At 64.2% G+C, this 56,561-nt stretch carries 54 protein-coding genes and 1 pseudogene (2 of these 55 only partly in view); 18 read left to right on the forward strand and 37 right to left on the reverse strand.

Translation table 11 applies throughout. The annotated features are described in order from the left end of the window. The 3 genes from sdhA to FMA36_RS04865 form a co-directional block, all read left to right on the forward strand. Positions 1-23, forward strand: partial view of a succinate dehydrogenase flavoprotein subunit gene (sdhA, locus tag FMA36_RS04855; protein WP_159261249.1) — the final stretch only. The gene continues 1,789 nt to the left of window position 1, outside the view; 23 of the gene's 1,812 nt are visible here — the last part of the coding sequence; the start codon falls outside the window, past its left edge; its stop codon occupies positions 21-23. A 26-nt stretch (positions 24-49) separates the two neighbouring features. Next, positions 50-832, forward strand: a complete 783-nt coding sequence (locus FMA36_RS04860; RefSeq protein ID WP_159261252.1) for a succinate dehydrogenase iron-sulfur subunit — start codon at positions 50-52, stop codon at positions 830-832. A gap of 95 nt (positions 833-927) precedes the next feature. Beyond that, positions 928-1,590 (forward strand): tyrosine-protein phosphatase, encoded by a 663-nt coding sequence (locus FMA36_RS04865; protein WP_159261254.1) that lies wholly within the window; start codon positions 928-930, stop codon positions 1,588-1,590. 8 nt (positions 1,591-1,598) lie between these two features. Here the strand turns inward: FMA36_RS04865 and FMA36_RS04870 are convergent, their stop codons facing one another. The 5 genes from FMA36_RS04870 to FMA36_RS04890 form a co-directional block, all read right to left on the reverse strand. Beyond that, positions 1,599-2,063: a helix-turn-helix domain-containing protein gene (locus FMA36_RS04870; protein WP_159261256.1), complete on the reverse strand. Its 465-nt coding sequence runs from the start codon at positions 2,061-2,063 to the stop codon at positions 1,599-1,601. Between the two features lie 268 nt (positions 2,064-2,331). Continuing rightward, complete coding sequence (gene lnt, locus FMA36_RS04875) at positions 2,332-3,870, reverse strand: apolipoprotein N-acyltransferase (RefSeq protein ID WP_159261258.1); 1,539 nt, start codon at positions 3,868-3,870, stop codon at positions 2,332-2,334. Between the two features lie 36 nt (positions 3,871-3,906). Next, on the reverse strand, positions 3,907-4,752 hold the full coding sequence (locus tag FMA36_RS04880) for a GNAT family N-acetyltransferase (protein ID WP_078525741.1): 846 nt from the start codon (positions 4,750-4,752) through the stop codon (positions 3,907-3,909). After that, entirely contained in the window at positions 4,749-5,240 is a 492-nt protein-coding gene (locus FMA36_RS04885; RefSeq protein ID WP_110569614.1) for a Fur family transcriptional regulator, read from the reverse strand. The genes FMA36_RS04880 and FMA36_RS04885 overlap by 4 nt, the downstream gene beginning before the upstream one ends. Before the next feature lie 58 nt (positions 5,241-5,298). Next, positions 5,299-5,706, reverse strand: coding sequence for a Ros/MucR family transcriptional regulator (locus tag FMA36_RS04890; RefSeq protein ID WP_159261260.1), 408 nt, complete (start codon positions 5,704-5,706; stop codon positions 5,299-5,301). Positions 5,707-5,799: 93 nt separating this feature from the next. Here FMA36_RS04890 and FMA36_RS04895 point away from each other — a divergent pair, with 93 nt between their 5' ends. Then, complete coding sequence (locus FMA36_RS04895; protein WP_159261262.1) at positions 5,800-6,048, forward strand: sulfurtransferase TusA family protein; 249 nt, start codon at positions 5,800-5,802, stop codon at positions 6,046-6,048. Here the strand turns inward: FMA36_RS04895 and rimI are convergent. The 13 genes and pseudogenes from rimI to hrcA form a co-directional block, all read right to left on the reverse strand. Then, positions 6,029-6,472 (reverse strand): ribosomal protein S18-alanine N-acetyltransferase, encoded by a 444-nt coding sequence (gene rimI / locus FMA36_RS04900; RefSeq protein ID WP_159261264.1) that lies wholly within the window; start codon positions 6,470-6,472, stop codon positions 6,029-6,031. The two genes, FMA36_RS04895 and rimI, sit on opposite strands and share 20 nt — an antisense overlap. Next, positions 6,469-7,179 (reverse strand): tRNA (adenosine(37)-N6)-threonylcarbamoyltransferase complex dimerization subunit type 1 TsaB, encoded by a 711-nt coding sequence (gene tsaB / locus FMA36_RS04905; protein WP_159261266.1) that lies wholly within the window; start codon positions 7,177-7,179, stop codon positions 6,469-6,471. Before tsaB ends, rimI begins: the two co-directional genes overlap by 4 nt. 3 nt (positions 7,180-7,182) lie before the next feature. Then, a complete protein-coding gene (locus FMA36_RS04910; protein ID WP_159261268.1) occupies positions 7,183-7,767 on the reverse strand; it encodes a malonic semialdehyde reductase in 585 nt (194 codons plus the stop codon). Between the two features lie 35 nt (positions 7,768-7,802). Next, positions 7,803-8,366 carry a NifU family protein gene (locus FMA36_RS04915; protein ID WP_159261270.1) on the reverse strand — a complete coding sequence of 188 codons (564 nt, stop codon included), beginning with the start codon at positions 8,364-8,366 and terminating at the stop codon, positions 7,803-7,805. 132 nt (positions 8,367-8,498) lie between these two features. Beyond that, on the reverse strand, positions 8,499-9,770 hold the full coding sequence (locus FMA36_RS04920; RefSeq protein WP_240906549.1) for an ATP-binding protein: 1,272 nt from the start codon (positions 9,768-9,770) through the stop codon (positions 8,499-8,501). A gap of 101 nt (positions 9,771-9,871) precedes the next feature. Continuing rightward, positions 9,872-10,645, reverse strand: a complete 774-nt coding sequence (locus tag FMA36_RS04925; protein ID WP_159261274.1) for a response regulator — start codon at positions 10,643-10,645, stop codon at positions 9,872-9,874. A 239-nt stretch (positions 10,646-10,884) separates the two neighbouring features. Then, positions 10,885-12,193 (reverse strand): annotated as a pseudogene (locus tag FMA36_RS04930) (tetratricopeptide repeat protein). 112 nt (positions 12,194-12,305) lie between these two features. Beyond that, positions 12,306-13,073: a MotA/TolQ/ExbB proton channel family protein gene (locus tag FMA36_RS04935; RefSeq protein WP_159261275.1), complete on the reverse strand. Its 768-nt coding sequence runs from the start codon at positions 13,071-13,073 to the stop codon at positions 12,306-12,308. Between the two features lie 108 nt (positions 13,074-13,181). Then, positions 13,182-13,511 (reverse strand): hypothetical protein, encoded by a 330-nt coding sequence (locus FMA36_RS04940; RefSeq protein WP_240906481.1) that lies wholly within the window; start codon positions 13,509-13,511, stop codon positions 13,182-13,184. A gap of 222 nt (positions 13,512-13,733) precedes the next feature. Then, a protein-coding gene (gene prfB, locus FMA36_RS04945; protein WP_159261277.1) for a peptide chain release factor 2 occupies positions 13,734-14,865 on the reverse strand; the annotation gives its coding sequence in 2 pieces (ribosomal slippage) (positions 13,734-14,795 and positions 14,797-14,865; 1,131 coding nt in all). Positions 14,866-14,933: 68 nt separating this feature from the next. After that, a complete protein-coding gene (locus FMA36_RS04950; protein WP_159261279.1) occupies positions 14,934-17,498 on the reverse strand; it encodes a penicillin-binding protein 1A in 2,565 nt (854 codons plus the stop codon). A 99-nt stretch (positions 17,499-17,597) separates the two neighbouring features. Continuing rightward, positions 17,598-18,485 (reverse strand): aldo/keto reductase, encoded by an 888-nt coding sequence (locus FMA36_RS04955; protein ID WP_159261281.1) that lies wholly within the window; start codon positions 18,483-18,485, stop codon positions 17,598-17,600. 111 nt (positions 18,486-18,596) lie between these two features. After that, a complete protein-coding gene (gene hrcA, locus FMA36_RS04960) occupies positions 18,597-19,676 on the reverse strand; it encodes a heat-inducible transcriptional repressor HrcA (RefSeq protein ID WP_159261283.1) in 1,080 nt (359 codons plus the stop codon). Positions 19,677-19,803: 127 nt separating this feature from the next. On the opposite strand from hrcA, the gene rph reads away from it, so the two are divergent. Beyond that, positions 19,804-20,532 (forward strand): ribonuclease PH, encoded by a 729-nt coding sequence (gene rph, locus FMA36_RS04965; protein ID WP_159261286.1) that lies wholly within the window; start codon positions 19,804-19,806, stop codon positions 20,530-20,532. Then, positions 20,529-21,143 carry an RdgB/HAM1 family non-canonical purine NTP pyrophosphatase gene (gene rdgB, locus FMA36_RS04970; RefSeq protein WP_167518009.1) on the forward strand — a complete coding sequence of 205 codons (615 nt, stop codon included), beginning with the start codon at positions 20,529-20,531 and terminating at the stop codon, positions 21,141-21,143. The genes rph and rdgB overlap by 4 nt, the downstream gene beginning before the upstream one ends. Positions 21,144-21,252: 109 nt before the next feature. Here rdgB and FMA36_RS04975 read toward each other — a convergent pair whose 3' ends face one another. The 4 genes from FMA36_RS04975 to truB all read right to left on the reverse strand — a co-directional run bounded on the left by FMA36_RS04975 (position 21,253) and on the right by truB (position 26,421). Beyond that, on the reverse strand, positions 21,253-22,671 hold the full coding sequence (locus FMA36_RS04975) for an NAD(P)H-dependent flavin oxidoreductase (RefSeq protein WP_159261288.1): 1,419 nt from the start codon (positions 22,669-22,671) through the stop codon (positions 21,253-21,255). A gap of 92 nt (positions 22,672-22,763) precedes the next feature. Next, positions 22,764-24,902, reverse strand: coding sequence for a polyribonucleotide nucleotidyltransferase (gene pnp / locus FMA36_RS04980; protein WP_159261290.1), 2,139 nt, complete (start codon positions 24,900-24,902; stop codon positions 22,764-22,766). A 304-nt stretch (positions 24,903-25,206) separates the two neighbouring features. Beyond that, positions 25,207-25,476, reverse strand: a complete 270-nt coding sequence (gene rpsO, locus FMA36_RS04985; RefSeq protein ID WP_159263630.1) for a 30S ribosomal protein S15 — start codon at positions 25,474-25,476, stop codon at positions 25,207-25,209. A gap of 24 nt (positions 25,477-25,500) precedes the next feature. Further along, a complete protein-coding gene (gene truB / locus FMA36_RS04990; RefSeq protein ID WP_159261292.1) occupies positions 25,501-26,421 on the reverse strand; it encodes a tRNA pseudouridine(55) synthase TruB in 921 nt (306 codons plus the stop codon). A 253-nt stretch (positions 26,422-26,674) separates the two neighbouring features. On the opposite strand from truB, the gene FMA36_RS04995 reads away from it, so the two are divergent. Beyond that, a complete protein-coding gene (locus FMA36_RS04995; RefSeq protein ID WP_159261294.1) occupies positions 26,675-27,646 on the forward strand; it encodes an MlaD family protein in 972 nt (323 codons plus the stop codon). 161 nt (positions 27,647-27,807) lie between these two features. Here the strand turns inward: FMA36_RS04995 and rbfA are convergent, their stop codons facing one another. From rbfA to rimP, 5 genes are read right to left on the reverse strand one after another with little or no spacing between them, the layout of a single operon-like run. Beyond that, a complete protein-coding gene (gene rbfA, locus FMA36_RS05000) occupies positions 27,808-28,227 on the reverse strand; it encodes a 30S ribosome-binding factor RbfA (protein ID WP_082770804.1) in 420 nt (139 codons plus the stop codon). A 23-nt stretch (positions 28,228-28,250) separates the two neighbouring features. Next, positions 28,251-30,941: a translation initiation factor IF-2 gene (infB, locus tag FMA36_RS05005; protein WP_159261296.1), complete on the reverse strand. Its 2,691-nt coding sequence runs from the start codon at positions 30,939-30,941 to the stop codon at positions 28,251-28,253. Then, complete coding sequence (locus tag FMA36_RS05010; RefSeq protein WP_061274423.1) at positions 30,938-31,570, reverse strand: RNA-binding protein; 633 nt, start codon at positions 31,568-31,570, stop codon at positions 30,938-30,940. Before FMA36_RS05010 ends, infB begins: the two co-directional genes overlap by 4 nt. Positions 31,571-31,604: 34 nt before the next feature. Then, entirely contained in the window at positions 31,605-33,143 is a 1,539-nt protein-coding gene (gene nusA / locus FMA36_RS05015; protein WP_061274464.1) for a transcription termination factor NusA, read from the reverse strand. Between the two features lie 20 nt (positions 33,144-33,163). Next, on the reverse strand, positions 33,164-33,784 hold the full coding sequence (rimP, locus tag FMA36_RS05020; protein ID WP_159261298.1) for a ribosome maturation factor RimP: 621 nt from the start codon (positions 33,782-33,784) through the stop codon (positions 33,164-33,166). A gap of 176 nt (positions 33,785-33,960) precedes the next feature. Between rimP and FMA36_RS05025 the strand changes: the two genes are divergently transcribed. From FMA36_RS05025 to FMA36_RS05035, 3 genes are all read left to right on the forward strand, one after another. Then, positions 33,961-34,599 carry a hypothetical protein gene (locus FMA36_RS05025; protein WP_159261300.1) on the forward strand — a complete coding sequence of 213 codons (639 nt, stop codon included), beginning with the start codon at positions 33,961-33,963 and terminating at the stop codon, positions 34,597-34,599. Further along, positions 34,596-35,867: an AAA family ATPase gene (locus tag FMA36_RS05030; RefSeq protein ID WP_159261302.1), complete on the forward strand. Its 1,272-nt coding sequence runs from the start codon at positions 34,596-34,598 to the stop codon at positions 35,865-35,867. The genes FMA36_RS05025 and FMA36_RS05030 overlap by 4 nt, the downstream gene beginning before the upstream one ends. Positions 35,868-35,933: 66 nt before the next feature. Continuing rightward, on the forward strand, positions 35,934-36,872 hold the full coding sequence (locus FMA36_RS05035; protein WP_159261303.1) for a hypothetical protein: 939 nt from the start codon (positions 35,934-35,936) through the stop codon (positions 36,870-36,872). A 124-nt stretch (positions 36,873-36,996) separates the two neighbouring features. Here FMA36_RS05035 and FMA36_RS05040 read toward each other — a convergent pair whose 3' ends face one another. Together FMA36_RS05040 and acnA are read right to left on the reverse strand one after the other, a co-directional pair. After that, positions 36,997-37,893, reverse strand: coding sequence for a LysR family transcriptional regulator (locus FMA36_RS05040; RefSeq protein WP_159261305.1), 897 nt, complete (start codon positions 37,891-37,893; stop codon positions 36,997-36,999). Between the two features lie 225 nt (positions 37,894-38,118). After that, the gene (acnA, locus tag FMA36_RS05045) at positions 38,119-40,812 is read right to left on the reverse strand and encodes an aconitate hydratase AcnA (RefSeq protein ID WP_159261307.1); all 2,694 of its coding nucleotides are present in this window, start codon (positions 40,810-40,812) and stop codon (positions 38,119-38,121) included. 282 nt (positions 40,813-41,094) lie between these two features. On the opposite strand from acnA, the gene ccmA reads away from it, so the two are divergent. Together ccmA and ccmB are read left to right on the forward strand one after the other, a co-directional pair. Further along, a complete protein-coding gene (gene ccmA, locus FMA36_RS05050; RefSeq protein ID WP_206065270.1) occupies positions 41,095-41,739 on the forward strand; it encodes a heme ABC exporter ATP-binding protein CcmA in 645 nt (214 codons plus the stop codon). Next, positions 41,736-42,416, forward strand: a complete 681-nt coding sequence (gene ccmB / locus FMA36_RS05055; protein ID WP_159261309.1) for a heme exporter protein CcmB — start codon at positions 41,736-41,738, stop codon at positions 42,414-42,416. Before ccmA ends, ccmB begins: the two co-directional genes overlap by 4 nt. 5 nt (positions 42,417-42,421) lie before the next feature. On the opposite strand, the gene FMA36_RS05060 is transcribed toward ccmB, so the two are convergent. Further along, a complete protein-coding gene (locus FMA36_RS05060) occupies positions 42,422-42,817 on the reverse strand; it encodes a copper resistance CopC family protein (protein ID WP_240906550.1) in 396 nt (131 codons plus the stop codon). Between the two features lie 125 nt (positions 42,818-42,942). Further along, positions 42,943-44,073: a type III PLP-dependent enzyme gene (locus FMA36_RS05065; protein WP_159261310.1), complete on the reverse strand. Its 1,131-nt coding sequence runs from the start codon at positions 44,071-44,073 to the stop codon at positions 42,943-42,945. Positions 44,074-44,452: 379 nt separating this feature from the next. Here FMA36_RS05065 and FMA36_RS05070 point away from each other — a divergent pair, with 379 nt between their 5' ends. Beyond that, positions 44,453-45,394 carry a YihY/virulence factor BrkB family protein gene (locus tag FMA36_RS05070; protein WP_159261311.1) on the forward strand — a complete coding sequence of 314 codons (942 nt, stop codon included), beginning with the start codon at positions 44,453-44,455 and terminating at the stop codon, positions 45,392-45,394. A gap of 51 nt (positions 45,395-45,445) precedes the next feature. Here FMA36_RS05070 and FMA36_RS05075 read toward each other — a convergent pair whose 3' ends face one another. Then, positions 45,446-45,988 carry a septal ring lytic transglycosylase RlpA family protein gene (locus tag FMA36_RS05075; RefSeq protein ID WP_159261312.1) on the reverse strand — a complete coding sequence of 181 codons (543 nt, stop codon included), beginning with the start codon at positions 45,986-45,988 and terminating at the stop codon, positions 45,446-45,448. A gap of 133 nt (positions 45,989-46,121) precedes the next feature. On the opposite strand from FMA36_RS05075, the gene aroQ reads away from it, so the two are divergent. From aroQ to accC, 3 genes are read left to right on the forward strand one after another with little or no spacing between them, the layout of a single operon-like run. Beyond that, entirely contained in the window at positions 46,122-46,577 is a 456-nt protein-coding gene (aroQ, locus tag FMA36_RS05080) for a type II 3-dehydroquinate dehydratase (protein WP_061274471.1), read from the forward strand. Then, a complete protein-coding gene (locus FMA36_RS05085) occupies positions 46,574-47,038 on the forward strand; it encodes an acetyl-CoA carboxylase biotin carboxyl carrier protein (RefSeq protein WP_159261313.1) in 465 nt (154 codons plus the stop codon). The genes aroQ and FMA36_RS05085 overlap by 4 nt, the downstream gene beginning before the upstream one ends. Next, entirely contained in the window at positions 47,038-48,387 is a 1,350-nt protein-coding gene (accC, locus tag FMA36_RS05090) for an acetyl-CoA carboxylase biotin carboxylase subunit (protein ID WP_061274442.1), read from the forward strand. The genes FMA36_RS05085 and accC overlap by 1 nt, the downstream gene beginning before the upstream one ends. Before the next feature lie 194 nt (positions 48,388-48,581). Here the strand turns inward: accC and FMA36_RS05095 are convergent, their stop codons facing one another. The 4 genes from FMA36_RS05095 to FMA36_RS05110 form a co-directional block, all read right to left on the reverse strand. After that, positions 48,582-50,816 (reverse strand): FUSC family protein, encoded by a 2,235-nt coding sequence (locus FMA36_RS05095; RefSeq protein WP_159261314.1) that lies wholly within the window; start codon positions 50,814-50,816, stop codon positions 48,582-48,584. A 136-nt stretch (positions 50,817-50,952) separates the two neighbouring features. Then, entirely contained in the window at positions 50,953-51,483 is a 531-nt protein-coding gene (locus FMA36_RS05100; protein WP_078525690.1) for an adenine phosphoribosyltransferase, read from the reverse strand. A gap of 184 nt (positions 51,484-51,667) precedes the next feature. Further along, complete coding sequence (locus FMA36_RS05105) at positions 51,668-52,966, reverse strand: multidrug effflux MFS transporter (protein WP_159261315.1); 1,299 nt, start codon at positions 52,964-52,966, stop codon at positions 51,668-51,670. An 86-nt stretch (positions 52,967-53,052) separates the two neighbouring features. Then, positions 53,053-53,745 carry a TVP38/TMEM64 family protein gene (locus FMA36_RS05110; protein WP_159261316.1) on the reverse strand — a complete coding sequence of 231 codons (693 nt, stop codon included), beginning with the start codon at positions 53,743-53,745 and terminating at the stop codon, positions 53,053-53,055. Positions 53,746-53,862: 117 nt separating this feature from the next. On the opposite strand from FMA36_RS05110, the gene FMA36_RS05115 reads away from it, so the two are divergent. Both FMA36_RS05115 and FMA36_RS05120 read left to right on the forward strand, forming a co-directional pair. Continuing rightward, a complete protein-coding gene (locus FMA36_RS05115) occupies positions 53,863-54,933 on the forward strand; it encodes a COX15/CtaA family protein (RefSeq protein WP_159261317.1) in 1,071 nt (356 codons plus the stop codon). A gap of 455 nt (positions 54,934-55,388) precedes the next feature. Continuing rightward, on the forward strand, positions 55,389-56,006 hold the full coding sequence (locus FMA36_RS05120) for a hypothetical protein (RefSeq protein WP_159261318.1): 618 nt from the start codon (positions 55,389-55,391) through the stop codon (positions 56,004-56,006). Between the two features lie 119 nt (positions 56,007-56,125). Here the strand turns inward: FMA36_RS05120 and hemH are convergent, their stop codons facing one another. Beyond that, positions 56,126-56,561, reverse strand: the end of a protein-coding gene (gene hemH / locus FMA36_RS05125) for a ferrochelatase (RefSeq protein ID WP_159261319.1). It continues 620 nt past the right edge of the window; the window shows 436 of its 1,056 coding nt (coding positions 621-1,056); its start codon lies beyond the right edge, outside the window — the gene reads right to left on this strand; the stop codon is at positions 56,126-56,128.

Below are 56,561 nucleotides of genomic sequence, written 5' to 3' on the forward strand. Positions count from 1 at the left end.
CCCCCAAGAAGCGCGTCTACTGACGTAACGGCGGAAAAGGAACGAGACGATGGTCGAATTCAGACTGCCAAAGAACAGCACGGTGGGCAAAGGCCGCATTTTCACGGCCGCTCCCGGTGCCTCCAATGTCAAGAACTTCCGGATCTATCGCTGGAGCCCGGATAATGACAGCAACCCCGTGGTCGATACCTACGAGATCGACCTCGACAAGATCGGCCCGATGGTGCTCGATGCGCTGATCCACATCAAGAACGATGTGGACTCCACGCTCACCTTCCGCCGCTCATGCCGCGAGGGCATCTGCGGGTCGTGCGCGATGAACATCGCGGGCGAGAACACGCTGGCCTGCCTCAAGCCCATCCGCGACATCGAGGGCGATATCGCCATCTATCCGCTGCCGCACATGCCGGTCATCAAGGATCTGGTGCCCGACCTTGATGGCGCGTATGCCCAGCTGCGCTCGATTGACCCGTGGCTGAAATCCGACACCGCGCCACCGCCGGATTCCGAGCGCCGCCAGAGCATTGAGGAACGCGCCGAGCTTGATGGCATGTGGGAGTGCATCCTGTGCTTCTGCTGCTCCACCTCGTGCCCGTCCTACTGGTGGAATGGCGATCGCTACCTCGGCCCGGCAACGCTGCTGGCAGCTTACCGCTGGATTGCCGACAGCCGCGACGAGCATGCTGGCGACCGGCTTGATGCGCTGGAAGATCCGCTCAAGCTCTATGCCTGCCGCACGATCATGAACTGCACCCAGACCTGCCCCAAGGGCCTGAACCCCGCCAAGGCGATTGGCCGGATCAAGGAACTGCAGCTTGAACGCAAGGCATAAGCGTTCTTTCTTTCATTCCTGATTGACGCGGAAAGCGCTGGATGTGAAAAATCCAGCGCTTTTTTCGTCTCCGCCCGTTTGAAAGGACAAGGCCGGTGTTTGAGGGAAACCTGTCCACCCCTGCTGGCCGAAGCCGTGCGTGGATCGACAGCCTGTTTGCTGACCACGCAATCCTGCGCCAGACCTGGACCAACTTCCGCACGGTCATTCCCGGCCGGGTCTATCGCTGCAACCACCCTACCCCGTGGCGCCTGCGGCTGGCCACGCGCCGACTGGGCCTGAAAACGCTGGTCAACCTGCGCGGGCACCGCAAATGCGGCTCCGATGCGCTCTCACGCGAGGCAGCGCACGCCCTTGGCCTGCGTCATATCGACATGGCGTTTGAAAGCCGCAACGCACCGCACCGCGACCGCATCGAACGCTTTGAACGGATTTACCACGATATCCGCTTTCCCATGCTCATGCACTGCAAGTCGGGTGCTGACCGCACGGGGCTGGCAGCAGGGCTGATCATCCTGTTCGAGGGCGGCACGGCGCAGCAGGCGCTGCGTCAGCTTTCATGGAAAAACTGGCATTTCAATTCATCACGCACCGGCGTGCTCGATGCCTTCTTCCTGCGCTATCAGACAGAAGCGGAAGGGCGCATTCCCTTCATGGACTGGGTGCGCACGGAATATGATGAAGACCGCCTGCGCCATGATTTCCGCGCGGGCAAGATCGCGTCCTTCATGACCGATCAGGTGCTGCGGCGGGAATAAAGTAGCCCTCAGGCCCCCATGGAGCGCACGAGGTCGAGCACGCGTCGGCGCGTGCCGCTATCCTCGATTCCGTAATAGGCGCGCACGAGGTCGATCGTCTCGCGGCGCGACAGCAGGGCGAGATCATCGGCCGGTATCGTTGCCCTGCCCACTTCCTTCATGCCAGCAATCGGGGCCACGCTGGCCGCAGGTTCAGCCATGCCTGCCGTTTCATCTATCATGCCATAACCCTGCCCCATGCCACGATCGGGCAGGCCATCAAAAAAGAAGGCCACCGGCACATCGAGCACGCAGGCAAGGTCATACAGCCGCGACGCGCCAACACGGTTGCGGCCGCGCTCGTATTTCTGCACCTGCTGGAATGTAAGGCCAAGGGCATTGCCCAACCGCTCCTGTGACATGCCAAGCAAGGTACGGCGCAGGCGGATACGGTTGCCAACATGCACATCCACCGGATTGGACGCAGCAGACATTTTCCCGATCACAGTAATAGCCTTACCTTTCCTGTCTCACACGGCGTAAACCGCTGGAACGTGCAGATACCCGTCAGATGACGGCCGGGCATTAATCTTTTTTAAAGCAAGCCCGACTACAATACATACGCTATTTTCTGCACTGTCTGCGTCCAAATAAGGCAGACGTGCATAAAACTTCCCCACTGCGAAAGGTAGGGAGAAATTAGGAAAATATTCATGCATTTTGAATGCATAAATAAAAAATGGGCTTATCCTAAAGAGGTATTCAAGAACCTTCTTTAAAACATAACCGCCGCCAGAACAAACCCGCAAGCCCCATTACCCCGGCCAGCAGAAGGGGCACCAGACGGCCATAATGTCCAAAAAACGTGCAGGGCAGCGCATCGGGCAGCGCATGGACCAGAACACCCTGCCGGTCCCATCCCAGCCGGGCCAGTTCGTGGCCGCGCCCGTCAAAAATGGCTGAAATGCCGGTATTGGCGGCACGCGCCACCGGCAGGCCTTCCTCCACCGCGCGGAGGCGCACGGCGGCAAGATGCTGGCGGGGACCTGCGCTGTTGCCATACCAGGCGTCATTCGTGCTGTTGAGCAACCAGGTGGGGCGGTCACGCGGGTCGACCACCTGACCGGAGAAAATCACCTCGTAGCAGATCAGCGGCCCCACCGGGGCAACACCCGGCAGGTGCCAGGTCTGCACGCCGGGGCCGGGGGTCATCCCTTCCCCCGGTACGACATGAAAGGGCAGAAACGCGGGCTGGTATTCGCCAAACGGCACCAGATGCGCCTTGTCATAGGGGGTGGCAGGCTGACCATCAGGCAGCAGGGCCACCATGCTGTTGCGCCAGTGCCTGTCCTCCAGCCAGCGCAGCGTGCCGATCACGCCCGCAGCCGCCCCCTGCCCTGCCTTCATGATCATGGGGCGCGCGATGTCATCTTCCAGCAGCAGGCCGGGAAAGGCCGATTCCGGCCATGCAAACACAACCGGCCTGCCATCCGCCTCGCGCAGGCCCGCCTGCACGCCCGCATGCGTCAGCTCCAGATAACGGCGGAACACTGCCACATCGGAGTCGCGTGATATTTTCTCGGTCTCGGGCACATTGCCCTGCACCAGCACCACCTCGGGGTTATGACCATAGGTGTCATGAATGCTGGCAACCCGCAGCGCACCACAGGCCACCCATGCCGCCAGCACGCCGGCGCAGGCCAGGCGCCCCGCACGGCCATAAAGTGGGGCAAGCGAGAGCAGGCAGGTCAGCAGCGTCAGCCCATCCACCCCGATCCATGCGGCGGGCTGAAGCATGATATCCCCCGCAAGCCCCGGAAACGCCCATACGCTGCCAGGCGGATTCCACGGAAAACCGCTGAACACGTAAACCCGCGCCATGTCCGTCAGCGTCCACAACGCTGCCAGCACCACCAGCCGCCCGGTGCCGCGCGGCACGAGGCGGCTCAGCCCGGCCGAGAGCGCGCTAAGTGGCGCAAGGATCACCGCGCAGCCCGGCGAGGCCAGTGGCACCAGCCACCAGAAATCATCCGCACGGAGCAGGATGGCGTACATGAGCCAGTACAGGCCTACGGTGTACAGCCCCATGGCGAACATGAAGCCCCGCCGCGCGGCCTCTTTCCAGCCGGCCGCATGATCAATGGCCAGCGCCAGCAGGCAGAAGGCCACTGGCAGCACCACGACCGCATGCACGGGCGGAAAGCCGAGCGCGTACAGCCCGCCTGCCAGCACCATGACAAGGTCCGCACGCCAGCCATGCTGGCGCGACAGCCTCATATACAGATCACGGAGAAACCTCATGCAGCGCCACAATCCACGCCGTAGGGGCAGGCGCGCCTAGTCCAGCGCGTCACGCAGGCGGCGCTCGTAATGGCGGTAATATTTGTCAGCCAGAAGCTCACTCTTGACGAGCACGGCCACATCAATGGTGTTGAACTGCTCATCAATCACCGCGCCATCACCTACATAACCCCCAAGCCGCAGATAACCCTTGATCAGGGGCGGCAGGCGCGCAAGCGAGCGGCGATGGTCGAGGGTCTGCGGGTCGGTACGCAGCATTTCCACCCGGCGCTCCGGCACGGCGCTGATCCGCAGCGCAGGCGGGGCAAGATGGTTGTGGTACAGATAGGTCAGTTCATCAGACAACGCATCGGGATTGGTGCCGGGCAGGCTTGCGCAGCCGAACAGCACGTCAATGCGGTGCAGGAAGATGTAGGAGGCAATGCCACGCCACAGCAGCTGCATGGCCGCGCGACCGCGATAGTTCTGGTCCACGCATGACCGGCCCACCTCAAGCAGCCGACCGGGAAACTCGGTCAGGCGCGAGATGTCGTATTCGCCCGAGGTATAGAATTTGCCCAGCTTCTTTGCAGCATCCCCCTGCATGAGCCGGTAGGTGCCCACAACGCCCTTGGCACCCGATGAGATGGCATGATCAATCACCAGAAGGTGATCGGCATATTCATCGAATTCGTCCACGTCGCGCTTGAGACGTGCCGTACGGGAATCGGGGCGAGCCCCCATTTCCTCATAGAACACACGGTAACGCAGCGCCTGGGCGGCATCGCGCTCTTCATCCGTCGCGGCGATCCTGACGCCAAGATTGCCCCCCCGCAGCTCGGGAAAACCGTTGCGTTCAAGGTCCAGAGTGGAAAGGGACTGTATGGTTTTCTCGATACTCAAGGCCGTGACCCGCCCTTCTGCTCCGTTTGCACCGTATGGTCCGTCTGTTCTTGTGCCACGTCGGGCAGCCTGCGCGCAAACAGTTCCAGCCGATGGGACACCAGCTCGAACCCCAGGGAAGCCGTGATCTGGCGCAGCAGTTCGGCATGGGCGGCATGGGTGAACTCAACGACCTGCCCGCTTTCCACGTCGATCAGGTGGTAGTGGTCGCCTTCCTCCGTGGCCTCGTAGCGCGCGCGGCCGCCGCCAAAGTCACGGCGTTCGAGAATGCCGTTTTCTTCCAGCAGGCGAACGGTGCGGTACACCGTGGCAACCGATATGCGCCCATCCAGCGCCGAGGCACGGCGGTAGAGTTCCTCCACATCCGGGTGGTCATGGGCCTCGGACAGCACGCGCGCAATGACACGGCGCTGGCCTGTCATTTTCAGGCCGCGCTCCATGCACATGCGCTCGATGCGCGTCTGTAGTCCGTTACGATCTGTTGCCATGCCTATGGACGTAGCCGATCGTGCCGATACCTGTCCATATGACCACCCGGCATGGGGATCAGTCCTCGCGTTGTTTCGTGCCAAGCCCGATCTTGCGGGCCAGGGTGGAGCGGTGGCTGGCGTAGCTCGGCGCCACCATGGGGTAGTCATGCGGCAGGCCCCAGCGCTCGCGGTATTCATCGGGCGTCATGTTATAGGCGGTCTTGAGATGACGCTTGAGCATCTTGAGCTTCTTCCCGTCCTCAAGGCAGACGATGTAGTCAGGGAAGACGGATTTCTTGAGCGGCACCGCGGGCACCGGCTTCTCGGGCACGGGCTCGGCGCGCCCGAGGGAGGCAACAGCCTCATAGACCTGGTGAATCAGATCGGGGAGGGCCTCCGCGTCGATTTCATTCCGCGAGACATATGCCGAAACGATTTCGGCAGCGAGTTCGCGCACTTCAACTTCTGCCGCTGCATCAGCCATTAATCTGATCCTGTCACTCTGGAATAATGATGCATCCTATATAAATAATTCCAGAAGGATCGCAACCGGTCACAACAGAGGTCTCATGGTAATATGTCTGATATAGAGATGGCGAAACTGGATATCACCCATGAAGTGTGCCCCATGACTTTCGTACACACGCGCCTGGCACTTGACAGACTTCCGGGCGGGGAAAGACTGCTTGTCCGCCTGCGCGGCGCAGGCCCGCTGGACAATGTTTCGCGCAGTCTGAAGCTGCTTGGTCATGTCGTGGAAGAAATACAGACAGAAACAGATGGCATAACCCACCAGCTGACCGTGCTCAAATCTCCCGCTTCATGACACAGGCATCCGTGCCATCGGGGTAGTATTTCCGCCGCCCCCCCACCACCGCGAATCCTGCCGCGTGGTAAAGCCCCAGCGCGGCCACGTTATCGTCCGCCACCTCCAGGAACATATCCGCCGCCCCGGCCCGCGCGGCCTCATTCAGGCAGCGTGCCAGCAGGTCGCGCCCGATGCCCTGCCCCTGCCAGGCGGGGTCCACGGCAAAGGTCAGGATCTCGGCTTCATCGAGCAGGGCGCGGGCCATGATGAAGCCCGCTACGGGAGGAATACCCTCACCCTGCGCAAACAGCACGAACACGCCTGGCATGGCGAGCAGGGCCGCCATGGCCTGCGCATCCCACCGGTGCACGGGGGTGAAGGCCGTCGCGTGGATGCGGGCCAGCAGGGCGGCCTGTTCTGCGGGCACGGTATTATCCGTCATGGTGTAACGGGGGCTGGCCTCAGGCCTGCGGCGGGCAGCTTGGCTTCCGGCGCGTCGACATAAAGCGGCTGGGACGCGCGGGGCGGGAGATCGCCCCGCAGGCGCAGCAGGGCGGCGGCGGCAATGGCCTGGGGGTCGGGTGGCGCATCAGGCAGCAGGTGCATGCCGCCGCGCCCGCCAGCGGCCTCCGCTACCGCCTGCGCACCGTTGCCTGCCAGCAGCAGGGGGCCCTGCGGCAGGTCAAGCGCATCAAGCATGCAGGCACGAACCTGCCCCAGTGCTGACTGCGTGCCCAGTGTTTCAATAAATACGCGGCCCCGGCGGGCCATGGTGCAATGCAGGGCCGTGGCGCCTGATGGTGCCGCTGCCGCGCGCAGGGTCGGGGCCATGACCTCGCCCCCGGTCACACCCACAACCGTGCAGCCCGCACCCGCCGCCAGCCCGTGCGCAAAGGCCAGCGAGGCCCGCAACCCCGTAAACGATCCCGGTCCCACCACCACGCCCACCAGTTCAGGCATGGCATGGCCCCAGCCACAATGTGCAAACAGTTCGGTCGCCAGCAGCGGGAACTGCTCGGCAGCGCCGCGCCCGGTGGCGATACGGGTGGCGAGCACAGCAGGCACGCCCGCCGCATCAGCCGCCAGGCAGGCAATCAGGGCCTGTGCCTGCGCCCCGGTCGCAGCCCCATCCATGACCAGAATGCGCATGGGTCAGACAATCACGCAGGCATCATCAAAACTCAGGCGCGGCGCGCGCGGCGTGGGCGGCGGTCCGTCGCTGTAGCCAAGGCAGAGCAGGAAATTGGCCTGCCAGCCCTGATCGGCCAGAAAGGCGTCTTCCACCATAGCGGCATCGAAGCCCGAAAGCGGCAGCGCCGACAGGCCGAGCGCGCGGGCGGCCATGATCATGTAGCCGCCTTGCAGCGTGCCGTTGCGCTGGGCGGTTTCCTCGGCCAGGCCCACATCGGCGGCGAACCACTGGCGCACATGGGCCTGCGGGTTCAGCGTGTCCATGCGATCAAAGAACAGCGGGTCATGCGCCACGATGACCGTGACCGGGGCGGTCATCATGCGCTGCACGTTCCCTGCCGAGAGGGCCGGGCGCAGGCGCTCGCGCGCACCCTCCGTGGTCAGGAACACGAAACGGGCAGGGCAGCAGTTGCCCGATGTCGGCCCGAGGCGCACCAGATCATGGAGCTGGCGCAGCGTATCGGTGCCGACGGGGCGGTCATTCCACGCCACCGGCGTGCGTGCGTTACGGAACAGAAGATCAAGCCCAGCGTCATCAAGCGCCATGAAACATTCCCAAGCTTACGCGCAAGACCTGCCGATCAGGCCTCTACCTGCTCCACCGATACCACTTCCGGCACATAATGGCGCAGCATGTTCTCGACCCCGTGCTTGAGGGTGGCGCGTGAGGACGGGCAGCCCGAGCATGCGCCCTGCATGGTCAGGCGCACCACGCCATCACGGTAGCCACGGAACACGATGTCACCACCATCGCCTGCCACGGCGGGGCGCACGCGGGTATCGAGCAGTTCCTTGATCTGCTGCACGATTTCCTCATCCCCCGGTGCGATCAGGTCTTCGATCACCTGGGCATCACTTTCCACCACGGGCTGTTCGGTGGCGAGGTAGTCGGCCAGCACCGCGAGTACCTGCGGGCGCAGGGCTTCCCACTCGGTGGCATCGGCACGGGTAACGGCCACGAAATCATTGCCGAAGAAGACGCGGGCCACGCCATCAAGGTCGAACAGCAGTTCGGCCAGACGCGAGCGGCCCGCCACGGAATCCGGGCTGATGAAGTCAGCCGTCGCCCCGCTGGCCATGATCTCGCGCCCCGGCAGGAACTTCAGGGTGGCGGGATTGGGTGTGTCTTCCGTTTCGATGAACATTGCTCGGTCTTCCAGACATGACGGGAAAGGGGGGACAGGCAAAAGTACTTCCCGGGTCCTGTTATATGATCGACCCGACCGCAAATCCAACCCCACGCACACGCACGGCGTGCATTTATGCCCTGTGGCCTATCACGGCATGCGCGGCAGGACAATTTCCGCACATAATCCGCCCTCCAGCCGGTTGAACAGCCTGAACCGCCCGCCGCCACGCGCCACCTCGCGGCTGACAATGGCCAGCCCCAGCCCCAGCCCGCCCGTGCTGCGCGAGCGCGAGCCCTCCACGCGGTAGAACGGTGTGGTAACCCGGTCGAGCTCGGCCTCGGGCAGGCCGGGACCATTATCCTCCACGCGAATGCACAGCGCATCTTCCATCAGCGTCAGGCTGACATGGGCGTTGCCGCCATAGTTCACGGCATTGTCAATCAGGTTGCCCACCACGCGCTTCAGCGCCAGCGGCCGCACCATGGCCTGTGCCTGGTCGGGGCCATCATAGGTCACGTCGCGGCCCTGATCGGCCTCGTCATCCACGCGCGTGGCCAGAATGGAAGCTACATTGACCGACCGCGCGGGCTCGGGGTCCTTCTCGCCCGAAAGGTAGGCCAGCACACCGGTGATCATGGCCTCCATCTCGGTCACGTCGGCCTCGATCTCCTTCTGCGCATTCGTATCCTCCAGAAAACCCGCGCGCAGGCGCAGGCGGGCAAGGGGGGTGCGCAGGTCGTGCGATACGGCAGCCAGCGCCTCGGTGCGGTCGGCGATCAGGCGGTTGATGCGCTCCTGCATGGCGTTGATGGCGCGGGCAAGGTAGCGCACCTCACGCGGGCCCTTGTCGGCCAGTGGCACCCACTGGCCTGAACCTACCGTATCAGCCACATCGGCCAGCGCGCGCAGCGGCATGCTGAGCGCGCGCACCAGCATGCCGGTCGCCCCGATGACCGCCCCTGCAAGGATGGCCGCCGAGACGAGGCCCCGGCGCATATGGTGCGGCTCAAGAATATCAGGAGCCAGAAAGCCCATGTAGCTGCCATCGGGCAGGCGCAGCGTACCGCGCACATCCGCCGTGCCCATGATGGTGCCCGACAGGTTGAGCGCATCACCCTGCAACACCGGCAGCGTACCCGCCAGCCGGTCATGCAGCTTGCGCAGCGAGGGCGGCTCGACCTTGAGCGTACCCTGCTGGCCCTGGTTGCGCCAGTCCACCGTAAGGTCACTGGTGGAGAGCATGGCGGCGAGCACCATGCGCTGCGAGGTGGGGGTGGCCGCCAGCACGCGCGCATCAATCACCAGCCGCTCGCCCACCTGTTCAAGCTGGGCGTCGTCTATGGTGTAGGTCTCGGCTTCCTCATAGAAAACGGAACTGCCCACGAACACGAGCGCCACCGCCACGAGCAGCACGAACATGACACGCCCGACCAGCCCACGCGGCCATAGCGTGATGCGCCGGGCAACCTGCGGTGCGCGCGCGCCCTGTGTGTTCCCCTGCCCCGCCACGGCGCGCGGGCTCAGACCCGTTCCACTTCAGCAGTGAAGATGTAGCCCATGCCGCGCACGGTGCGGATCAGGCCATCCGAATCCGGCCCCAGCTTGCGCCTCAGGCGGCTGACCAGCACATCCACGCTGCGGTCGGATACATCGCCCAGCCGCGTGCGCGACAGTTCCAGCAGCCGGTCACGCCCGATCACGCGCTGCGGGTTGTCAAGGAAGCTGGTGAGCAGGTCATGCTCCGCCCCCGAAATCTCGACCGCCATGCCCGAGGGGTCGGTCAGTTCGCGCCGCCGCAGGTCAAGCATCCAGCCACCGAAGCGCACGGTTTCCTTGCGCTGCCGCCCGGCACTTGGCGTGGTCACGCCCCCGCCACGCCTGCGCAGCACCGCGCGCACGCGGGCGAGCAGTTCCTTCTGGCCAAAGGGCTTGGGCACGTAGTCATCCGCACCGAGTTCGAGGCCCTGCACGCGGTCGAGTTCCTCGCCACGGGCGGAGACGATGATGACCGGCACCTCGGTCAGCGGGGCTTCGCCCGGCACCGAGGGGTCCGCCTGCGCGCGCAGGCTGCGGCACAGGTCCAGCCCGTTGGTGCCCGGCAGCATCACGTCAAGGATGATGAGGTCGGCGGCCTGCGCCTTGAGCGCATCCCACATTTCAGGACCATCCTGCACGCCGCGCACACGGTAGCCATCGCCCTGCAGGGCGCGGACAATCAGGGTGCGCATGCCAGGATCATCTTCCACCACGAGGATGCGGGCAGGCAGATCGGCAGTGACGGGTATCTGTGTCATTCTCTTGGCCATGTTCCGGTTCAGGGGCAGGCATGATGCCCTTCATGCAACAGCGCCAAGCATAACCAACGCGCGGCATGGGGATAAGGCCATCGATCATATCATAAAATGTCTGCCCCACACGCAAACGGGGCGCCGGATGATCCGGCGCCCCGTCTGGCAGACAGCCTGCAAAAGATCAGAAGTTTCCGTGTGCCGCCTTTTTTGAAAAAAACTTCACCAGAAACTTCTGTTTTTCATCAATGCGCCGCAGGCGCCGCGTTCAGCTTGAGCACCCAGAACTGCGCGATGTCACGCGCGCCATTGGTGCCTTCCACGCTGTTGAACGTAGCGACGGCAGCATCCTTTTTGCCCGCTGCCGCCTGCGCCAGACCATAATGCAGGCGACCGATATTGATGTCGGACGGCCCCTTGGCCAGACCCTGCTGCATCAGCGCCAGGCCCTTGTCGGCCTGACCATTCAGCACGTAGTTGTAGCCTGCCGTGAGCATGGCATTGCCGGTTGCAGCCTGGCTTGCGGCCGTATCGAGGTTGGCCTTGGTGCTCTCGGCATTCTGGGCCACCATCGCCTTGAGCTTTTCGCTGCGCGGGGCTGAGGCATCATGCCCCACCACGCCGCTGGCATAGCCCTGGTTGATGATGTCGAGCGCAAGCTGGGGCAGGCCCGCCTGCATGGCCAGCTCGGTAATGTCCATATACTCGGCCGAGGTCTTGACCAGCCCGGCCTCAAGCCGCACGCGGTCGATATCAAGCCGCAGGCCCGGCGCCATGTTGGGGTTGCTCAGAACGGAATGGACCACCTGCGCCCAGTAATCGGGCTTGGGGTAGTAGGTGGCCAGCAGCACGTAGGTCTTGGTCAGTGCCGCGTTGTCCTTCAGCTGCGCCTGGCAGGCGGCCAGAAGCTGGAGCTGGTTCTCGGTGGGCTTGCCACCCGCCTTGATGGCGGCATCGATCTGGCCCTGCTGCACGCGCGCGGCATTGGCGAAATCATGCTGCAGGTAATAGGCCTGGATCAGGATGGTCAGCATCTGCGGGTTCTTGCCACCCGCCTTGATGTATTTCTCGCTCACCGCAACGGCGGTGGGGTAATCCTTGGCGGTGAAGGCCATGCTGCCTTCGGCCAGCGCCATCTGCTCCTTGGTGGCGGCCGGCGTGCGCGGGGATGCGATCAGCTTGTCATAGGCCGAGATGGCAGCCGGCACGTTGCCCGACTGGGCGGCCACGGCGGCGCGCATCTGGGCAATGGTGTAGGATTCGTAATCGGACTTGCCGCTTACGGCATCCGCTTCATCCACATCGGCCATGGCCTGCGGATATTTCTTGGCGGCAAGGTCGGTCTGGGCCTTCTGCAGCGCCGTGCCCACCTTCTGGCCAAGCTGGTCAGCCGCATGCGCCCCGTGCACGGGCAGGACGCCCGCCACCGGCAGCGCCATCATGACCCCGGCCAGCAGGCGGCCACGCAGCCGGAACAGCGATTTGGATGTGATGTTTTTCAACTGTGATGTCCTTCCATGAACGGGTCATGGCCCGAATGATCGGCCAGGGCATCACGATGGACCCGTGCGGCCCATCATTCAATCCGCCCCCGACCGCAGGCAGGGTAGCTCCATGGAGCTACCGCGCCGTGACGTTGAAATCCGGTTACGTGCGGATGGCAGGCTTATTCCGCCGGATCGTGCGTTTCATGGCGGTAACCGCCGATCAGGATGGACTGCACGTCAGCGGCGAAGTTGCGCACCTCGTCGAGCGCGCCCTTGTTGCGGCGGACCAGCATGTTGTAGCCCAGCACCGCAGGCACGGCGGTGCCCAGGCCGATGGCGGTCATGATGAGCGATTCACCCACCGGGCCAGCCACCTTGTCGATCGAGGCCTGACCCGCGATGCCGATGGCCGTCAGCGCGTGATAGATGCCCCAGACGGTGCCGAACAGCCCCACGAACGGCGAGGTCGAACCCACCGTGCCGAGGAAGGCAAGGCCACCCTGCAGGCGGTTCTGGATGAAATCCACCGAGCGCTGGATGGACATGGTGGTCCAGGAATACAGGTCGATCGTCTCCTGCATCGTGCCTTCGTGGTGCTCGGCGGCGGTGATGCCGGTATCGGCGATGTAGCGGAAGGGTGATGCGGTATCGAGCTGGGCCGCACCCTGCTTGATGTCGTGCGCGGGCCAGAACTTGGCCTTCACTTCCTTCGCCGCCTTCATCATGCGGGCCTGCTCGAGGAATTTGGTGATCATGATGTACCATGTCCCGACAGACATCACGACCATGATGATGAGCACGGTGCGGGCGATGAAGTCACCGTTCGACCACAGCGCGCCCAGGCCGTAGGGATTATCGGCGGCGGCGGCGGGCGTGGCGTAGGCCAGTGCCGAAAAGGCGGTCAGCAGCGCGGCCGCCATGACTGGTTTACGATGCTGTCGGGTCATTTACCTCAAATCCTCTGACGAATAGGGCCATGCTTCTGGCCCGCAACACATTTCATGACTGTTATCTGACCAGTCCGGACGCTGAAAATCAATCCACCTGTATCGTTTTCAGAACAATTCCGGCTGACGGACCCTGTTATCCCGCCCGATGACCGGGGCGGGGATGACCGGAACCACCGGCACGACCATGACCGGACGCACGAGCGGCGGCGCGGGTGGCACGGGCGGGAGCGGCTCGGGAATGATCCGGATCGCAAGTGGCGGCAGGGGCCGGTATGGCTCGGGAAACATGGGCTTGGCCTTGGGTCGCAGCCCGTAGGCCAGCGCCGACACGACAACGACATGGACCAGCACGATTACCCCCGCCACGCGCAGGTATGGCGTGCGCTGTCGCTGCCTGGCGGCATAATCCTTTCCCATGACTTCGTCAGACCACATGCCGCTCCTGTCCAGCCCCCCTGCGCAACATTCCGCGCGGGCGCGTGCTGTTCAAATTACCCTGAGCGGAATTGGGCGTGCTCAGGGGCGCCATGTCAAGCATCATATAACACAGATTCGAAACAATTTTCTCTTGGCAGAACAATGCCCCAACGCCCATGGCATAAAAAAACCCGTGGCCTGAGCCACGGGGTTGCCTGCCTGCACGCCAGGGTTGCGGCGTTACTGCGCCTGGGCACTTGCTTCCGAGCGGGTGGCCCCCACACGGGCGGCAAGGGCCGCTGCCATGAAGTCATCGATATCGCCATCCAGAATCGCGTCCGGGTTGGTTTTCTCGACGTTGGTGCGCAGGTCCTTGACCAACTGGTAAGGCGCCAGCACATAGGAGCGGATCTGATGCCCCCAGCCGATATCGGTCTTGCTGGCCTCGGTCTGGGCGGCAGCGGCCTCGCGGCGCTGGAGTTCCTGCTCGTACATCCGCGCCTTGAGCATGGTCATGGCGGTGGCGCGGTTGCGGTGCTGCGAGCGGTCGGTCTGGCACGCCACCACGATGCCGGTGGGGATGTGCGTGATGCGGATGGCCGATTCCGTCTTGTTGACGTGCTGCCCACCCGCACCCGAGGCGCGGAAGGTATCGACACGCAGGTCGGCCTCGTTGATCTCGATCTCGATCGAGTCATCGACCACCGGATACACCCACACGGAAGCAAACGAGGTCTGCCGCCTTGCCGCCGCATCAAACGGCGAGATACGGACCAAGCGGTGCACGCCCGCCTCGGTCTTGAGCCAGCCATAGGCATTGGGGCCGGTTACCTGAATGGTGGCGGACTTGATGCCGGCCTGCTCGCCCTCCGAGCTTTCCATCATGGTCACCTTGTAGCCATGCTGCTCGGCCCAGCGGGTGTACATGCGCAGCAGCATCTCGGCCCAGTCCTGCGCCTCGGTGCCGCCCGCGCCCGCATTGACCTCAAGGTAGCAGTCATTGCTGTCGGCCTCGCCAGAGAGCAGGCTCTCGGTCTCGCGGCGCTTGGCTTCCTCGGCCAGGGCGCGCAGGGTGCCCAGCGCCTCGGCCACCACGGCCTCGTCGCCTTCCATCTCGGCAAGCTCGACGAGTTCGATCGTATCGTTCACATCGGCTTCAAGCCGCTGCACGCCCTCGATCTGGCTTGCCAGCATGGTGCGCTCGCGCATGAGCTTCTGCGCTGCGTCCGAATCGTTCCACAGGTCGGGATCTTCGGCCCGGTTGTTCAGTTCCGCGAGGCGGTCGATTGCGACATCCCAGTCAAAGATGCCTCCTCAGCAGCGCCACCGACTGCTTGATCTGGTCGTTCAGGGCCTCTGTCTCGGCAGACATGGGCTTGCTCCTTGGTCAACGGTCAACAGTGCGGGCGCGCGCCATGTCACGCCCGGCCATGAACGGCGTCAATACAGCCCGCCCATGCCAATGTCACCCCCGGAAGGCTGCGTGGCGGGAGCCGCCGCGGGTGCTGCGGGGTGGCCTGCCGATGTCGTGCCATCAGGCAGGGCGGTGGAACTGCCCGGCATCGTGCCCATGTCGTTCTCGGAATCGGGCATGTTCTCGGCCCCCGTATCCGCCGCCGTGAGCGCCATGCCGGAGCCTGCGCCAAGATCCACGCTCTCACCAGGCACCTGGCCGGGCTTGAACGCATCGATCGCCATGCCCATGCCGGTATCGTAGCGTGCAAGCTGCACGCCATCTGGCACGCGGAAGTCAAGACGGGGGCGCGTGGCGAGGGCCGCCTTCATCACCTGGTTCCAGATGGGGCCCGCGATCACGCCACCGGTCTCGTTCTTGCCCAGCGACTGCGGCGTGTCGAACCCGATCCACACCACGGTCACCAGATCGGGCGAGAAGCCCGCGAACCACGCATCATTGAAGTCCTGGCTGGTGCCGGTCTTGCCCGCGATGGGCCGGTCGATGCCGGCACCCGCGCGCACGCCCGTGCCCCGGCGCACCACATCCTGCATCATGGCCACGATCTGGGCCGCGCTGGTGGCCGAGACGACCTGCGGGCGGCTGTCGGCCACCTGCGGGCCGGTGGCGGGCGTGCCGCCTGGCTGCCACGCAATGCCCTCGGGCCGCCACACCACGTTGCCGTTGCGGTCCTTGATGTCATCGATCAGGGTGGGCGTGACCAGCCTGCCGCCATTGGCAATGGTGGCGTAGGCGCCAGCCTCCTTCATCACGGTGGTCTCGACCGCGCCGAGGGCCGCGGGCAGCACCAGCGGCATGGAATGCACGAGGCCAAGGGCCTGCGCGAGGCTGGCTATCGGCTTCATGCCGATCTGGGCGGCAAGACGGATGGTGACGAGGTTGCGCGATTCGCGCAGCGCGTCATGCAGGGTGGTGGGGCCCCAGAAATCCTTTTCGTAGTTGTTGGGGTGCCACTCGCCGTAGCTGACCGGTGAATCATCGAATTTCTGCGAGGGCGAGATCCCCTGCTCCATCGCCGCCAGATAGACGAACGGCTTGAACGAGGACCCCGGCTGGCGCGCCGCCTGAATGGCGCGGTTGAACTGCGATTCGCGGAACGACCAGCCCCCCACCATGGCCAGCACGCGCCCGGTGCGCACATCGATGGTGGCAAGTGCGCCCTCCACCCGCGGCACCTGGCGGATGGCAACGCCGCTGCCATCGGCCTGGGGCTCGACCAGCACCACATCGCCGGTCTGCACGCCCTTGCCGGTGCGCATCCACGCCATGTCACGCGCCAGTACCGTGCCGGTATGAGGCATGACGGGATCGCGCCCCTCAAGCCAGCCCACCTGACCCGTGGCGGCAGACAGCACCACGGCCACGCGCCACTGCTCCAGCATGGCGGCAGGGGCGGTGACATGCGCCAGCGCATTGGCCCAGTCACCCGCCATGCCCGCTGCATCGACATGAGCGAACGCCCCCCGCCAGCCGCCATGGGCGCGGTCATAGCGCAGCAGTCCCTCACGCAACGCGCCGGTGGCGACCTGCTGCAGGTGCGAATCCAGCGAGGTGTGGACCGAAAGCCCGCCCTCCATGGTGGTACCGATGCCGTAGCGCTCGATCAGTTCGCGGCGCACTTCCTCGGCAAACCATTCCGAGGCGGGCACGGGGCCGGGGCGGGTGAAGTTGGCGGGCACGAGGGGTTCAAGCTGGGCTGCACGCGCCTCGTCGGGCGTAATCACCTTAAGGTCGGCCATGCGGTCGAGCACCCAGTTGCGCCGGTTGGTCGCCGCCTGCACGTAGCGGTGCGGATTGTAGTTGGTGGGTGATTTGGGCAGCGCGCCAAGGAAGGCGGCCTCGGCATTGTCAAGCTGGTCGAGCGGCTTGTTGAAATAGGTCTGGGCGGCAGCGCCGATGCCGTACGCGCCCTCGCCCAGATAGATCTCGTTAAGGTAGATCTCGAGGATCTGCTCCTTGCTCAGCGTCTGCTCAAGGCGCATGGCCAGCAGCGCTTCCTTGATCTTGCGGTCGATGGAGACCGCATTCGACCCCAGCAGCATGATGCGCGCGACCTGCTGCGTAATGGTCGAGGCCCCGATGGGGCGGTGCTTGGTGCCGTGCATCATCATGTCGGTGATGCCGGCACGCAGGATGGCCAGCGGGTCCACGCCGCCATGGGTGAAGAATTTCTGGTCCTCGGCAGCCAGGAAGGCGCTGCGCACGCGCTCGGGTATGGCGCTGTAAGGCACGAAGATGCGCCGCTCGGCGGCGAGCTCGGCCATCACCTGATCATCACCGGAATACAGGCGGCTCATGACCGGGGGCTGATAGGTGCGCAGGCCATCGACAGTGGGCAGGCCCTCGCTCAGGCGCTCATATTCGTACCAGCCCACAATGCCCGCGCCGCCGCTACCCAGCAGCAGCACCGCCAGCGTGGTGCCCGCCAGCCAGCGCACCATGCGGTAGCGCGGGCGGCGCGGGCCACTCCCACCGGGGCGGGAGGGTCCATCCATCCGGCCATCGCGGCCTGATCCGTCAGCAAGCGTCATCCGGTGTCCAATAAGGAGAGAAAGGGGCTGTTATGTGTCGTAAGGCCCCTGTCTAGCATTGTCCCGCGCTGACGTCGCCCCCGATCCGCCTGAGCCCGCTCAGCCCGCGTTGCGGCTGGCCCATTCGGCCCGGCCATCGTTATCAAGCTGGCGGAATTCCTCATCGCTCAACTTGATCGCGGCGGCCGCCGCGTTATCGGCCACATGCTCGGGGCTGGACGTGCCCGGAATGGGCAGCATGACCGGCGCGCGGCGCAGGAGCCACGCCAGCGCGATCTGGCCGGGCTGCACGCCCTTCTCGCCTGCAAGGCGCGTGAGCACGGTATCGCCTTTGGTAAGGCCGCCCGCCGCAAGCGGCGCCCACGGAATGAAGCCGATATTCTCGCGCGTGCAGTAGTCCAGCACGTCCTCCGAATAGCGGTTGACGAGGTTGAAGCGGTTCTGCACCGTCGCGACCGGGAAATACAGCCGCGCGCGTTCGATCATCTCCACCGTCACCTCAGAGAGGCCAACATGGCGGATCAGCCCCTGCGCGCGCATGGCGGCAATGGCCTCGAACTGCTGCTCGGGCGTGCAGTCGGCCCCCACGCGGTGCAACTGCCACAGGTCGATGCGCTCGACGCCGAGCCTGCGCAGGCTCATCAGCACGCACTGGCGCAGGTAATCGGGGTTGCCGACGGGCTTCCAGATATCCGGCCCGTGGCGCGTATGGCCGCCCTTGGTGGCAATGAGCATGCCCTCATAGGGGTGCAGCGCCTCGCGGATGAGGTTCTCGCTCACCTCCGGGCCATAGGCATCGGCGGTATCGACAAAATTGATGCCGAGTTCGGGCAGGCGCTTCAGCGTGGCGAGTGCCTTTGCCCGGTCGGCCGGCTCGCCCCATATGCCCGGCCCCGTAATGCGCATGGCCCCGAAGCCGAGCCTTGTAACCTCGATATCACCCCCGATCATGAAGGACCCGGACTGGCGTGCATCAGGCGTGAACATGGCTTTCTCCGTGCTTGATGGGCACGCCCGCGCCAGTATGGCGGGCGTGCGGTTGGTGCCTGCCCACCATAAGGGCGCGTGACGGGCACGGTTGCATGAAGATGCGGCAGCTCAGCCCAGCAGGCGGCCGATCACGCGCGCGGTATAGTCCACTACCGGGATTATGCGGCCATAATTGATGCGGGTGGGGCCAATCACGCCAATGGCGCCGACGATGCGGTTGCTGTCGGTGCGCGCAGGCGCGACCACCACCGACATGCCCGCCATGCCGAACAGCCCGCTTTCCGCTCCGATGAAGATGCGCACCCCCTCCGATTCACGTGCAAGATCGAGCAGGCGCAGCATGGTCTCCTGCGTTTCCAGCCGCTCGAACAGCATCTGGATGGTGGTCAGGCGCTCGATCTCGGTCACATCGGCCAGAAGGCGGCCCTGCCCGCGGATGAACAGCGTGCCCCCCCGCTCCTCTGCATCGCTCCATGTGGCAAGCCCGCTGGCCACCACACCTGCCGTCAGGTGGTCGAGTTCGTTGCGGTTGGCGGTCATGTCGGTGCTGACCGTCTCGCGCAGGCGGTCGAGCGTCTGGCCCGACAGATGGGCGTTGAGGTAGTTGCCTGCCTCGACCAGCGCCGAGGGCGGCAGGCCGGGCGGTGTCTCGATCACGCGGTTTTCCACCTGGCCATCCGCGCTGACCAGAATGACCAGCGCGCGCCCCGGGCCGAGAGCCACGAATTCGATGTGCTTGATGGTGCTCGCATCGCTCTTGGGTGCCATGACCAGCCCCGCCGCCGAGGACAGGCCCGAGAGCATGGATGATGCCTGCGCCAGCATATCCTCAAGCGAACGGCCCTTCACATCAAGCGTGCCCGCTATGCTCTCGCGCTCCTCCTCGCTCAGGCTGCCAAACTGCAGCAGGCCATCGACAAACAGGCGCACGCCCTTCTCGGTCGGCAGGCGGCCCGCCGAGGCATGAGGCGAGAACAGCAGCCCCGCATCGGTCAGGTCGGCCATGACGTTGCGAATCGTGGCGGGCGAGAGCGAAAGCGGCAGGCGCTGCGACAGGGTGCGCGAGCCCATCGGCTCGCCCGTTTCCACATACTGTTCCACGATCTCGCGCAGGATCGCGGCGGAACGCGCATCAAGCCCGGACAGCAGGGCCGGCTGCGATACCGGTGATCGGGTTTCCATCGCCATGCCTCCTTTGCACGTAGTCATCCGCAAGCCCTCATTATAACAGATACCGCACGCCCGTGCCCACGCAGGACTGGAAATAGGAGCGGATTGCGCGCTATGCCGCCCCCTCACCTTGCGGAGTTGCCCCATGCGCCCATCCGGCCGCGCCCCCGACGCGCTGCGTCCCGTCTTCATCCAGACCGGCTTTGCCCGCCACGCGGAAGGCTCCGCCCTGATCCGCATGGGCGGCACCGAGGTGCTGTGCGCGGCCAGCGTCGAGCCGCGCGTGCCCTCCTTCCTGCGCGGCAAGGGGCAGGGCTGGGTTACGGCGGAATATGGCATGCTGCCGCGCGCCACCCATAACCGTGGCCCGCGTGAGGCAGCGCGTGGCAAGCAGAGCGGCCGCACGCAGGAAATCCAGCGCCTGATCGCCCGCGCGCTGCGCGCCGTGGTGGACCTCAAGGCACTGGGCGAGATCTCGATCACGGTGGATTGCGACGTGCTCAACGCCGATGGCGGCACGCGCTGTGCGGCCATTACCGGCGCATGGATCGCACTGCGCCTGGCGCTGGAAAAGCTGGTGCGTGAGGGCACGCTGCCTGCCGTGCCGCTCAAGGGGCAGGTTGCGGCCATTTCCTGCGGGCTGACCGAGGCAGGCGCCGTGCTCGACCTTGACTACGCCGAGGACAGCAATGCCAGCGCCGACGCCAACTTCGTGCTGACCGCCGATGGCGGCATTGTGGAAGTTCAGGGCACGGCGGAAAAAGACCCCTTTACCGAGGCGCAGTTCAACACGCTCATGCGCCTGGCCCGCACCGGCACTGCCGAACTGTTCCATATCCAGACCGTAACCGTGAACGAGGCGCTCGCATCATGACCACTCCCCACCTCAACCGGGGCGACACGCTGGTGCTCGCCACGCATAACAGGGGCAAGATTGCCGAATTCGCTACCCTGCTGGGCGGCTACGGCATCCGCGTCATTTCCGCAGGTGACCTGTCGCTGCCCGAACCAGACGAGACGGCGGACAGCTTTGCGGGCAATGCCGCCATCAAGGCCATCGCTGCGGCCAAGGCGGCCAACCTGCCCGCGCTGGCCGATGATTCCGGCTTCTGTGTCGCAGCCCTTGATGGCGCGCCGGGCATCTTCTCGGCCCGCTGGGCTGGCCCAGCCAAGGACTATCCTGACGCCATGCGCCGCATTCATGAGCAGATGGGCGACAACCCCGACCGCAGCGCGTGGTTCATTTCCGTGCTGTGCCTGGCCTGGCCCGATGGCCGCACCGAAACCTTTGAGGGCCGGATTGATGGCCACGTCATCTGGCCGCCGCATGGCACCAACGGCCATGGCTATGACCCGCTTTTTGCCCCCGGCACCGGCACACGCAGCTTTGCCGACATGACTGACGCGGAAAAGAACGCCATCAGCCACCGTGGCCTGGCCTTCGCGCTGTTCAGCGAGGCCTGCCTGCCCAAGGCAGAAGATTAAAAGTTTTTGGGTGCCGCCTTTTTGAAAAAAGGCGGCGTTTTTGGTGAAGCTTTTTGAACAAAAAGGCCGGTCCCTTTCGGGCACCGGCCTTTTTGTGATCCGATCAGGCCTAGCGCCCGGTCATGATCCGCTCAAGCAGTTGCGCCACGGTGGGCACGAAACCGTTGGCATAGAACGGGTCGGTGGCAAACCGCCACGCATTGGTGCCGCCGAACATGAGGTTGTGGTCGATCACCTCGGCCTGGTCCGGCCCATGGGCGTGGGCGGCATCCTGCAGGGTTTTCTGGATGCAGTAGGAACGCGGGTCCGCCTTGTGCCCGTTGGAATAGGCAGGCGGCTTCTGCGACCAGTTGGAAAAGCGGCACTCCGACAGGCAGCCCATGCAGGCCCCCTGATCGGTCAGGATTTCACGCGCGCGCTCGGGTGATACGAACACCAGCGTGTTGTCCGGCGTGCGCATGGCCTCGGTGTGGCCTTCTTCCATCCACAGATGCGCGCGCTGCCCATCGGCGGGGGTAACAAAAACCTGCCGCCCGCGCGCGCCAATGGCGAGCGCCATGGTGTGCTCGCCAAGTGCTTCGGGCGAGAACGGGATCTGTCGCTCCGAGCGCCCGCGCAGTTCACGCAGGAAGCTGTTGTTGACGGCGGAGGAATAGAAACCCGTGGGCGAGAAGCGGTTGAGGAACACATCCCCCTTCTTCAGCGTCAGCAGGCGGTCTTTCCATGCCTGCGGAATCGGGCTTTCCTGCGTCAGGAGCGGGCGGGTGCCGAACTGGAACACGATCGGCCCGAGTTCGGGGTTGTCGATCCAGTCCTGCCATTCCTCCAGCCACCACACGCCACCGGCCATGATGATGGGGGTCTCGTCCAGCCCGAAGGCCCGCATCTGCTTGCGCAGCGCCAGCACGCGGGGGAACGGGTCTTCCGGTGCCAGCGGGTTTTCGGTGTTGGACAGGCCATTATGCCCGCCCGCCCGCCAGGGGTCTTCATACACCACGGCGCCAAGCAGGTCGGCGGTCTTGTGATACGACCGCCGCCACAGGGCGTTGAACGCGCGGGCGGATGAAACGATGGGATAGTAATGGATGCCGAATTTCGCCGCGATGTCCGACAGGCGGTACGGCATGCCCGCGCCACAGGTCAGGCCCTGGATCAGGCCCGGAGCCCCTTCAAGCACGCCATTGATGACACGCTCCGCCCCGCCCATTTCCCACAGGATATTGGCGTGGATGCGGCCCCTGCCACCAGCAATCTCATGCGCGATACGGGCCTGGGCTATACCGCCGCGAATGGCGTAATCGACCAGTTCCTCATGCCGCTCGCGCCGGGTCTTGCCGTGATAGATCTGCGGCACGATGTTGCCGTCCGCATCATAGGAGTCAGCGTTCACGATCGAGACCGTGCCCGCGCCCCCGGCTGCCGCCCAGTGCCCGGCGGAAATGCCAGTCGAGATCGAGACGCCCTTCCCCCCCTCGACCAGGGGCAGAATATCCGTCCCGCCCATACGGATCGCATTGATCGGCTTCATCACCATTCCATCGTCATGTGTCTACCCGGCCACAGGAGCGCCATGCAGGCGCACCCTGATGGCCGGGCTGTCTGTAGGCCGGAACCGCGCGCTCAGCGTGCGGCGGGAGCACGGCCGGGCTTGGCGCCCACGGTCTCGGTGATGTCGGCACCGGTCTCCTGATCAACCACGCGCATGGACAGCTTCACCTTGCCGCGGTCATCAAAGCCCAGAACCTTCACCTTCACCTCGTCGCCCTGCTTGACCACGTCCGTCGTCTTGGAAACGCGGCCCTGTGCGAGTTCGGAGATGTGCACCAGACCATCACGCGGGCCGAGGAAGTTGACGAACGCCCCGAAATCGGCGGTCTTGACCACCTTGCCGTTGTAGATGTGGCCCACTTCGGGTTCTGCCACGATGCCACGGATCCGCTCGATGGCTTTCTCGGCCTGATCGTCGGATGATGCGGCGATCATGATCGTACCGTCATCGTTGATATCGATCTTCGCACCCGAATATTCAACGATCTCACGAATGACTTTACCGCCCTGGCCGATCACATCGCGGATCTTTTCCTTCGGCACGGAGATCGTGGTGATCTTCGGCGCGGAGGAGGAGACATCCGTGCGGCCTTCGGTCAGCGCCTTGGCCATCTCGCCCAGGATGTGCATGCGGCCATTGCGGGCCTGACCCAGCGCGATCTTCATGATCTCGGGGGTGATGGACGTGATCTTGATGTCCATCTGCAGCGCAGTCACACCCTGCTCGGTGCCAGCAACCTTGAAGTCCATGTCGCCAAGGTGATCTTCATCACCAAGGATGTCGGACAGGACGGCGAAGTCCTCGTCTTCCTTGATCAGGCCCATGGCGATACCGGCCACCGGACGCTTGAGCGGCACGCCCGCATCCATCAGCGCCAGCGAGGTGCCGCACACCGTCGCCATCGAGGACGAACCGTTGCTTTCCGTGATCTCGGACACCACGCGCATGGTGTACGGGAAGGTGTCCTTGCCCGGCAGCAGCGGGTGGATGGCGCGCCATGCCAGCTTGCCATGGCCGATTTCACGGCGACCCGGCGAGCCCATGCGCCCGCACTCACCCACCGAGAACGGGGGGAAGTTGTAGTGCAGCATGAAGTTGTTGCGGTACTCGCCTTCAAGCGCGTCCACGATCTGCTCGTCCTGACCGGTGCCAAGGGTCGCGACCACAAGGGCCTGCGTCTCGCCACGGGTGAACAGGGCGGAACCATGCGCGCGCGGCAGGATGCCAACCTCGGACACGATCGGGCGGATCGTCTCGAGGTCACGGCCATCGATGCGGTAGCCGGTGTCGAGCACCTCGGTGCGCACCACGTCGGCCTCGAGGTCCTTGATCATCGGCTTGGCGGCATCGGCCTCGGCCTCGCCGATCTTGGCAAGGATCGCCTCACGGGCGGCGGCGACCTTCTTGTAGCGCACCTGCTTGGCACGTTCCTTGTAGGCCTCGGCGATCAGGGCGCGACCGGCCTTGTCCACCTTCTTGCGCAGCTTGATTTCCTCTGCCGTCGGCTCGGCAAGGTCCCACGGGGCCTTGGCGGCATCTTCGGCGAGGTCGATGATCAGGTCGATCACCGGCTGGAAGGCTTCGTGGCCAAACGTCACGGCGCCGAGCATCACGTCCTCGGACAGTTCGACCGCCTCGGACTCGACCATCAGCACGCCTTCGGCCGTGCCGGCCACGACCAGGTCAAGCGCGCTTTCCTTAAGCTGCGAGATGGTCGGGTTCAGCACGTATTTGCCATCGGAATAGCCGACGCGGGCCGCGCCCACCGGGCCGAAGAACGGAATGCCCGACAGCGTCAGCGCCGCCGAGCAGCCAATCAGCGCCACGACAGCGGGATCGTTTTCCATGTCGTGGCTGAGCACGGTGGCAACGACCTGAACTTCATTGCGGAAGTTCTCGGGGAAGAGCGGGCGCAGCGGGCGGTCGATCAGGCGCGAGTTCAGCACCTCGGCCTCGCTCGGGCGGCCTTCACGCTTGAAGAAGCCACCGGGGATCTTGCCCGCCGCGTAGGCTTTTTCCTGGTAGTTGACCGTGAGCGGGAAGAAGTCCTGCCCCGGCTTGACGCTTTTCGCGCCAACGGCCGTGCACAGCACCACCGTGTCGCCATAGGTTACGACCACCGCGCCATCGGCCTGGCGGGCGACCTTGCCCGTTTCCAGCACCAGCGGGCGACCGCCCCATTCCATTTCCTTGCGAAAATAATTGAACATCCAGACAAACCCTGTCCGTTGACTGCCGCAATGCAGGCGGGCCGGACATTGGAACGTATGATGGCAGCGCCTCGGACGGCATGGAGCGATGGCGGCACATACCGCCAGAACACCATGTGGCCTGAAACGCTGCGATCCGGTCCGGACATCTCCGCCGTGGCGTCGGCAGCGTGTTGGCGGCGCCCGTCAGGGGCGCCTGAAAAAATGCGGCCCGGCGGGGCATGGCCATGCCTGTGCATATGCCATGCCCGCATGGGCCACGCGGGGGGTGGACATTATGCCCGTCCTCCCGCGCGGTCGCAAATCAGCGACGCAGGCCGAGGCGCTTGATCAGCGTTTCGTAACGGGCCACGTCCTTGCGCTTGACGTAGTCAAGCAGGCGGCGGCGGCGGCCAACGAGCATCAGCAGGCCACGGCGGGAATGGAAATCCTTCGCGTGGGTCTTGAGGTGCTCGGTCAGGTTCACGATCCGCTCGGTCAGCAGGGCAACCTGCACTTCCGGCGAGCCGGTATCGGTGGCAGCGTTGCGGTATTCACCAATAAGCGCCGTGCGGCGTTCGGCAGTAATCGACATCATTCTCTCCATTGATCATTCGGTTCACAGCATGCGCACTGATCGGAGCCACCCTTCAACAGGGCGGCACAGCCCGACCACGCGCGCTCCATCCATCGCACGCACGACCCCGCTGCGGGGGTCGGTGTGTTCCGGCATCCGGTCTGCCAGCTGGCACAGGTCGATTGCCTGGCCAAATGACAGGGCATCCGCTTCCTCACGGGTCAGGGCCAGCGCCGGGATGTCGGCCAGCGCGGTCGCGACCGGAAGCAGCAGATCCGGTGGAGCAGGCGCGTTGTCGGCGCTTGCGACAATTTTGTCCAGCGGAATCGCATGGGATTCATCAAATGGCCCCACGTTCAGCCGCCGCAGCGCCGCCACATGTCCCACCGTGCCGCAGGCCAGCGCAATGTCACGCGCGAGCGCGCGCATGTACACCCCTTTGCCCGATTCCACCTCGAACACCGCCGTATCGGCATCGGGGCGGGCAATCAGTTCGAAGCGGTCGATGCGCGCGGGCCTTGGCGCGAGTTCGGGGGCATTGCCCGCGCGCGCCATGTCATAGGAGCGCTGGCCGCCCACCTTGAGTGCCGAGAACACCGGCGGCACCTGCATGATCTCGCCCCTGAAAGCGGCAAGGGCTGCCTCGAACGCGGCGTTGTCAGGCCGCACATCCGATGTGGCGGTGACCGCACCCTCGGCATCATCGCTATCGCGCGCCTCGCCGATGCGCAGGGTGAAGTGGTAGCGCTTGGTGCCATCCATGATGTAGGGCACCGTCTTGGTGGCCTTGCCGAAGGCTATGGGCAGCAGGCCGGTGGCCAGCGGGTCGAGCGTGCCGCCGTGGCCCGCCTTGGCGGCATCGAACAGGTAGCGCGCGCGGCCCACCACCTGCGTGGAGGTCATGCCCAGGGGCTTGTCGATGATCAGCCAGCCGTCAAGCGGGCGGCCACGTCTGCGTCGCATTGCACGGCACCTTGCATGAAATTGGGGGGTGCCGTGCGTTTAGACGAGGCACGCATGCACTTCAATGCCCCATTGAGCCACGGGGGCTGGCCGCCTGCGCCACACATGTTAAAAGGACAGGCGGGCACATGCCTGCCATCCCCCCAGGCTGCTTGGCCTGCGGGGCATGGAGTGTCATCTTGCAACAAACGGATGCATGGATAACCGTGTGCCACAGTATTTTTCATTCCGCGTCTAGGGAGACCTGAACACCATGGCTGAACGGCAGACCACGGTCGGTGCATTTGTGTTGGGTGGAGCCCTGCTTGGTGTGACGGCCATAGCGCTGTTCGGACAGTTTCATCCCTTTTCGCCCACCAATCGCGCCGTGGTGGTTTTTGACAGTCCCATCAACGGGCTGGGCGTAGGTGCGCCCGTCACGTTCGATGGCGTGCAGGTGGGCCATGTGGACCACATCGCCGTGCAGTTCGACCCGCAGACCCATCAGGCCTATATTCCGGTTACGGTAGAGCTTGAGGCCAATGGCGCGCGCATGGCGGGCTCGCATGGCCGCGCGCTCGATGCCAATGAACTGCCAAAGCTGATTGAAAACGGGCTGCGCGCGGAACTGCACATGCAGAGCTTCGTGACCGGGCAGGAAGAAATTGACCTGACCTTCGACCCTGGCATCCCCGCCCACCTGCATCCCGGCCTGAGCCCGCTGATCGAGATCCCGACCCGCGAATCGGAAATGCAGAAGCTGACCGATGCCCTGACAGCCCTGCCGCTCAAGAACATTGCCAACAATGCCGACGCCATGCTGGTAAGCGTGCGCACCCTGGCCGACAAGCTTGACCAGGACCTGCCGCCTCTGGTGGACAGCGTGCGCGCCACATCCGACCATACGCGCGTGACCGTTGATACCGCGACCGATACCATCCGCGACCTCGACAAGCGCCTCGACACCACGCTGGCCTCCATCGACCATCTGGCCGATACCGGCACTGCCCAGCTTGATGCCCGTGGCGGTGAACTGCACACGCTGCTGGTCAACTCCAATGATACGGTAACCGAGGCGCGTGGCGCGCTGGCGGGCCTGCATGACATTACGGCCCCGAGTTCGGCCGACCGCTCCAATATCGATTCGTCACTGCGTGACCTTGCCGCCGCTGCCGCCGCCCTGCGCGGGTTCGCAACCGATGTGGAGCGCAACCCCCAGCTTCTGCTCATGGGGCGGCGCAACTAAGCGGACGTTCATCTGCCAACGATATGAAAAAGGCCGGTCGGGCATTGCCCCGGACCGGCCTTTTTCATGAACTGGCTTTTCAGGAATAAAAATTTTGGGGAGCTGCCTTTTTCCAAAAACTTTTATTGTTTTTTACCAATAATTTGTTTTTGAACAGAATCTCAGTCTTCATCCTTAAGGTCGCGCTGCACTTCAGGCTGGCGTAGCATGGTATCGACTTCCATGGCGTAATCGAGCGCCGTATCAGGCTGGAAGTGCAGGTCCGGCACGCCGCGCAGCCTGAGCGCGTGCGACAGGCGGGTGCGCAGGAACGGCGTTACGCGCTTGAGCGCAGGCAGCAGTTCAGCCACATCGCTCCGGCCCAGACGGGCCACGAAAACCGTGGCATGCTTGAGGTCGGGCGAGATACGCACTTCGGTAACCGTAATGCGCACATCGGCCAGATCCGGATCACGGAATTCAGTGCGGGCAAATATTTCCGCCAGCACGCGACGGACTTCTTCCGCCACGCGCAGCTGACGCTGCGAGGGACCAGACGCGGAATGGCCGGCAAGTTTCCCTGCCGGCCCGCTCTCGCTCATCCCTTTTCTGGATGAATTGCGGCTCATGCCGGGACGAGTTCCATTTCATAACACTCGACCACGTCACCTTCGCGCAGGTCATTATACCCGGCAAAGGACAGGCCGCATTCGTAACCGCGCGCCACTTCCTTCACGTCATCCTTGAAGCGCTTGAGCTGGCTCAGCTCGCCTTCATGGATCACGACGTTATCACGCAGCAGGCGCACGCCACAGCCACGCTTGACCACGCCTTCGGTGACGTAGCAGCCGGCAACCTTGCCCACCTTGGTAATTTCGAAAACCTTGCGGATTTCGGCATAACCCAGGAACTTCTCGCGATGCTTGGGCGCGATCTTGCCACGCACCAGCTGCTCCACGTCATCCGCCACCTGGTAGATGATCGAGTAGTAGCGGATGTCCACGCCTTCACGCTGTGCAAGCTCACGGGCCTGTGCGGTCGCGCGGACATTGAACGCGATGATGATCGCGCCCGATGCCTTGGCAAGCTGCACATCGCTTTCCGTAATCTGGCCCACGGTGGCGTTGAGCACGCGGATCTTGACTTCCTCATGCTCGAGCTTCTGCACGGTGGCTTCAAGCGCCTCCGCCGAGCCCTGCACGTCCGCCTTGATGAGAACCGCGACTTCCTTCTGCGCACCTGCCTGAATGCGGGCAAGCATCTGGTCGAGCGTGCCGCGTGCGGCTGTCTGGCCAGCAGCCATGCGTTCCTTGATCACGCGCTGGCGGAACTCGGAGATTTCGCGGGCGCGATTCTCGTTTTCCACCACCACGAACGGCTCGCCTGCGCCCGGCACCCCGGTAATGCCCAGGATCTCGACCGGCATGGACGGACCTGCCTCGCCAAGCTGGCGGTTGCGGTCGTCGATCATGGCGCGCACGCGGCCCCATTCGGCCCCGGCCACCACGATGTCGGTGCGGCGCAGCGTGCCCTTCTGGACCAGCACGGTCGCAACCGGACCACGCCCGCGGTCAAGGCGGCTTTCAATCACCGAACCCTCGGCCACCCGGTCGGGATTGGCCTTGAGGTCAAGGATTTCGGCCTGCAGCAGGATCGCTTCCTCAAGCTTGTCCAAGCCTGTGCGCTTGAGCGCCGAGACCTCGACATCCTGCGTATCGCCACCCATGCTTTCCACCACGATCTCGTGGTTCAGCAGTTCCTGGCGCACGCGGTCGGGGTTCGCACCCGGCTTGTCGCACTTGTTGATGGCGACGATGATCGGGGCATCAGCCGCCTTGGCGTGCTTGATGGCTTCGATCGTCTGCGGCATCACGCCATCATCGGCTGCCACGACCAGAATGACCACGTCGGTCACCGAGGCGCCGCGGGCACGCATGGCGGTAAACGCCTCATGACCCGGCGTATCGATGAAGGTGATCTTGGCACCAGAGGCCAGCGTGACCTGATACGCGCCGATATGCTGCGTAATGCCACCGGCTTCGCCATTGGCGACATCAGTTGTGCGCAGTGCATCGAGCAGCGAGGTCTTGCCGTGATCGACATGGCCCATCACGGTCACGACCGGCGGACGGGGCTTGAGGTCTGCTTCGCTGTCCTCGATACCCTCGATGCCGATCTCGACATCGCTGTCGGAAACACGGCGCACGCGATGGCCGAATTCCTGCACGATCAGTTCCGCCGTGTCCGCGTCGAGCGACTGGGTCACGGTGGCCATCACACCCATCTTCATCAGCGCCTTGATGACCTCGCCCTGACGGGCAGCCATGCGGTTGGCGAGTTCCTGCACCGTAATGCTCTCGGGCAGGACAACATCGCGCACCACGCGCACCTGATCGGAACGCAGGCGTTCAAGTTCGGCCTGACGGCGCTCACGCTCACGCTGGCGGCGGACCGAGGCGAGCGAACGGGTCTTGTCGTCATCCCCTTCGATCGCGGCCTGCACGTCAATGCGGCCAGCGCGACGGCTGTCATTATTCTTCTTGGCACCACCCGAGGGGCGGCGGTTCGGCACGGCATTGCCGGGGCGACGGCTGGGGCGACGTTCTTCCTCGCCACCATCCGCACGGCCCGTGCGCAGGCGCAGCGTCTCGCCAGCACCGCCTGCGGGGCGTGCCGTGGCAGCACCACCACCCGCAGGGCGCGACGGCCGCAGCGGCTGGGCGGGCATGATCGCGCGCTCGGCCAGCGGGCGCAGGCGCTGCATGGGCGGCGCCAGCGTCACTTCACCCGGAATGGGCACGGACGAGACAACCGGACCCGCCGGATCTGTCGAGTCGGGCGCTGCGGGGGCCGGCGCGTTGCTGGCCTCCTGCTTGCGTGCTTCCTCAACCGCAGCGGCGGCATCTGCCTTGGCGCGTGCCTCTTCTTCGGCACGGCGGGCATTTTCCTCTTCAGCGCGGCGGGCTTCTTCCGCGGCGGAGAGGATCGTGATCTTCTCCTGCTCGCGGGCCTCTTTCTCGCGCTGGATTGCGGCGCGACGCTGCTCATCGAGCACGCGCTGGCGTGTCGCCAGTTCCGCTGCCGTCAGCGCGCGACCGCCCCGACCACCGGCGCGACCGCCAGCCGGCCCCGATCCGTTACCTGCGGCCCCGGCCCCGCGCTTCTTGCGCACCTCGACCTGAACCACCTTTGAACGACCATGGCTGAAGCTCTGTCGCACGGAACCGGCATCTACCGTCCGTCCGACCTCCCTGCGGCCCGCCGGCCGCAGAGACAAGCGTCCCTTACCCTGATCCTGATCGTTGCCTTCGCTCATGTACCCGCCTGTTCACACCGTCCGGCGGAACGATCCGCCGAATTCGGGCCAATCCTGCCGGACAGACCCGCAAAACGTTCACTCTCGATACGGAAACGGCGCGCCAGTTCACCATGCAGAATCGCTGCATGAACAACATGGTCGCGGCCAAATGCCGCACCCAGACCCGATGCCGTAGGAACAGCCACAACCGGCAGTTCCCGTGCACCAGACAAAACTCTCTTCCTCTCGTCGGGGCTGCCATCGGCGGCCTGTATGACCAGACCGGCACGACCGCCCACAACCCACTCACGCACCTTGGCGAAACCACAGACAATCTGTCCGGCCCGCCGTGCCAGCCCTGCGACATCCATCATGCGCCGCAGCAGCCCATCTCGCACAAGATGGGTCAGGTCAGGGGGAATAACAACCCTTCCCCTCGCCGCGCGGGCAAATACGCCGCGTGTGCGTGCTGTTTCTAACACATCCGCGCGTGCGCTCAACCAAATTCCCCGTCCGGGCAGCCGTGCGGAAAGATCAGGGATCACGACTCCATCGGGGGAAATGACAAACCGGATCATTTCCTCCTTGGGCAGCCGGAGCCGGGTCACGGCGCAACGGCGCAGTGGCCCGCGCTCTTCAGGCTCCATGCCTTCCGGATCTGGGGCGTTCAGGTCGGTTAGCTCAGACGTCGGACGTCTCCTCTTGCGCAGGCTTTGCCTCATCGCCATCGAACCAGTGAGCGCGCGCCGCCATGATGATCTCGTTGGCCGCATCCTCGTCAATGGCATCGCTGCCCAGGATCTCGACAAGTTCGTCACCCGCCAGGTCGGCCAGATCATCCAGCGTCTTCACGCCCTTTTCACCCAGCGTCACCAGCATCTGGTTGGTGAACACGCCCAGCACGGCAATGTCATCGCTCACGCCCAGCGTGCGGCGCTTGGTGTCGAGTTCCTCTTCCTGGCCCGCCAGGTAGCCTTCAGCGCGGCGGACCAGTTCGCTGGCCACGTCCTCGTCAAAGCCTTCGATGTTGGCCAGTTCCTCGGGATCGGCAAACGCCAGTTCCTCGATGGAATGGAAGCCCTCGGTCACCAGCAGCCCCGCAATGACATCATCCACGTCCAGCGCTTCAACAAACAGGTTGCTGCGGCGGCGGAATTCTTCCTGGCGGCGCTCCGATTCCTCGGCCTCGGTCAGGATGTCGATGTCCCAGCGCGTCAACTGGCTGGCAAGGCGCACGTTCTGGCCGCGGCGGCCAATGGCCAGGCTGAGCTGGTCATCAGGCACGACAACCTCGACGCGACCCGCCTCCTCGTCCATCACGACCTTGCTGACTTCAGCCGGGGCGAGAGCGTTGACCACGAAGGTCGCGGCCTGCGGGCTCCACGGAATGATATCGATCTTCTCGCCCTGGAGTTCCTTGACCACTTCCTGCACGCGGCGGCCGCGCACGCCCACGCAGGCGCCGACCGGATCGATCGAGGCATCACGCGAAATGACAGCCATCTTGGCACGCGAGCCGGGGTCGCGCGCCACGGCCTTGATCTCGATGATGCCATCATAGATCTCGGGCACTTCCTGCGCGAACAGCTTGGCGAGGAACGCCGGATGCGTGCGCGAAAGGAAGATCTGCGGGCCACGCGGCTCGTCGCGCACATCATAGATATAGGCGCGCACGCGATCGGAATTGCGGAAGCTTTCACGCGGAATCAGCTCATCGCGGCGCAGCAGGGCCTCGGCATCGCCGATCTCGACGAGCAGGTTGCCATATTCCGTGCGCTTGACGGTGCCGTTGACGATCTCGCCCACGCGGTCCTTGAAGTCATTGAACTGGCGGCGGCGCTCATATTCACGCACGCGCTGGACAATGACCTGCTTGGCCGTCTGTGCCGCGATGCGTCCGAAATCGATGGGCGGCAGCGGGTCGATCAGGTATTCGCCAAGCTGGATCTCGGGCTTGAACTTGCGCGCGATGTAGAGCGGGATCTGGGTTTCCTCGTTCTCCACCGCCTCGACCGCCTCGGTCCAGCGCGACAGGCGCACATCGCCGGTGCGGCGGTCGATGGTGGCGCGGATATCCTTTTCATGACCGTATTTCGCGCGGCCGGCCTTCTGGATGGCCTGCTCCATCGCTTCGAGCACTTCCTCGCGGTCAATCGACTTTTCCCGCGCTACGGCATCGGCCACCAGCAGCAGTTCGGGACGGGCAACGGACGTATCCATCAGTGTCTCCACAACATCGTTCAATTGGCCTTGCGGGCGGGCTTGCGACCCGACTTGGCAGCGGGCTTGCGGTCTTCAGCCGGGGAAGGTTCTTCCTCCAGGCCAGTATCATCGGAGCTTGCGGCCGGCTTCATCATCCGGGCGCTTGCCGCGATCAGTTCATCGGTCAGGACAAGGCGCGCCTTGCGCATTTCAGCGAAAGGCAGCGCAACCTCGCTTCCGTCATCAAGCCGCATCAGGCCATGGCCATCGCGCGCACCGAGCACGATCCCGGCAAAACGCTTGCGGCCTTCAATGGGCATGTTCATCTCGGCGCGGGCAAGGTGGCCTGCAAACCGCTCCCAATCCTTGGCACGGGTCAGGGGACGGTCGATGCCGGGGGATGAGACCTCCAGCGTCCACGCGCCGGGCAGCGGGTCTTCCACGTCCAGTATCGCGCCAACCGCATGGCTGATCTGCTCGCAATCCTCGATGGCGAGGAGCGTGCCATCCACGCGATCCGCCATGATCTGCACGGTGGGGGACTCGCGACCCAGCACCGCCACGCGCACGAGGTCGAACCCCATGTCGGCCAGCGCGGGGGCGACCATTGCGGCGATGCGGGCATCAAGGCCCGACAGGAAAGGCAGATCAGCGTCCAATGCAAAAAAGGCAGCCCTGCGGCCACCCCCCAAAGAAAAAAACCATAGATGAAGGAATAGTCGCCAACATAGGCCACACCATGCCTGACCGCAAGGACTATGTGGACAGGCGGGGGTTACATTTCCTCTCTCTTAACATCTTGCCATTCTCCCCGCCCCGCCCGCATTATGTACGCATGATGCCCACGCCCTCCCCGCCGGAACCGACACGGGAACGCAGCGAACGCTCGTCCAGCCGAAAGCTGGTTGTGGTGGGGCTGATCGCGGCCGTCGTGGCAGGCGGTGGCCTGGGCGCAGGCGGCTTCCTGACCCCGCAGGAAAGCGGTGGCGGCAGCCAGACGCCCCCCGCCGCAGCCGAGGCTGGCGGCGGCAGGGGCAATGACGGCAATCACCTGACACTCAACGCGCCGGTGCAGGGCAGGCCCGACATGATGGGCGAGATGCCCATGATCTCGCCCGAACGCGCGGCGGAAATGCTGCGCCAGACAAGTTTCACACTGCAGCAGCAGGCCGAGATCATGGCGGCGTTGCGGCGGCGCGAGATCATACTGGCCGACATGCCGATGTATGACATGACAGGCAGCGGAGCAGTCGTGAACGTGGAGTCCCTTGGTCTCGTGCAGACCGTGCATCTCGGCCCGCAGCCGCGCAGCGTGATCCTGCCCATCCGCATTGCGGGGGATGTGTCGATCACGCCCGCAGGCGATCCGGGGCCGATGGGCGTGCATGCCGGAGCGGTGTTCGTGCCAGGGCCTACGCCCCTGCCGGTACTGACGCGCGGGAGCAGTCTTGTCATCGGGGTTGTCGTGCAATGAAGCCGCTCTATCCGATCCTGATGGAACGGGTCGTGCCGATCGCCATGGTCATTTTCCTGGTGCTCGGCAGTTTTCAGGCCGCCATGGCGTTGCATCTTTCGCTCGCCAGCATACGGCATTTCATGGAATGGTGCGCACCGGCCTATCCGGTCATAGCGGCGGCGAGCGCCCTGCTGGCGCTGAGCGGGCTGTGGTTCGAGAGCCGGGCCGAGAAACTCGCCCGCAAGGGAATCCGACGCAGACGGGGATGGATGATGGACGTACTGGCCAGGCTGACCAATCGTAGCGCGCTTGAAGAGATGCTGGCACGCGAACAGAAAGAAACCGTGATCGATGCCGAGGAGCTCGCCGCCAGCCTGCGCGCGCGCGTGATCGGGCAGGATCAGGTATGCGAGGACGTGGCGACGCAGCTGCGCCGCCGCCTGGCGCTGCAGGTGCGCGGCAAGCCGGTGGGGATCTTCCTGCTCGCCGGGCCGCCGGGCACGGGCAAGACCTATCTTGCCAAGCAGCTGGCCCGCCAGCTCGACCGCCCGCTGCTCAACTTCGACATGACGCAGATGAGCTCGCCGCATGCCGCAACGCAGCTGTTTGGCTCGCCCAAGGGTTATGTCGGCTCCGACACCTACGGCAAGCTGACCGGCGGCCTGAAGGAAAAGCCCGACGCCGTGGTGCTGCTCGATGAAATCGAGAAAGCGCACCCCGATGTGTTCAAGAAATTCCTCACCGCATGGAATGACGGACATGTGACCGAGGCCTCGACAGGGCAGCAGATCTCGACTGTGCGCTGCATCTTCATCCTCACCTCGAACATCGCCACCGATGCGCTGTCCGAGATCGCGGACCGGCTGGCCGACGAGCCCGACAAGATGCGCGCCGAGTCGGTCGAGGCGCTGCGCCAGGCAGGCTTTGCGCCCGAAGTGCTGAACCGGCTGGACCGCATCTTCGTGTTCCGCCCGCTCGAAGGGCTGGATATCGCCCGCGTTTCCGCGCTGGAAATCGAATCGATGATCGACAGCTATGGCCTCAAGGTCGAGACCGGGGGTATCGACCCCGCGCTGCTGTTCGAGGTCATGCGCCGCCAGGACCGTATGGGCCCTGCCGCCAGTGCGCGCGATCTGGCCCGCTCGATCGAGGACATGATCAGCGACTCGCTCATCACCGCCCGCCAGCAGGGTGCCAAACTGGTGCGCGTGGTGCAGAACGAAGATGGCATCGTGGCCGAAATCGCGGACAAGAGCGACGCCCAGCAGGCCCGGATCAGTTCCTGACCCATGGCCGCGCTGTTCCGCCCTGCCCCCGTGGCCTCCTGCATGGCAAAAGGCATGGCCTGCTGAATGTCCGCTTTTTCGCGCCTCTGGCATCGTGCGCCGCTATGGCGGATGTGCCTTTACCTCATTGTGCCTTTCGTGGCGCTGACGTTCGTTTTCCCGCCAGCCTACCTGACCCGCAGGCTGCCCCGCATGGCGCAGATCGCGACCGCCATCCATAACCGCCTTGGCATGCAGGACACGCCCGCCGATGCCGATCAGGCCGGTGGTGGCCCGGGGGATGGGGTCGTGACCGTCATGCCCGTGACCGACCGGCTGACCAAGGCGATTCCGTTTGCCGGGCGCATCCTGCCGCTGCCCGCTGGCGTGTGGCACCCGCTCATCAACATCATCGCAGGCCCGCATGGCGAAGTGCTGGAAAATGTTCTGGTGCGGGTGCAGGGCCATATCGTGACCGGCCTGATCATAGCCAGCGGCACGACACAGCCGGTACCGGCTGCGGCCAATCCCGCAATGGATGAAGAATGCCATGATGACCGCAACTACATGGCACATATCGCGACCAACCATCCGCCCATGATGGAATGCTGGCTCACGCGCCTGATTGATCCTGCCGCCATCGGCCACATGGGCATCATTGCTCCGCAACTCAAGCAGGAAGGCTTCGTGTTGCCGCCGGTGCTGCTGCGGGCAAAATGGGTCAACAGCACGCCCGCCACTGATGACAACATCAATGGAGAGGCGATAACGATCTATCTCAACCCCGTTAATCTCAATGACACCAAGATCCTGCGCTCACCCGATTTCTGGACCAAGGAGGGGCTGGCGCAGCAGCCGGCCGCCAATGACTTCGTCAAACGCATGAATGCATGGATGACAGGCTGGGCGCCGGTGCTGCATGACGGCTTTAATAGCGACATGCTGGCCTCAAGCGATGAGCAGCGTGCCCGGCTTGCGGTTGACCCGGCAGCCCCCCGCCCTGGCGAAGGAAACCCGCTGGACTGAGCCACGCCTGAAATCCTGAAAATTTCCGGGTGCCGCCTTTTTTCAAAAAGGCGGCATTCTTCTGAATGCTTTTTGAAAAAAGCTTCACCAAAAAGTTTTATTGTTTTTTATCAATACTCTACTTTTAGCCCTGACGCAGCACGTCCGATATCTCGATCAGGAAATCAAGCACCGTACGCGTGCGCAGCGGCAGGGTGCGCGGGCCGGTATGCACGGCATAGAAAGGCAGTTCGGGAATGGTCCATTCCGGCAGAAGGTGCACCAGACGGCCTGACGTAATGTCCTCTTCCACCTGAAATGTCGGCAGCATGCCAATGCCAAGCCCAGCCCGCACGGCCTGAAGCACGGCCTCGCTGCTATTGGCGCGGAAAGGTCCGTTGGCTGCCACCGTGGTCTCGCTCTCGCCCTTGCGGGTGAACTGCCAGTCATGCCGCGTGCCGCCATAGCTGTAGGCAATGCAGGGGTGATTAAGCAGGTCGCGCGGGTGGACGGGGGTGCCACGGCGGGCAAGGTAATCGCTTGAGGCGATGACGCAGCGATGCACCGAACCCAGACGGCGGGCAATCAGTGAACCCTCGGCAATGGAACCGATGCGGATGGCAAGGTCCAGCCCTTCTTCCACCAGATCGCCAAATCCGTCGCGCATGACCAGTTCGACCGACAGGTCGGGATGTTCCTCCAGCAGGCTGCTCAGCCGACTGGTCAGGTACAGCCCGAACGCCGTGGTAACGCCCAGCCGCACCAGCCCCGACACCGAGGCCCGCCTGCGACCCAGCGCGGTTTCCGCCGTTTCAAGAATTTCGAGCACTTCATAGGCATGCGGCAGGAGGCTGCGCCCGTCTTCCGTCATCATCAGGCTGCGGGTGGTCCGGGCAAACAGGGTTGCGCCGTAATGGGCCTCAAGCAGGGCAATGTGGCGGGAAATGGTGGGCTGGCTTGCACCCGTCTCTCTTGATACGGCAGAGAATGATCCCGTTGCAGCCACACGGACAAAGCTGTGCAAGGCAGAAAGCAGATCCATGGGGCCCCATCATATCCGGTATGTTATTACACAGTACCGGCTTTAAACGCCATCTTATTTATACACAATATAGAGAAAAGACACCGCCGATATGTGTCAAACGCAGAGGTAACTTATACCACCCGTGCATAGATGAACGGCCACAAAAAAACGGCGGCCCGCATGATACGGGTCGCCGTCTTTATCTCTCCATTCCGGCGCAGACCGGGATGGTGCTGCCTGTTATCAGGCCGCCTTGGTCATGCCACGCAGCACGGTCTGGAGAATGCCGCCATTGCGGAAATACTCCACCTCGTCGAGCGTATCGACACGGCACAGCAGGGGCACGTCCTGCTTGGAGCCATCGGCGCGGGTGATGGTCATGGTCATGGTCATGCGGGGCGTGATCTTGTCGAGGCCACGGATCTCGAAGGTCTCGTCGCCTTTCAGGCCCAGCGTCTTGCGCGTCGTGCCTTCCTCGAACAGGAGCGGCAGCACGCCCATGCCCACGAGGTTGGAGCGGTGGATACGCTCGAAGCTCTCGGCCACGACCGCACGCACGCCCAGCAGCAGGGTGCCCTTGGCCGCCCAGTCGCGCGAGGAGCCCATGCCGTATTCCTTGCCGCCGATCACGACCAGGGGCACGCCCTCCTTCTTGTATTCCATCGCCACATCGTAGATGGAGCCTTCCTTGCCATCAGGGAAGTGCTTGGAAACGCCCCCTTCGGTGCCGGGCAGCATTTCGTTCTTGATGCGGATGTTGGCGAACGTGCCGCGCACCATCACGCGGTCATTGCCACGACGCGAGCCGTAGGAGTTGAAGTCCTTTTTCGCCACGCCATGCTCTTCAAGGTATTTGCCCGCGGGGGAGCTTTCCTTGATCGCGCCGGCAGGCGAGATGTGGTCGGTGGTGATGTTATCACCAAGCAGTGCGAGCAGGCGCGCGCCGATGATGTCGCCACGCGACTTGGGCTCAGGCGTGATGTCCTGGAAATACGGCGGATCCTGCACGTAGGTGGAGGAGGCATCCCACTTGTAGGTCTCGGAACCGGTGGCGACTTTCAGCGCCTGCCATTCCTTCGTGCCCTGGCTTACATGCTTGTAGCGGTTGATGAACTCCTCACGCGTGATGGCGGAGCCCATGAGGGCCGCGATCTCGTGGTTGGTGGGCCAGATGTCCTTGAGGTACACCGGCTTGCCGTCCTTGGAAGTGCCCAGCGGCGTGGTGGTGATGTCCTCGCGCATCGTGCCCAGCAGGGAGTAGGCCACGACCAGCGGCGGGCTGGCCAGGTAGTTGGCGCGCACGTTGGGCGAAATACGCCCCTCGAAGTTACGGTTGCCCGACAGCACCGAAACGGCCACCAGCTTGTTGCCTTCGATCGCATCGACGATGTGATCTTCCAGCGGGCCGGAGTTGCCGATACAGGTCGTGCAGCCGTAGCCCACGGTGTTGAAGCCCATCGCGTCCAGCTCATCCTGCAGGCCGGCACGGTTGAGGTAATCCGTCACCACCTGCGAGCCCGGCGCGAGCGAGGTCTTGACCCACGGCTTGGGCTTCAGGCCCAGGGCGCGTGCCTTTTTCGCCACCAGACCTGCCGCGATCAGCACGGCGGGGTTGGAGGTGTTGGTGCACGAGGTGATGGCCGCGATCACCACGTCGCCGTGGCCGATCTCGTAATTGGTGCCAGCCACCTTGGCCTTCTTGTCCTTGTCGGCCGCGGGCACGCCCAGGCTGCCGGTCAGTTCGGTTTCGAAGGCCTTGTCGGCACCCTTGAGCACCACGCGGTCCTGCGGGCGCTTGGGGCCTGCAATCGAGGGCACGATGGTCTCGAGATTGAGTTCCAGCGTGTCGGTAAATACGGGGTGGGCGGATTCGGCATGGCGGAACATGCCCTGCGCCTTGAGGTATTCCGCCGTCAGCTTGATGCGGTGCTCTTCACGGCCGGTCTGGCGCAGGTAATCCAGCGTCAGGTCATCAACGGGGAAGAAGCCGCAGGTCGCGCCATATTCCGGTGCCATGTTGGCGATGGTCGCGCGGTCGGCTACCGGCAGGTGGTCAAGGGCGGGGCCAAAGAACTCGACGAACTTGCCCACCACGCCCTTCTTGCGCAGCATCTGGGTAACCGTGAGCACCAGATCGGTGGCGGTCGCACCCTCGGGCAGCTTGCCGGTCATCTTGAAGCCGATCACATCGGGGATCAGCATGGCGATGGGCTGGCCGAGCATGGCCGCTTCCGCCTCGATGCCGCCAACGCCCCAGCCCAGCACGCCCATGCCATTGACCATGGTGGTGTGGCTGTCGGTGCCGAACAGGGTATCGGGGTAGGCATAGTCCTTGCCGCCCACATTGGCCGTCCACACCGCCTGAGCGATGTATTCGAGGTTCACCTGATGGCAGATGCCCGTGCCCGGCGGCACGACCGAGAAGTTCTCGAACGCTTCCTGGCCCCAGCGCAGGAAGGCGTAACGCTCGCCATTGCGCTCGAACTCGATGGTCACGTTGTCCTGCAGCGCCTCGGGCGTGCCGGCCACGTCCACCATGACCGAGTGATCGATGACGAGGTTGACGGGAACCAGCGGGTTCACCTTCTGCGGGTCGCCCTTGAGCTTGAGAATGCCGTCGCGCATTGCGGCAAGGTCAACCACGGCGGGAACGCCGGTGAAATCCTGCATGAGAATGCGCGCGGGCTTGAAGGGCACTTCCTTCGTGCTGCGCCCTTCCTTCAGCCATCCGGCGATGGCCTTGGCATCTTCTACGGAGTAGGAATGCCCGTCCTCGAACCGCAGCACATTCTCCAGCAGCACCTTCAGGCTGACTGGCAGGCGGCTGACGGAACCGATGGTCTTTTCCGCTTCCGGGATTGAGAAATAATGGTAGGTCTTGCCGTCCACGTTCAGTGTGCGGCCCGTTTTCAGTGAGTCGTGCCCAACCGTCTTCATTGGCTTTGTTTCCTCCGAGGCATCAGCAACGGATCGTCCCGTGTGATCGTGTATCCTCCGCTGCCTTTTTTCCTGGCGCGGGGTTTGTGACCTTGTCAGGGACAACCTGCTTGATCTCCCAACGGTGGTAGAACATACCCGGACGCGGTTGCGACACAAGCTGGAGCCGGTAACAAGAAACCGGGAGCAGGCATTTTTTTGCCCTGCGCCCACAATTTGCCCATTGCCCGGAGGATTTCCGTCATTCCTGCCTTTACCCCCCCCGGCCGCCCGCTGCTGGAAGTGGAAAATATCTCGGTTTTCCGCGGTGAACGGCTGGTTCTGGACCGTGTCGGCTTTACGCTCGAAGCTGGTGATGCCCTGCTCCTGACTGGCCCGAACGGGGCTGGCAAGTCCACCTTGCTGCGCGTGCTGGCGGGATTGCACAAACCGGAAGGCGGCCATGTGCTTTGGTCTGGCGTGGATGCGCTGGCCGATCGCAGCCAGCATGCGGGGCGGGTGGCCTATCTGGGCCATCAGGATGCGCTCAAGCTGGGGCTGACATTACGCGAAAACCTGACGCTGGCCGCGCGCGCAAGTGGCGGAAATCCTGACCTGTGCATGGAATCGCTCAATATTTCCGGCTTGGCCGACCTGCCCGCGCGCATGCTCTCGGCGGGGCAGAAACGACGCGCGGCACTGGCGCGCGTGCTGCTGGCGCAGGCCCCGCTATGGCTGCTTGATGAGCCGAGCCTGGGGCTGGATATCAACACGATGGGGCTGCTTGGCACCCTGTTCGCCGCCCACCGGCAGGCTGGCGGAATTGTGATTGCAACCACCCATGTTCCGCTGCCCCTGCCCAATGCCCGCACCCATGCGCTGCCGGGGCTGAACGAATCCGACATCCCCCAGCCGCTGGAAGATTTCCCCGAGGACGACCTGCTGTGACACTCCGGATTCCCGCCCTCATCACCGCCATCCTTGAACGCGACCTGCGGCTCGCACTGCGCCACGGAGCCGACACGCTGGGGGCGGTGCTGTTCTTCATCCTCGCAGGCGCGCTGTTCCCGCTCGCCCTTGGCCCCTCGCCCGAGCTGCTGCGGCGCATGGCGCCGGGAATCGTATGGGTGTGTGCGTTGCTTGCCGCCCTGCTGCCGCTTGACCGGCTGTTTGGCTCGGAGCTGGAAGATGGCTCGCTGGACCAGCTGCTCATGACCGGCCTGCCGCCCTCGCTCATCGCGCTGGCCAAGATGATCGCCCACTGGCTGACCACCGGCCTGCCGCTGCTGCTGGCTGCAGGCCCGCTGGCCATCATGCTCGGCATGCCCACCACCTCCATGGTGGTGCTGCTGACCGGCCTGCTGCTGGGTACGCTCATCCTCTCGCTCATTGGCGGCATGGCGGCGTCGGTCGTGCTTGGCGCGCGGCGCGGCGGCGTGCTGCTGCCGCTGCTGGTGCTGCCGTTGACCACGCCCGCGCTGATCTTTGGGGCGGCAGCGCTCGATGCGGCACAGACCGGCCTGTCATGGGGGCCGGACCTTGAACTGCTCGGCGCGTTCCTTGCCGCAGCCCTTCCGCTCTGCCCGCTTGCCGCAGGTGCCGGGCTGCGGGCGGCGGTGGAATAAGGCGGCTATTTTCCGCCCGCAGGCGCTGTGGTGGCTGCGGGGTCTACATCAAAGGGCACATTGCCTTCCGCGGGTGTGCCACCCGGCGCGCGCATGCGCCAGTGCAGCACGTAATGCCCCGGCGTTAGCGCCACGGTGGTGGCCAGGCCCTGCTGTTCATCATCACTGGGAGAAGCCGCAAGCAGTTGCGGCACGCCGCTTGGACCAAGCAGGAGCAGGCGCGCGCGGAACGGGTCGATCACGCTATTATAGCTCAGTCTGATCGCCACATTGCCCGCAGGCACATGCTGCCCTGCCGATGGCGTGGCGTGAACCAGCACGGGAGCAGCAGACGCCCGCGCCGCCATGACGCACCCAAGAAGGGACAGGCCAAGCAAACGCAGCGTTGAAACACGGGACACGGGCAAGGAACACACCTCCGGCATGGATGGAACTGCCCTGTGTATCCCCCCGATACACGCAGGGCGGCAAGACTTTCATCCTGCCGCCCCGGTATTCAGACGTGTTCAGGTCGTGCTGAACGCGATCAGATGTAGTGTTCCTGAATCGGCTTGAGGCCATTGAACCCGGTCGAGCAGTAGGTCGAAACATACGCCCCGGTGGAGAGCAGTTCGATCCGGTCGCCCGATTCCAGCCCCAGCGGCAGGGCATAGGGGGTCCTTTCATACATGATGTCCGCCCCATCACAGGTCGGGCCTGCAATGGCGACCGGGCCGGTTGCCGTGCCATCATGCGGGGTGCGGATGCCGTAGCGGATGGCCTCGCCCTCGGTCTCGGCCAGGCCGCCAAAGCGCCCGATGTCGAGATAGACCCAGCGCACGCCATCATCCATGCCACGACGGCTGACCAGAACCACTTCCGATGACACCACGCCCGCATCGCCCACCATGAAGCGGCCCGGCTCGATGATCATTTCCGGCAGGTCATTGCCGAAATGCTCGGTCATGGCGTGGCTGATGGCCACGGCAAAGCGGTCGATGCCCGGCACGTCGTCACGGTAACGGATGGGGAACCCGCCGCCGAGATTGACCATGCGCAGGTCAAGCCCCGCCGCCTTGAGGTCGGTGAACAGCATGCCCACGCGGGCGATCGCCGCCTCGTATGCGCCGGTCTCGGTCTGCTGGCTGCCCACGTGGAAGGACAGGCCATAGGGGTCGAGGCCAAGGTCACGCGCGCGCAGCATCAGGTCGCGTGCATTGTCCAGCGTGGTGCCGAACTTGCGCGACAGCGGCCAGTCAGCCCCCTCGTTCTCCACGATCAGGCGGCAGTAAACGCGCGAGCCCGGCGCGTGGCGGGCCAGCTTCTCGAGTTCTTCCGCGCAGTCAAAGGCAAACATGTCAACACCTGCGGCAAACGCGCGGGCAATGTTCGACGCCTTCTTGACCGTGTTGCCGAACGAGACATCGGCCGGCCGCGCGCCTGCTTCGAGGCACATGGAAATCTCTTCCCACGAGGCGGCATCGAACGACGAGCCAAGACCCACGAGGCGGGTCAGGATCTCACGGGCGGGATTGGCCTTTACGGCGTAGTAGATCCGGGCCAGCGGCAGCGCCTCGCGCAGGGCGCGGTAGCGTTCTTCCACCCGGTCGACATCAACGATAAGGCATGGCGTGGCAGGAGCCTGCTCAGCCAGATAACGAGCGATTTTGGGAGTCATCGCACCCAAATCCCTTCTGTACTGCCGCCCGGATGAACACAATTCTGGAATTGCACAAACGGACAGATGTTGCGAAACGGTCTAACGGACCAGCGACCAATAAGGACCCCCACCATGTGGCGGCCCGATTGCCAGAACGCTTGACGTCGTTGCGTAACCTCAGAGGGCCAGTGGCACGTGCGTTGTTGCGTAGGGAGCGCATATGCGCACAATACGCGCCTGACGCAATAGAAAAATCCTCACGATCCGCAATTTTTCCTTTAGGATCACGTGATCGTGGCACAATGCACACAGGCCGCCCCCCTGCACGCCCGGCACGCCACCGCACAAACAGGACAAGAAGCCCGCCTTGATTGGTTCCTCATCTACTGAAATCGATATGACGGACATGCCCCCGCCCGCACATCACCTGCCGCATTTTTCCATGCAGCAGGTCAAAAAAGTGCTGCGGCAGGTCGCCCGCAACATCGTATCCGACCAGATCACGCTGGCGGCAGCAGGCTGTGCGTTCTACGCCACGCTGTCGCTGTTTCCGGCCATGAGCACGCTCATCTCGCTCTATGGCCTCCTGTTTGACCCGCAGACAGTGGAACCCCAGCTTGTGGTGCTGCGCAACCTGCTACCGCCTTCGGCCTATGACATGCTCGGCGCGCGCATTCACATGCTGGTGGCCGAATCGCATTCATCGCTCACGCTGAACCTGATCATATCGACCACCATCGCCACATGGTCCGCCTCGGCGGCCACGCGCTCGCTCATCCTGGCGATGAACGTGGCCTACAACACGCCCGAGACCCGTAGCTTCCTGCGCTTTCAGGCCATGGGGATGGCGCTGACCTTCTGCTCGATCTGTGGCGGTATCCTTACGCTTGCCCTTATGGTGGGGCTGCCGTTCCTGCTCGACTACCTGCCGCAGAAGCTCGAACTCGCCCCCCCGCCTGGCTCGGTCGAGCTGCTGGTGCGCATGGGCGGGCCCATGCTCATGCTGCTGTTCGTGCTGTCGCTGTGTTCGGCGCTGTACCGCTTTGGCCCCAACCGGCCCCATACCTACTGGCGGTGCATCCTGCCCGGCTCGATCGGGGCCACGCTGCTGTGGCTGCTCTCCTCGGCAGGGTTCTCTTATTATGTCAGCCATATCGCGGGCTACAGCGCCACCTATGGGCCGCTGGGGGCGTTCATCGCCATCATGATGTGGTTTTATGTCTCGGCCTATGTGGTGCTGCTGGGCGCGGAACTGAATGCGGGACTCGAGATCGAGATGAAACTGCGCTGCTCGCCCGACAAGACCATGGAAGGCTGGACCAAGCACCAGCGCCTTTAAAAAAGATGGGCCGGTTCCTGCGCGCGGAGTGCTTCCTTTAAAAAAGCACGCCTAGCGCGTGGCGCTGGCCACTTCCTCATCCGCCTCGCGCGCGGATTCTATATCCACCATCGACACGCCGCGGCCCATGATGCCGAGTTGCCGCGCGGCCTCGGCCGACAGGTCGATGATGCGGTGCCCATGATACGGCCCCCTGTCATTGATCCGAACCACGACCGAGCGCCCGGTGCTGCGGGCATGCACCCTGACCCGCGTGCCCAGTGGCAACCGGGTGTGGGCGGCGGTCAGCGCATCGGGGTCGAACCGCTCGCCCGAGGCTGTGGCATGCCCGTTCTGCATGCCCGAGCCATACCAGCTGGCCAGGCCGTGCTGGTTCCAGTGCGCGGGCACATGCGCCATGGCGGGCGGGCGCCTTACGCTGGCGCGGCCGCCGTGCCGGGTGGTGCCCGCCGCATGCCGGGCCGCCGCCTGCGCCGCGCTGAGCAGGCCAGGCGTCGCCAGCATCAGGCATGCCATCGCCACAGAGGCCCCAAAGCGCGTCGTATTGCTGCCCCGCGCCGCACGTGCGCGGCGATGATCGGATTTTCCTGTCATGACGCCACCATAACATAATTTGGACCTTCGTGGCATAATCCAGCCTGCCGACGGGGTGGAGCCAGCGCCACGGGGAGGGCCGACGCATGATCGGGCTTGGAACCGGGCGGCGGGCGTGCTAGGCGCGTGCATCATGGAGCGCCCTCTCATTGCCGTGTTGAACGGCCCAAACCTGAACATGCTCGGACTGCGGCAGCCCGAAGTCTATGGCCATGCCACACTTGATGACGTGGAACAGGTCTGTGTCCAGGCAGCCGAACGGCTCGATGTCGCCATCGACTTCCGCCAGACCAATGGCGAGGGGGAACTCGTTTCATGGATACAGGAATGCCGGGGCCGCGCACGCGGCATCATCATCAACCCGGCGGCCTATTCCCACACTTCGGTTGCCATACTCGACGCGCTGCTTGCCGTTGATCTGCCGGTGATCGAGGTGCACATCTCCAACATTCACCGCCGTGAAGCCTTCCGTCATCACTCCTACGTCTCCCAGGCCGCCATTGGCGTCATATGCGGGCTGGGCGTACGGGGGTATGCCCTGGCGCTTCAGGCCATGACAGACATGATTCTGGACGAGGACGATCAATGAGCCGACTGCTCGTGGATGCGGATGCCATACGGGCATTGGCTGAAATTCTCACCGATACCGGCCTGACCGAAATCGAGATCGCGGAAAAGGACAACCGCATTCGCGTGGTACGCGCCGCCGCCCCCGTGGCGCATGCCGTGCCCGCCCCGGCCCCCGTGGCCGCGGCACCGGTTGCGCCCACGCCCGTGGCCCCGCCCGCCACCAACCCGGCCGACCTGTCCAAGCACCCCGGCGCGGTCACCAGCCCGATGGTGGGCGTGGCCTACCTGGCGCCCGATCCGTCCTCGCCCGCTTTCGTATCCGAAGGCCAGCAGGTGACCGCAGGCCAGACACTGCTGCTGATCGAGGCGATGAAGACCTTCAACCAGATCAAGGCCCCGCGCGCAGGCACGGTCAGCCGGATTCTGGTGCAGTCGGGCGACCCGGTCGAGTTCGGCGAAGCGCTGGTCATCATAGAGTAATGTTTTCCAAGATCCTCATTGCCAATCGTGGCGAGATCGCCCTGCGCATCCTGCGGGCCTGCCGCGAACTGGGCATCCGGACCGTTGCCGTGCACTCCACGGCCGATACGGATGCCATGTATGTCCGCCTTGCGGATGAAGCCGTGTGCATCGGGCCGCCAGCCAGCCGCGATTCGTACCTCAATGTCGCGGCCATCCTCTCGGCTGCCACCATTACCGGGGCGGACGCCATCCATCCCGGCTACGGCTTCCTGTCGGAAAACGCCGATTTTGCCGAGACGGTCGAGGCCCACGGCCTGACCTTCATCGGGCCGACGGCGGAACATATCCGCATGATGGGCGACAAGATCACCGCCAAGACCACCATGATGGCGCTGGGCGTGCCGCTGGTGCCCGGCTCGGATGGCGCGCTGGAAAGCCTGGAGCAGGCGCGAGAGGTCGCGGCGAAGGTCGGCTACCCCGTGCTGATCAAGGCCGCCGCCGGTGGTGGCGGACGCGGCATGAAGGTCGCCCCCACCGAGGCCGACCTTGAGGAAGCGTGGAGCGTTGCCCGCACCGAGGCCCGCGCCGCCTTTGGCAATGACGAGGTCTATCTCGAAAAATACCTCGACAAGCCGCGCCATATCGAACTGCAGATCATGGCCGACACGCATGGCAACGTGGTGCATTATGGCGAGCGTGACTGCTCGCTGCAGCGCCGCCACCAGAAGCTGCTTGAAGAGGCGGGCTCCCCCGCCCTGACAGCCCGGCAACGTGACGAGATCGGTGCGATTGCCACCTCCGCCCTGACCAAGCTCGGCTACCGCAACGCGGGCACGCTGGAGTTCCTGTATCAGGACGGGCAGTTCTGCTTCATCGAGATGAACACCCGCCTGCAGGTGGAACATCCGGTAACGGAAATGGTGTGCGACGTGGACCTCGTGCGCGAGCAGATCCGCATCGCGGCGGGCGAACCGATCGGCTACAGCCAGTCCGACATCAAGTTCTCCGGCCATGCGATCGAATGCCGCATCAACGCCGAGGATCCGCAGACCTTCATGCCCACGCCGGGCACGATCACGGTCTACCACCCGCCCGGTGGCCTGGGCGTGCGAATCGATAGCGCGCTCTATGCGGGCTACCGCGTGCCGCCTTATTACGACAGCATGATCGCCAAGCTGATCGTGCGCGCGCCGACCCGCCTTGAGGCGATCGAGCGCATGCGCCGCGCGCTGGATGAATTCGTGATTGAAGGCGTGAAGACGGTCATCCCGCTGCACCGCAAGATCCTCGAAGACCCCCAGTTCCGCAAGGGTGACTACACCATCCACTGGCTGGAAAACTTCGTGGCCCGCCAGCAGCAGGGCTGAGCGATCACGGCCCGATCGTCATCGCGGCCTGAAAACAGAAAAGCGGCCCCTGCCATCCGGCAGGAGCCGCTTTTTTTATGACCATCCTGAAAACATAAGAAAGTTTTTGGTGAAGCTTTTTTCAAAAAGCTTCAGATGACACCACTTATGGTTATTAGTCATTCAGATAAAATAGTACACATACCTGCACTTTATTAAGCCATGACAGGATCAAGGTAAGGGCTGGAGGCATCAAAGAATTTCTGGTTGTGGTCCAGTTCGAATGAAATCACGTACAGGCACCCCAGCGCACTGTCTATTTCCAGCCGCACGCCCAGATTGTCGGTCTGCCCGGCAAGCTGCTGCAGGTGCATGATGGCGAATTTGGCCGAGCGCGCCGTGCGCCCGTAATGCCCGCCATAGCGCCCGCTGAACTGCGCCATGCGGCCCATCATCTCGCCTACCACGCGCTGCGCCTCGGGCGGCAGCAGGTGCCGCTCAAGGATGGCGCGCAGGCGGATGATGTTCAGCCCGATGGTCATGGCTGACAGGATGCCCTGCAGATAGGCGTCGATAATGGTGTCGGGCGTGTTTTCCGCATTGGTCAGCAGGCGCACGAAGCGGTCCACATTGTGCTCGACCACATACAGTGTGGTGGGCAGCGTGCGCGCCCGCGCTACGTAGCGCAGGCCGCGCAGGATGCCGGTGCGCATCTGCCAGCGCATGTCGTTCGTATCGAACGGCAGCACCAGCCGGAAGGCCCACATCGCATACCACAACCCGACCACGAGCGGCATGGCGGTGTTGAAGAACGCCACCTCATCCAGCCGCGTCTGGTTACCCGGCCCGAGCAGAATGGGCAGGAACAGGTTGTACGACACAGCGCCAAGGATCAGCGCCGGATAGGCAAAGGCCAGCCCGCCCGCCAGCATGGGCAGGAACAGGCACAGCGCCAGAATCTCATACGTGGTGGGCGAAGCCAGACGCCACAGCACCAGCACGCCTGCCACGATCGAGGCGATAATGGCGCCCCCAAGGAAGGCACGGGTGGCAAGCGCCGGTTTTTCCAGCGTGGAGAACAGGCTGCACACGATGGAGACGAACATGATGAAGGTCAGCCCGGCCGACCATGCAGTCGTGATCCAGATCACCCCCGCACCAAAAATCGTGACCGAGGCGCGCAGGCTGTTGGTGAAGGCCTGCTGCCAGTCGCGGAAGGTCTTGAGCCGGTAGTGAAAATGGTCATGCGCCAGCGGGTTGCGGCTGGCATCGAACTGGATCAGCGCCTGCTCCAGCTCATCAAGGATCTGGCCCAGCGCGTAATTGAGCATGCGCTGCTGCGAGAGCATCTGCACCAGTTGCGGGTCAACCGGCAGGCTCCCGGGACTGCCCATTTCCTGATTGAGGGAATCCGCCACGCTCTGCCGGCACGCCGCCTGCAGCTCCGCCAGTTGCGCCAGCACGGGGTGGATGTCTTCACTGGCCTCAAGCTCGCCCGCCATGTCCTTGAGGAAGGCCTGCACCTTGCTTGATGTGGCGTTGAAGGCAGCATCGGGCCTGCCCACCGGCCCCTGCATGAGGGCGGCAAGGTCCAGCCCGCGCGAAAGCAGCATGGCCACACGTGCAAGGGCCGCGCGGGCATGGTCGCCCTCATGGCCGCGATGGGCACCCATCTCCACTTCGGCAAACTCGATCTGGTCGCTCAGCGTGGTGATGTTGGAGAACACGCCCCGCGCCTGCTTGAGCACCTGCGTATCACCTGACAGCAGGGAGGCCAGCGTCTGGGCCGCGCCATTGATGGCGGTCATGAAATTATCGGCCAGCCGGTCTTCCGCGCGCTTGGCCAGCTTGAACTGGAACAGCGAGGAGACCGTGCTCTCGAGCACGATGCCCAGCACGATATAGGTCGCGCGCGACATGGCGGTCATGAAGATGTTCTGCGGGTCGGCAATGCCATCAAGCGAGATGATGGCGTAGGTGAACCCGCTCGCCCGCATGCCGTGAATGCGGTAGTTGGTCATGGTGGCGGGACCGGGCAACAGCGTGCCGATAAAGCAGAACGTGCCGATGCCAATGGCAAGCAGCAGGATGAACATGAGCGGCGCCTGCGGAAACGCCGCCACCAGCAGCACGGCGCAGATCGTGCCCACCACCATGCCAAACAGATGCCACCGCGCCTTGGCCACACTCTTGCCGCGCGTGCCCTGCGCCACCATCCACACCGTCAGCGCCGCCCATTGCGGGCTGCCAAGCTCCCACCACAGCGCAATGCCCAGCGCAATGAGCGAGGTAATGGTGGTGCGCAGCGCATAGCCGAAGGTGAAGATGCCCGGCGCGTACAGCCACCGCAGATGGTCCTGGCGCAGGGTCATGCCCGGCGGCCACAGCCGCCGGAAAAATGCCCGTATCTGATCCTGAAAACGGGTCAGGGAAAGCTCAAGACCTTTCATCCCGGCGCGTGGCTCCCCCTATCCAGATACGATACCTGCATACCGTACACCATACCGGTTGTACGAACAGGCTGACAGCCCAATGGCCGCATGGAAGAAAGCGTATGCCGCATGCCACCCGCGCCCGGACTGCGGGTTATTCGTCGTAAGAGACGAGCGTCTTGACCGGTACATCCAGCCGATCGCGGCCACCAAGGCCGGTCAGTTCGATCAGGGTGGCAGCCCCCACCACGTTGGCACCCACCTTGTGCAGCAGGGCGACCGAGGCCACCAGCGTGCCGCCAGTTGCCAGCAGGTCATCCATCACCACCACGCGCTGGCCGGGCTTGATGGCATCGGCCTGGATGTGCAGCGAATCGGAGCCGTATTCCAGGTCGTAGCTATAGGACACCGTCTCGCCCGGCAGCTTGCCGGGCTTGCGCAGCATGACCAGCCCGCAGCCCAGGCGGCTTGCAAGCGGCGCTGCCGTCAGGAACCCGCGCGATTCGATGGCGGCCAGCACATCAGGCGCCCAGGGAGCCACGGCGGCGGCAAGGCGGCCCATGGCGATCTGCCAGGCATCGGCGTTCCGCATCAGCGTCGAGATATCGTAGAACAGGATGCCGGGCTTGGGAAAATCCGGGATATGGCGAATATACTGTTTCAGGTCGATCTGGGCGGTCGTCATGATCGGTGCACGGTCCCCGTTGCATTGTCATACAAATCCGGGACATACGCGCCCCGTTCACGAAACTGTCGCCCACTGGACGGCCCCCCGCTGTAGCCGCCACGCGCCAGCCCGACAACCCCACCCGCACCCCTTGCGCACGCTTTGGCACCCATCATGCGCTACGGCAGTGGGGAAGAAGATTTTATTCCTCAGCCGCCCCGGCCGGCAGCGTCGTGGGCACGCGGGCGGGGCGCAGCAGCACCATCACCATCATGATCGCGGCCCCCATCAGCATCACGCCCGCCATGGGCAGCGGCGAGTTGGCGGGCAGCATGCCCACGAACGCACCGGCCACGGCGCCGAGCACGTATTGCAGCGTGCCGACAAAAGCCGAGGCGCTGCCCGCAAAACGCGGGTGGTCGGCCAGCGCGCCCACCGTGGCATTGGGGCCGATGATGCCGGTCGTGCCCAGCGAGACCATCATGGCCAGGATCAGGCAGCCCAGCATCCACAGCGGCGGGTGGCCGCCATGCTGCATGGCAAACGCAATGACAACGGCCATGGCCGTCATGGCCATGGTGCCTGCCACCGCAACCCCCACCGAGACACCGAGGATGCGGGCGGCGTCAATGCGCCCCACGAGTACGCCGTTGAGCTGCGATGCCCCGATCATGCACACCGCGAACACGCCAAACATCATGCCGAAATGCGCCGGCGTAAGACCAAACTGGTGAATGAACACCGAAGGCGCGGCCGACAGGTAGGTAAAGGACATGAAGCACGCGAAACCCGCGATCATGGCATGGGTAATGAACCCCCGATCACGCGCCAGCATGACATAGCGGCTGAACAGGGTCACGGGCGAGAACTCGCTGCGGTTGGCGGGCTGCAGGGTCTCGGGCAGGACGCGCCAGATCAGCCCGATGCAGATCACGCCATACACCGCCGCCGCCCAGAAGATCGACCGCCACGATGCGATCGACAGCACCAGCCCGCCCAGCGTGGGGGCCAGAATGGGCACGACCCCCATCACCAGCACCAGCCGCGACATCAGCCGCGCGGATTCATTGCCATGCGACATGTCGCGCACGCAGGCACTCGGAATGATCAGGCTGGCCGAAGCCCCGAGCGAGGCGACAAAGCGGAAGAACGAAAAGGTGGGAATATCGCGCGCCATGGCGCACCCGACCGAGGCCAGCGTATAGACCAGCGTACCCAGCAGCATGGGCCGACGGCGGCCGAATCGGTCCGATAGCGGGCCCATGGTGATCTGGCCGATGGCCAGCCCCACGAACCATACCGCCAGCGTCATCTGCGCCGAGCCCGCGCGGCCATGCAGCGTGGTTTCAAGCTCGGGGAAAGCGGGCAGGTAGATATCGGTCGAGACCGGGCCGACCGCAGTCAGGAACCCCAGCAGGATCGCGATCCAGCCCATGGGGCGACCGGTCGTTTCAGGCACGGGGGTTTCTGCCGGACGGCCCGCCGTTACGGATGAGCCCATGAGGCGCTCCAATATTAAAAGACTGTGGGGACTAGTAGACCAGCCCGGTCCATTTTTTCACCCTCTAATTACAACATCACTGCAATTCACTCCTGCCATGACGGCAAGCCACGCATGCGGCGCATGAGCCACACCCCCACCAGCGCCGAAAGGCCAAACAGCCCGATGGCAACCCCGATGCGCGCCCCACCCCCAAGCTGCATGCCCGTGCCCACCAGCACGAACACCACGGTCTGCGGCAGGCTGCCCAGCAGGGTTGCCAGCACGAACGCCGTGACCCTGACCCCCAGCATGCCCGCGGCCAGGTTGAGCAGCAGCGCCGAGCCCACCGGCATGAGCCGCAGCGCCAGCACCGAGGCGAAGGGGGCCGCGCGTACGCAACCTTCCACCCGCGCCAGGGTTGCACCGAGGCGGGCGGGCATGCGCACGCGCCCCGCCCACCGGCCCCAGCCATAGCCCCACAGGCACCCGGCCACCGTGGCCACCGTGGCAAGCAGGCATCCGGCCCCGATTCCGTAGGCCGCACCTGCGGCAAAGCACACCGCCTGCCTGGGCAGGCCAAGCCCGCAGAATGCGCTGCCCGCCAGCACGAACACGGCCATGCCGCCCGGGCCCGCATTCAGGCCGCCGCCTGCCGCCAGCATGCCGCGCACGGCGGGCAGGCGGCCAAGCACCACCGTCAGCACGACAAAGGTCGCCAGCAGAAGCAGGGGCCGGACCAGCACGCGCAGGCTGCCCTGTGCCACGGGAAGGGGCGGTGCGGCGTGCGGTGCTGTCATGCGTGCGTCCCGGTTATGGAAGAATATATGTTCCTTCGCGCCTAGCATCGCCTTGCGGCTGACTGCAAGGCCAGTCTAAATCCGGTTATGTCCGCATATCCTTCCACTGGCTCCCTGATGGGCCGCACGCCCCCTTCCGCGCAGGATCTGCGCAACAGGCAGCGTATCTCCACCTGGCTGTTTGCCATCTGCTTCATGCTCGTGGGCATGATCGCCCTTGGCGGCTACACGCGCCTGACCGGCTCGGGCCTGTCCATCATGGACTGGCGGCCGATCACCGGCATGATCCCGCCACTGAGCCATGCGGAGTGGGAGCGGCAGTTCGAACTGTACAAGACCATCCCGCAATACAAGATTTTGCATGATGGCTTCGGGCTTGCGGGCTTCCAGCAGATCTTCTGGGCGGAATGGACGCACCGCTTCTGGGGGCGGCTGATGGGCTTCGTGCTGCTGGTGCCGCTGGTGTGGTTTTCCATCACCGGGGCGCTGAGCCGGGGGCTGGCGCTGCGGCTGGTGCTGTTTTTCGTGCTCGGCGGGCTGCAGGGCGCCATCGGGTGGTTCATGGTGGCATCGGGCTTCAACCCGGACAGCACGGCGGTCGCCCCCGTGCGCCTGGTGCTGCACCTGTGCTGCGCCTTCGCGCTCTACATCGCCATTTTGTGGACGGCGCTGTCCGTGCGCACGCCGCGCCCCGCCTTCATTCCTGCAACCCCGGAAGTGCGGCGCATCCATGCGCTGGTCTGGGCCATCTGCCTTCTGGTGGGCATAACCGTGATCGCGGGCGGCTTTACGGCGGGCACGCATGCGGGCTTCGCCTACAACACCTTCCCCCTTATGGATGGGCACCTGATCCCGCAGGGTTATGCAAAGCTGCACCCCTTCTGGCTGAACTGGTTCCAGAACGTTCCCGCCATCCAGTTCGACCACCGGCTGCTCGCCACCACCACGGCGGTGCTGATCGGAGTTACGATCGTGCTCGGGCTGCGCACGCCGCAACTGGGCAAGGACGTGCATGCGGCCCTGACCATGCTGGGCTGGCTGGTGCTGCTGCAATACGCGCTGGGCGTGACCACGCTGCTGCTGGTCGTGCCGGTATGGGCGGGCACGGTGCACCAGACCTGTGCTGCCATCGTGCTGACGGCGGCCATCATCACGCTGCACCGGCTGCGTGGGGTTGGCCGACCGTAAACGTATTGAAATACGCGACGAAACAGAGGGAAGTTTCTGATGAAGCTTGTTGAAAAAAGCTTCTTAAGGAGCGCCGCCTTTTTTGAAACAGGGCAGCACCCGGAAACTTTTACTGTTTTTAAATGACAGGCTCTTTTCAAGCAGTTCTTAAATCCTGCCCGTCGCGATAACGGTTTCACGGCCATGGGCAGGCGATCTGGCGCTGAGACAGGTTATGCTACGGAGTGTTACTGTCGTGCACCCCACGCTTGCACATTGGGCCAAACCGGGCAGAAATGCCGTTCATGAAAAACAGGTACAGACCAGTCCCCTGCCTTGAACGGGCATCCGGGCTGGCTCTCGCCGCGTTATGAAACCCGGCGTCAGGAGACTGGCCGGATGGCCTGCCGCGCCACGTCTTTTCCCGATCGGTGATTTTCTGCGATAAACCCCATCAAGACATGCAGGAATGGAACATGCACAAGCTGAAACAGGCACTGACAGGCGTGACGCTGGCCCTGATTGCGTGCGGCTCACTGAGCCTGCCCGCCCATGCTGCCCCCCACGGGGGCGGCGGCTTTGGTGGGGGCGGCCACGGCGGTGGTGGCGGCTGGCATGGCGGCGGCGGGGGCTGGCGCGGTGGTGGGGGCGGTTGGCATGGCGGCGGGGGCTGGCATGGTGGCGGCGGCTGGGGTGGCTGGCACGGTGGATGGGGCTGGGGCGGCTGGGGTGCTGGCTACTACCCCGGCTATGTCGGCTGGGGTTACCCCATGGGCGGCTGGGGCTGGGGTTGGGGCGGCGGCTGGGGTGGCTGGGGCTGGCCCGGCTATTATGGCGCAGGCGCTGCGATGGGAGCTGCCGCGGCAAGTGCCAGCTATCGGGCTGCACCTGAAATCTATAACGCCACGGGCAATAACGCGCCTGAAGACGATTCCGTCTATGACAAGGATCTGTCCACCCTGCTGGCGCCTGCCCCGGCACAGCCGCAGCCCGGCATGCAGGGTCAGAGCCAGCCTGCCCCGCAGCATCCTCCGGCTTCGTGCCCTAAAGGACAGGTCTATAACGACCTGACCGAAAGCTGCGACCGGCCCTGAGCGCGAAAGCATCATCAATGTTTGTGGGTGCCGCCTTTTTTCCCGAAGGCGGCCCTTTCTGAAGCTTTTTGAAAAAAGCTTCACCAAAAACTTTTCTCCGTTAGCGGGCGGGAGAGACCTCAGCCAGCAGAGACCGCCGGCTTACGTGGCAGCCAGCCTGCCAGTTCCTCGCGCACCAGGGTCTCGAGCAGGTCAATGGCATCGGGAGAGTTGTTCAGGCACGGAATCAGGGCCAGTTCCTTGCCACCTGCCTTGATGAAGTCTGCCCCCGCCTCGTTGCCGATTTCATCGAGCGTTTCAATACAGTCGGAAATGAAGCCCGGCGTAATCACCGCAATGCGCTCGATGCCCTGCGCTGGCAGCGACTCGATAAACGGCGCGGTATAGGGTTCCAGCCATTTTGCCGGGCCAAAGCGGGACTGGAAGGTGAGCGGCATCATCTGCGCGTCATACCCCATGGCACGGCGTAGCGCGACGATGGTGCGCGCGCATTCATCGGCATAGCTGTCGCCCTTTTCCACATACACCCTGGGCAGGCCGTGGAAGGAGGCAACA

The sequence above is a fragment of the Komagataeibacter xylinus genome (assembly GCF_009834365.1).
Classification (GTDB): domain Bacteria; phylum Pseudomonadota; class Alphaproteobacteria; order Acetobacterales; family Acetobacteraceae; genus Komagataeibacter; species Komagataeibacter xylinus_D.

What these genes read in the sequence shown, in the direction of transcription:
- FMA36_RS04860 (WP_159261252.1), top strand. Translation starts at nt 50, where the DNA reads ATGGTCGAATTCAGACTGCCAAAGAACAGCACGGTGGGCAAAGGCCGC.
- FMA36_RS04870 (WP_159261256.1), bottom strand. Translation starts at nt 2,063, where the DNA reads ATGTCTGCTGCGTCCAATCCGGTGGATGTGCATGTTGGCAACCGTATC.
- lnt (WP_159261258.1), bottom strand. Translation starts at nt 3,870, where the DNA reads ATGAGGTTTCTCCGTGATCTGTATATGAGGCTGTCGCGCCAGCATGGC.
- FMA36_RS04885 (WP_110569614.1), bottom strand. Translation starts at nt 5,240, where the DNA reads ATGGCAACAGATCGTAACGGACTACAGACGCGCATCGAGCGCATGTGC.
- FMA36_RS04890 (WP_159261260.1), bottom strand. Translation starts at nt 5,706, where the DNA reads ATGGCTGATGCAGCGGCAGAAGTTGAAGTGCGCGAACTCGCTGCCGAA.
- FMA36_RS04895 (WP_159261262.1), top strand. Translation starts at nt 5,800, where the DNA reads ATGTCTGATATAGAGATGGCGAAACTGGATATCACCCATGAAGTGTGC.
- rimI (WP_159261264.1), bottom strand. Translation starts at nt 6,472, where the DNA reads ATGACGGATAATACCGTGCCCGCAGAACAGGCCGCCCTGCTGGCCCGC.
- tsaB (WP_159261266.1), bottom strand. Translation starts at nt 7,179, where the DNA reads ATGCGCATTCTGGTCATGGATGGGGCTGCGACCGGGGCGCAGGCACAG.
- FMA36_RS04910 (WP_159261268.1), bottom strand. Translation starts at nt 7,767, where the DNA reads ATGGCGCTTGATGACGCTGGGCTTGATCTTCTGTTCCGTAACGCACGC.
- FMA36_RS04915 (WP_159261270.1), bottom strand. Translation starts at nt 8,366, where the DNA reads ATGTTCATCGAAACGGAAGACACACCCAATCCCGCCACCCTGAAGTTC.
- FMA36_RS04920 (WP_240906549.1), bottom strand. Translation starts at nt 9,770, where the DNA reads ATGTTCGTGCTGCTCGTGGCGGTGGCGCTCGTGTTCGTGGGCAGTTCC.
- FMA36_RS04925 (WP_159261274.1), bottom strand. Translation starts at nt 10,645, where the DNA reads ATGACACAGATACCCGTCACTGCCGATCTGCCTGCCCGCATCCTCGTG.
- FMA36_RS04935 (WP_159261275.1), bottom strand. Translation starts at nt 13,073, where the DNA reads ATGACCCGACAGCATCGTAAACCAGTCATGGCGGCCGCGCTGCTGACC.
- FMA36_RS04940 (WP_240906481.1), bottom strand. Translation starts at nt 13,511, where the DNA reads ATGTGGTCTGACGAAGTCATGGGAAAGGATTATGCCGCCAGGCAGCGA.
- FMA36_RS04950 (WP_159261279.1), bottom strand. Translation starts at nt 17,498, where the DNA reads ATGACGCTTGCTGACGGATCAGGCCGCGATGGCCGGATGGATGGACCC.
- FMA36_RS04955 (WP_159261281.1), bottom strand. Translation starts at nt 18,485, where the DNA reads ATGTTCACGCCTGATGCACGCCAGTCCGGGTCCTTCATGATCGGGGGT.
- hrcA (WP_159261283.1), bottom strand. Translation starts at nt 19,676, where the DNA reads ATGGCGATGGAAACCCGATCACCGGTATCGCAGCCGGCCCTGCTGTCC.
- rph (WP_159261286.1), top strand. Translation starts at nt 19,804, where the DNA reads ATGCGCCCATCCGGCCGCGCCCCCGACGCGCTGCGTCCCGTCTTCATC.
- rdgB (WP_167518009.1), top strand. Translation starts at nt 20,529, where the DNA reads ATGACCACTCCCCACCTCAACCGGGGCGACACGCTGGTGCTCGCCACG.
- FMA36_RS04975 (WP_159261288.1), bottom strand. Translation starts at nt 22,671, where the DNA reads ATGAAGCCGATCAATGCGATCCGTATGGGCGGGACGGATATTCTGCCC.
- pnp (WP_159261290.1), bottom strand. Translation starts at nt 24,902, where the DNA reads ATGTTCAATTATTTTCGCAAGGAAATGGAATGGGGCGGTCGCCCGCTG.
- rpsO (WP_159263630.1), bottom strand. Translation starts at nt 25,476, where the DNA reads ATGTCGATTACTGCCGAACGCCGCACGGCGCTTATTGGTGAATACCGC.
- truB (WP_159261292.1), bottom strand. Translation starts at nt 26,421, where the DNA reads ATGCGACGCAGACGTGGCCGCCCGCTTGACGGCTGGCTGATCATCGAC.
- FMA36_RS04995 (WP_159261294.1), top strand. Translation starts at nt 26,675, where the DNA reads ATGGCTGAACGGCAGACCACGGTCGGTGCATTTGTGTTGGGTGGAGCC.
- rbfA (WP_082770804.1), bottom strand. Translation starts at nt 28,227, where the DNA reads ATGAGCGAGAGCGGGCCGGCAGGGAAACTTGCCGGCCATTCCGCGTCT.
- infB (WP_159261296.1), bottom strand. Translation starts at nt 30,941, where the DNA reads ATGAGCGAAGGCAACGATCAGGATCAGGGTAAGGGACGCTTGTCTCTG.
- FMA36_RS05010 (WP_061274423.1), bottom strand. Translation starts at nt 31,570, where the DNA reads ATGGAGCCTGAAGAGCGCGGGCCACTGCGCCGTTGCGCCGTGACCCGG.
- nusA (WP_061274464.1), bottom strand. Translation starts at nt 33,143, where the DNA reads ATGGATACGTCCGTTGCCCGTCCCGAACTGCTGCTGGTGGCCGATGCC.
- FMA36_RS05025 (WP_159261300.1), top strand. Translation starts at nt 33,961, where the DNA reads ATGATGCCCACGCCCTCCCCGCCGGAACCGACACGGGAACGCAGCGAA.
- FMA36_RS05030 (WP_159261302.1), top strand. Translation starts at nt 34,596, where the DNA reads ATGAAGCCGCTCTATCCGATCCTGATGGAACGGGTCGTGCCGATCGCC.
- FMA36_RS05035 (WP_159261303.1), top strand. Translation starts at nt 35,934, where the DNA reads ATGTCCGCTTTTTCGCGCCTCTGGCATCGTGCGCCGCTATGGCGGATG.
- FMA36_RS05040 (WP_159261305.1), bottom strand. Translation starts at nt 37,893, where the DNA reads ATGGATCTGCTTTCTGCCTTGCACAGCTTTGTCCGTGTGGCTGCAACG.
- acnA (WP_159261307.1), bottom strand. Translation starts at nt 40,812, where the DNA reads ATGAAGACGGTTGGGCACGACTCACTGAAAACGGGCCGCACACTGAAC.
- FMA36_RS05065 (WP_159261310.1), bottom strand. Translation starts at nt 44,073, where the DNA reads ATGACTCCCAAAATCGCTCGTTATCTGGCTGAGCAGGCTCCTGCCACG.
- FMA36_RS05070 (WP_159261311.1), top strand. Translation starts at nt 44,453, where the DNA reads ATGACGGACATGCCCCCGCCCGCACATCACCTGCCGCATTTTTCCATG.
- FMA36_RS05075 (WP_159261312.1), bottom strand. Translation starts at nt 45,988, where the DNA reads ATGACAGGAAAATCCGATCATCGCCGCGCACGTGCGGCGCGGGGCAGC.
- aroQ (WP_061274471.1), top strand. Translation starts at nt 46,122, where the DNA reads ATGGAGCGCCCTCTCATTGCCGTGTTGAACGGCCCAAACCTGAACATG.
- FMA36_RS05085 (WP_159261313.1), top strand. Translation starts at nt 46,574, where the DNA reads ATGAGCCGACTGCTCGTGGATGCGGATGCCATACGGGCATTGGCTGAA.
- accC (WP_061274442.1), top strand. Translation starts at nt 47,038, where the DNA reads ATGTTTTCCAAGATCCTCATTGCCAATCGTGGCGAGATCGCCCTGCGC.
- FMA36_RS05095 (WP_159261314.1), bottom strand. Translation starts at nt 50,816, where the DNA reads ATGAAAGGTCTTGAGCTTTCCCTGACCCGTTTTCAGGATCAGATACGG.
- FMA36_RS05100 (WP_078525690.1), bottom strand. Translation starts at nt 51,483, where the DNA reads ATGACGACCGCCCAGATCGACCTGAAACAGTATATTCGCCATATCCCG.
- FMA36_RS05105 (WP_159261315.1), bottom strand. Translation starts at nt 52,966, where the DNA reads ATGGGCTCATCCGTAACGGCGGGCCGTCCGGCAGAAACCCCCGTGCCT.
- FMA36_RS05110 (WP_159261316.1), bottom strand. Translation starts at nt 53,745, where the DNA reads ATGACAGCACCGCACGCCGCACCGCCCCTTCCCGTGGCACAGGGCAGC.
- FMA36_RS05115 (WP_159261317.1), top strand. Translation starts at nt 53,863, where the DNA reads ATGGGCCGCACGCCCCCTTCCGCGCAGGATCTGCGCAACAGGCAGCGT.
- FMA36_RS05120 (WP_159261318.1), top strand. Translation starts at nt 55,389, where the DNA reads ATGCACAAGCTGAAACAGGCACTGACAGGCGTGACGCTGGCCCTGATT.